Below are 57671 nucleotides of genomic sequence, written 5' to 3'. Positions count from 1 at the left end.
AGCGTGAGGCGGTGTTCGAGCCGTTCTATCGCCTGGAGGGCTCACGCAATCGCAACTCCGGCGGTGTCGGCCTGGGCATGACGATTTCCAAGGAGGCGGCGGAACGCCTCGGCGGTCGGCTGGACCTGGAGGAAACACCGGGTGGTGGGCTGACCGCCGTGATGTGGTTGCCCAGGGTCTGAAGGGCCAACACGGACTCATGCAGGAGCAGGCAAGCCAGCTCCCACAATGATTTCTACCGGTCAGTTACAGGGGTTTATCTTCCCGCCGTCCTTGGGCATGGGTTGCGCTCCAATCCATCAACAGGCTGTAGGCCACCGCCAGCAGGGTCGGACCGATAAACAGGCCGATGAACCCAAACGCAATCAAGCCGCCGAACACGCCAAGCAGCACGATCACCAGCGGCAGGTTGCCACCACGGCTGATCAGGTACGGCTTGAGCACGTTGTCCACGCCGCTGATGATGAAGGTGCCCCACACGCCGAGGAACACCGCGTAGGTGTAGTCGCCCTTCCAGGCCAGCCAGGCCGTGGCCGGGATCCATACCAGCGGCGGTCCCATGGGGATGAGGCTGAGCAGGAAGGTGACGATACCCAGCACCAGCGCGCCCGGTACGCCAGCAATCAAGAAGCCGATCAACGCCAACAGCGCTTGCGCGGCGGCGGTGCCGATCACGCCGTTGACCACCCGCTGTACGGTGCCGGCCACCAGTTCGATGTAGTAGCCAGCACGATCGCCGATCAAGCGTTCCAACAGGCGGTGAACGAACATCGCCAGGCGCGGCCCATCACGGTAGAAAAAGAACACGAATACCAGGCTAAGGGTCAGTTCCAGAATCCCCCCACCGATTTGCGCACTGCGCGCCAGCAACCAGTTGCCGACCTGCCCCAGGTAAGGCTTGATGCTGACCATCAAGGCCGCGCCCTGCTGATCAATGCTGTCCCACATCGCCACCAGCCGTTCGCCGACAAAGGGGATCGAGCCGAGCCAGGTAGGCGCCTCCGGCAAGCCGTCGACCTGGATATCCTTGATCAACGCCGTTGCATCGCGCACGTGATCCGCGAGGTTGAAACCCAGCCACACCAGCGGCAGCGCCACCAGCAGCATCCAACCCAACGTGAGGATGCCGGCGGCCAAGGATTCCCGCCCCCCAGCCAGCGGGTGAGCAGGACCATCAACGGCCAGCTGGCAAACGCCAGCACCGCGCCCCAGAACAGCGCCGACCAGAACGGCGCCATCACCCAGAAACTGGCACCGAACAGCACCAGCAGCAGGATTTGCACCAGTAGGCGATCGTTATTGAGCATGTAGGATCTCGAAAGGAAGACTGTAGGAAGACAGCTTAGGCGAACGGCACGGGTCCGTTCGCCCTGTTACGCCTAGCGTATCAGATGCAGGTGCAGGCCCTTGGCGTCACCCGTGCCGATTTCCATGCGCGCAGCGCGCACGCCCTTGTCAACCAGCGCCTGGCGCCAGGCCTCAGCGGTCGGGCCGGTCAGGCTGACGCGCAACGTGGCATCCAGGTTCAGGCCACGGGAAATCAGGGTCAGCCAGGTGTCGTCAGGGTCGCCGCCCAGTGCGGGAAAATCCAGCTCGCCGGTGCTTTTCAACTCACGCAGTAGGGTCGCGGAGGTGGGCAACAGGTCGGCCAACGGCGCGCTGGCATCCAACTGCTCTACATGCAGATAGGCGCGGCGATTGCCACGGGTGATGCCGTACAGCGCCACCAGGGAGTTTTCCTGGGGAGCCGCCAGGCGCAGCAGCAGGTATTCCTGCTGGCCGTCGGCACCCACCAGCTTGGCGTTGCCGAACACTTCATTGGCCCACAGGCTGCTTTCACCGCAATCCCGGGCCTGGCACCAGAACAACAACTGCGCGCCCTTTTCCTGCAACGCTTCACGCGTTGCCGTAAACGCGGCGCTGGAGCTGTGTTCGGGGGGCAGTTCATAGGTGATGGCGGAGGTCTGGCCGCGGGCGGTGGCCTGGCCTTCATAACGCAGTTGGCCGCTGATCTTGCGGATCGCGCCCATGGGGTAGATGCGTTCTTTTTCTTCGGCGGGACGGTAGTCGACAATTTGCGAATCGACCTGACGGGCCACGGTGGGCAGGTCCTGGCTGCCCGGTACGTCGGCGGCGAATACCAGTGGGCTCAAAAGGCTCAAGCCCAGGATACGGATACATCCGTTACGCACGCTCATAAGATCAACGAGCCCTGGCCATCGGAGGTCACAGCGGTGTTGAAGTAGTTCATGGTTGACTCCCTATCAATCCGCCCAGCCTCGGCAGTTGACCGCCCCAAGTCAAGGCGCGGAGAAGAACCGATTGAAACAGTCTGCAACAAGGACCGCGCCGGACTCCTCATTCAAGTGCAAATGATGGCCGCCTGGCAGCGTGCTGACTGCAAAGGGTAGCTGGGAAAGCAATTCGGAATGTTTCGCCAGCATGCCATCCGCAGCGACCACCAATTGAGTAGGACAAGCTACGCGCCGCACGAAGGCCATCGCTTGTTCGTCGGTCAGGCGCATCGGCGAAGCCAGGGTCAGACGGCTGTCGGTGCGCCAGGTGTAACCGCCCGGCACTGGCATCAAACCGCGCTGGGCCAGCAGTTCGGCAGCTTCGCGGCTGACCGCCACTACCCCTTTCATGCGCGCTTCGACCGCTCGATCCAGGGTGTTATAGACCGGCTTGCGCTTTTCCTGCAGGTTCAATTGCGCCTGCAAAGCCATACCCAGCCGCTCGGCGGCGTTCTCACCGCTGGCGGTCGGTGGGATCACGCCGTCGATCAATCCCAGGTGGGTCACACGCTCCGGCAACGCGCCGGCCAGCACCAGGGACACGATCGCGCCGAGAGAGTGACCAAGTAATGCAAAACGTTTCCACCCGAGTTGCTCAGCGACTTGCAGCACGTCATAGACGTAATCCCACAAGGCATAACCGGCACCTGTAGGACGATGCGCCGAATGCCCATGCCCGGCCATATCCAGTGCAACGACGCGCAAGCCCTGAAGTTTCGGCGCCAGTCGCGCAAAGCTGTTGGCATTGTCCAGCCAGCCATGCAGGGCGATCACCGGCAAACCGTCCTCGGGGCCAAACAGATGGGCCGCCAGTTCGATATGCGGCAGGCTCAGGCGGACTTCTTCGACCGGCGTGCTCATGCGCAGCTGCGCTCGCGGGCTTCCCAGCGGGAAAACAGGTTCTTGATCAAGGCCGCGGTGTCTTGCGGGCGTTCAAGGGGAAACATGTGGCCACCAGGCATTGTGAGCATCTCGCCCATGGGCAGGCGCCCGACGCCATTGGCGTGGTGACGCATCACCACCCGGCTTTGCCGACCGCGCACCACCGCCAGCGGCACCTTCAACTGGCGCACCTGGCCGGGGCTGGTGTGGGGCACGCCCCGGTAGATGCTGATTTCGGTGGCCGGGTCGAAGCGCAGGCGCAGGCGATCGCCCACCTGATACAGGCCATGTTGCAGGTAAGCGTCGAAGCATTCCGGGTCAAAGCCACGGAACAGGGTTTTGCCGGCGAAGTAACTGCGCGCCGCCTCCAGGTCGGTAAATTCCTCGCGACGGCCCAGGGTGCGTCCGGCCGGGGTCAAGCGGTCGATGAAACCCAAGCGCTTGGCCGCACGAATCACCCAGCGGTCCGCGCGGGTCAGCACGGGCGAATCCAGCATCACCACCCCGCGATACAACTGTGGGCACCGCATGGCCGCGTGCAGGTGCAACACGCCACCGAGGGAATGGCCCACGCCCCACACCGGCTCAGGTTGCTGTTCCAGGTGATGGATCAGCTCGTCCACCAGGTTCTGCCAGTTATCGTCCACCGGAAATCGGGGGTCGTGACCGTGCTGCGGCAGGTGGGCCACCGTATATTCCGGGGCCAGGGCGGCGAACAACTTGCCGTAGGTAGCCGAGGGGAAGCCATTGGCGTGAGCAAAAAACACGTGCTGCGACATACCGGATCCATCTACAAAAACAGAGATTGATTGTCACCATGCCCAGCCGGCACAGCAATGACTGTAACTGCCAGGAATGATGACACTCACGCCACACCTATCGCGCCGGCGGGTTCTCGCCCAGCGGCACCACCGCCATGGTCAGGCGCGACACGCAACTGGCCTTGCCCTCATCGCTTATCAGGCGGATGTCCCAGACCTGGGTGGTGCGACCGATATGGATCGCCTTGGCCACCGCCGTCACCCGCCCGCTACGCACACCGCGCAGGTGGTTGGCGTTGACCTCCAGGCCGACGCAATAAAACTTGCTCGGGTCGATACACAGATAGGCCGCCATAGAGCCGACGCTCTCGGCCAACACCACCGACGCGCCGCCGTGCAACAGGCCGTAGGGCTGATGGGTGCGATGGTCGACTACCATGCTGGCGGTCAGGGAATCGTCGTCGAAGCTTTCAAAGCGGATATCGAGCAGTTCACCGATGGTGTTTTTCTGGATCGCGTTGAGTTGTTCGATATTCGGTTGGGTGCGCCACAGGCTCATGGAATTGTCCTTATTGGTTTTATTACGGCCCTAATCCTGCCACAGAACCGTTTCGGAACGCTCGCTCCACCGCTGGAAATATTCACCGTAAGTCGATTCGATCGCGTTGCGTTTGATCTTCAAGGTCGGCGTCAAAAAGCCGTTTTCCACTGCCCAACTGTCTTTCACCACCACCAGTTGGCGCAGGCGCTCATGCTTGTCCAGCGTCTGGTTGACCTGTACCAACCAACGTTCAAGACTGCTGCGCAGCGCTTGCGGGTCCTGTTCCACCGCCGACAATACGCACAAACCAATAGGCGCGCTCAACCCATCCCCCACCACACACACCTGCTCGATACGCGCATGTTCGGCCAGGCGGTTTTCGATCGGCGCCGGGGCCACGTATTTGCCCTTGCTGGTCTTGAAGATCTCCTTCAGCCGTCCGGTCAGGCGCAGACGGCCCTCGGTGTCCTGCTCGCCTTTGTCCCCCGTGCGCAGGAAGCCATCGGCGGTGATCGTCTCGGCGGTTTTCTGCGGGTCCTTGTAGTAGCCGAGCATGGTCGCACCGCTCCGCACCTGCACTTCCCCCGCAGGATCGATACGCACTTCAACACCGGGGCAAGGCAGGCCGATCCAGCCGAGGGTTTGCTGACCGGGACGGCAAACATGGGAGTAGCCGCAACTCTCGGTCATGCCATACACCTCAAGCACGTCCAGGCCCAGCCGCCGATACCAGCGCAGCAGCGCTTCAGGCACAGGCGCTGCCCCCGAAAGCGCGATACGCAACGCGTCCAAGCCCAGGCCGGCGAGCACCTTGTGGCCCACACGCTTGCCGATGAACGGCAGGCGCAGCAAGGTGTCAAGGCGTTTTGCCGGAACCTTGGCGTAGACGCCCATCTGGAATTTGGTCCAGATGCGCGGCACGCCAAACAGTGCGGTCGGACGCGCCCTGCGTAGGTCCACCAGAAACGTCTCCAGGCTTTCGGCGAAAAACACTGTTTGCCCGGTGTAAATCGAGGCCATTTCCACAAACATCCGCTCCGCCACGTGGCACAGCGGCAGGTAGGACAACAACCGGTCGCCCTCACCCAAGCCAAACAACGCCGTACCACGGGTCGCGGCAAACCCCAGCGCGCCGAAGCTGTGCATCACGCCTTTGGGCAGGCCCGTGGTACCGGAGGTATAAATGATGGTGGCCAGGTCCGAGGCGGCCGGTGCCGGGTCATCCTGAATCGGCGAGGAGGCCTGCAGATCGGCCCAACTGAAATCGAACTCGCCCGACGGGCACAACGGCAGGCTGATGGTCGGCACATCCTTAGGCACACCGGGCGCCATGGCTGGCCAATCATCAAGCTTGCCGATCAACACCAACGCCGCCTCGGAATGAGTCAGCACATGGGCAACGGAATCAGCGGTGAGGTTGGGGTAGAGCGGCACCGAGACATGGCCGGCCATCCAGATCGCCAGGTCGGCAATGATCCAGTGGGCGCAGTTTTTCGAGATCAACGCAATGTGCGAGCCCTGGGGCAACTCCCGGGCGCGCAGCCAGTTCGCGGCGCAGCGAGCCTGGTGGCCAACGTCGCCCCAGGTAAGGCTTTGCACCTCGCCATCACCGACGGGCTGCACCAGAAAGGTTTGGCGCGGATGTCGCGCTTCACGTTCGAAGAAGACCTGCAACGGCAAACGAAAAGCGACGGGCATGGGACGCGCTCCTTTGTGGTCCGACGATAGCCAACCAAGCACTTGCTTGGTTGACTATATAGCACACACAAAACCGCGATAAAGCCTACGGATTCTTCACGTTGACCAGGTTCATCAGCCCCGCCAGCGGGAAATCCCCTTCCAGTTCCGCCAGGCTGGCGGTGTGCATCGGCTGTGGCTGCCGCAGGTGACCGTGCTGCAAAAAGCTGATCAGGCTGCCCACCAACGGTTGATGGCTGACCAGCAGCACGTTGTCATCGGTGTCGAGCTTCTCCAGCACCAGCAGCGGGTTGCCCTCGGGGGTCAGCCACGGCACCGTGCGGATTTCCGGTTCGAAACCTAATGCATCGCGCACCAGGTGCGCAGTTTGCTGCGCCCGCACATAGGGGCTGGCGATGATCGCGCTCAGGGGCTGGTCGATCAGGTGCGCGGCACTGCGCAACACTTCTCCACGGCCGTGCTCGGTGAGGTTGCGCTCGGCATCGGTGCGGGCATGCCCTTCGGCCTCACCGTGGCGCAGTATCCACAGCTTCACAGCTTTGGCTCTTCATCACGCACCGGATGCGGCGCCGGCGGCACGCTGTGGGCGGCTTCGCCCTCGGGCGCGCGCGGGGTCGGCCAGTCGGCGAAAGGCCACGGCTTCTGTTCGGTGTGGAAGCTGCCGAAGCGGCCGATCTGCGCCAGGAACTGGCTGAGGCTGTCGCCGAAGTTCATCAGGCCCAGGTTCGGGGCGCTGTAGACCAGGCGGTAGATCAGTTGCACCACCACCAGTGCGCCGAGCAGGAACTGCGCCACCTGCCACACCAGGGCAAACACCAGCATCCACAGGATGCGCAGGGCAATGGATTCGTACTTGGGGGCTGCTTTCGGATCGTTCATGACGCGTTCCTCAGTTGAAACCACTGGTGGAAATGAAGTCGACATCGGTCTTGGGCTCGGCGCGCATCAGCAACTCGATGACCTGGTTCAGGGTGCGGCCTTCAAACAGGATCGCGTGCAGCCCGGCGACCAGCGGCATATAGACGCCCACTTCCTGGGCCTTGGCCTTGAGCACTTTGAGAGTGTTGACCCCTTCGGCCACTTCTCCCAGTCGTGTGACCGCGTCTTCCAGGCTCAGGCCCTGACCGAGGGCGAACCCGACCTGGTAATTGCGACTTTTCGGCGAGGAGCAGGTGACGATCAAGTCGCCCACGCCCGCCAGCCCCAGGAAGGTCATCGGGTTGGCACCCTGGTTCACCGCAAAACGGGTCATCTCGGCGAGGGCGCGGGTGATCAGCATGCTCTTGGTGTTTTCGCCCATGCCCAGCGCGACGGCCATGCCTGCAATGATCGCGTAGACGTTTTTCAGCGCACCGCCCAGCTCGACGCCAAAGCGGTCGCCGCTGGCGTAGACGCGGAAAGTACGGCCATGCAACACGGCCTGGACGCGTTCGCACAGTTCCTCATCTTCACTGGCGACAACCGTGGCGGTCAGCGCGTGTTCGGCAACTTCCCTTGCCAGGTTCGGCCCGGACAGCACGCCAATGCGCGCCTGGGGAGCGATCTCTTCGAGGATTTCGCTCATCAGCTTGAAGGTCTGCGCCTCGATGCCCTTGGTCAGGCTGACCAGCAGCTTGCCGGCCAGGCGCTCGGCGTGGGGTGCCAGCACCGAGCGCAAGGCGCTGGACGGCAGCGCGACGAAGCACAGGTCGCACGCTGTAAGGGTTTCCAGCAGGTCGGTGACAGGCTCGACCGCCGGATGAATCTTGATGCCTTTAAGGTAACGCGGATTTTCCCGGTGCACCCGAATGGCCTCGGCCTGTTCGGGATCGCGCATCCACTGGCGCACGGCGTGGCCGTTCTCGGCCAGCAGGTTTGCCACGGCGGTACCAAAACTTCCGCCTCCCAGGACCGCAATAGGGCGCTGTTCAGTCATATGCAATCCGTTAATCCATACCAGTGGCGATGGCGGCATTATACGGGCCGACCCGCTGGCGGCCAGCCCCCGTATCAATTCGTGCGTTTGTCGGAAAATGCCACATTTTCATGACGCAATTGCAAGTCCGACGACTGGCAAAAGGCCCCACCTCAGTTAACATGGGCGGCTATCCGTAATTATCAAGGCCGTGCCGTGTATTTGGCCCCTCCTCCCCGTTCATCTCTGTGGCTGATGCTGCTGTGCAGCGCGCCAGCCATGGCCGACGATCTGTTCCTCGACAGCCAGCCGCTGCCCCAGGTGTTGACGGCCACGCGCCTCAAGCAGTCGGCCGCCGCGGTGCCCGGCAGCATGACCGTGATCGACCGCGAGCTGATCAAGGCCAGCGGCGCGCGGGACATCAGCGAGTTGCTGCGGCTGGTGCCGGGGATGATGGTCGGTTACACCACCGGCAACCAGGCCGCGGTGAACTACCACGGCACCAGTGCCAGCGATGCGCGGCGCATGCAGGTGTTGATCGACGGCCGCTCGGTGTATCGCGCGGGCCTGGCCACCGTGGACTGGAGCGATATTCCGGTGGCCATGGAAGATATCGAGCGCATTGAAGTGTTCCGTGGCCCCAACACCGTCAGCTACGGCGCCAATGCGCTGATGGCGGTGGTCAACATTCTTACGCGCTCGCCGGCCAACAGCCACGGCACGCGGTTAAAAGTGGTGCGTGGCGAACGCGGTATCAATGATTTCTATGCCAGCCAGGGCGCGGGCTGGGAAACCGGTGACCTGCGCCTGTCCCTCTCCGGGCAACAGGACGACGGCTTCGACAGCGATGCCACCGGCGCAGACCGTCGTGACAGCCGCCGTCTCAACCGCTTCAGCCTGGCCATCAGCCAAACGCTGAACACGCAACAAAGCATCGACCTGCAGCTGGACGCGAAGGAAGGCACCAACCAGCGGCCGTATACCTACAGCCCGGTCTTCGCAGGGATTACCGAAGGCGGCAACAATTCCGACGTCACCGCCAAGGATTACGCCGGCTCCCTGCGCTGGAACTTCGACTTCAACCCGGATCACAGCCTGTACATCCAGGGCTCCGCCCAACAGTGGGACCGCCGCCAGATCTGGAAAGCCTGTGACGCCAAAGTCTCATTCAGCCCCGAACTGACCCAGTTGTGGCAGATGAACCCCAATTACGCCGAACTGCTGGCCCGGCACATGGACACCTACAGCCAGGGCAGCGCACCACCGGGCAACGCCGCCGAGCAGGCGTTGGCCAACCAAGTGCTGCAGCAGTGGCGCGACGGTGCCAGCCAAAGCGTGTGCGGTGACATCGACCAGAGCACCCGCGAAAGCCGCTACGACCTGGAGATTCAGGACACGCTCAGCCTGTCCGACAGCCTGCGTCTGGTCAGCGGCATGAACTACCGCTACGACCGCGCCGACTCCGACACCTACTTCAACGGCACCCTGGACGACACCACCTGGCGCCTGTTCGGCCAGTTGGAATGGCGCGCCAGCGAGCACTGGCTACTGCAAGGCGGCGCCATGTATGAAGACACCCACCTGAGCGGCAACTCGCTGACGCCACGGGTGGCGGTCAACTACCTGATCAACCCGCGCCACGGCTTGCGCGCGGTGTACTCCGAGGCGATCCGCTCCCCGGACATGTTCGAGAACAACGTCAACTGGAGTTATCGCGTCACCAACCTCAGCTCCCCGGCCTATGGGCAGACCACCGGGCAATACTTCGTAAAAACCCGGGGCCCGGGCAACCTCGATAAAGAGATGATGAAGTCACGGGAACTGGGGTACAACGGCTTCTTTGCCGACATCGGGCTGAACATGGACGTGAAACTGTTCTACGACGAGATCACCGACATGATCAGCTCGCCGCTGCGCAATAACCAATACATTGCCAGCAACGCCAACAGCGCCCGGTTTACCGGCGCCGAGTCGCAGCTCGACTGGCGCGTGAGCAATGCCGACCGCCTGCGCCTTACCTACGCTTACGTCGACGCCAGCACCAGCAACCCGCTGGACAAAGCACAGACCGCCCGCAACAGCGGCTCCGCCGGCTGGTTGCGTGAATGGGGCCAGGGTTGGTCCAGTGCGCTGTTCTACTATGGCGATGACGCACTCAACCAATATCGCTTCGAACGGGTCGACCTGCGGGTGGCCAAGCGCATTGCCCTGGGCAAAGCCAATGTGGAGCTGGCCGGCATGCTGCAAGAACGCCTCGACAACCAGCCCACGACCTGGGCCGACAACAACTATGACCATCGCCACGTGCTCTACTTCAGTGCCGAGTTAGAGTTCTGACATGGGCGACTCGTCACGGATGACCGGCCTGTTTATCACTCGACTCTGGCGGCGAGCGGTGCTGCTCGCCTGCCTTCTGATGGCCGCGCCGGCGTGGAGCGCCGACATCCTGCTGACCGCCGCCGAAGACGGCGCCGGGGTGCAGGCCTTTGCCCAGGCCCTGGCCCAGCAACGCCCGGAAGACCGTATCACCTTTACCGCCCTCAAAGACTTGCCGGCACCCGGCCGCCTACCGGCAACCACGCGCTTGATCCTGCTGGACCTGCCCGGCCTCGACTGGCGCCTGCAAGAGCCCCAGGGCCCACCGACCCTGGTGCTGCGCATCAGCCGCCTGCAAGCCCATCAGCGCCTGGGCGCCATGCCGCACCCACGCATTAGCCTGCTGTGGAGCGACCCACCGCTCGATCGCCAACTACGCCTGATCGCGAGCATCCTGCCGCAGGCCCGGCGTATCGGCGTGCTCTATGGCGCCGGCAGCGAGTTCCTGCTGCCTGAACTGCGCCAGCACGCAACGCTACTGGGCCTGGAAATCGTGCCGCAGCTCTGGGACAACATTACTGACAGTCGGCCGCTGCAGACCCTGTTCCGCAACAGTGACGTACTGCTCGGCCTCGACGACCCGCAGTTGTACAACCCGAAGACCGCGAAGAACCTGTTGCTGAGCAGTTACGCCCAGCAGTTGCCGCTGATAGGCCCGAACGCGGGCTTCGTGCGGGCCGGCAGCCTGGCCAGCACTTACAGCGACCAGGCCGACTGGCTTGCCGTGCTCGACCGCCTGCTCGACCACTCGCCGGCCAACTGGCCGCACTCGCTGTACCCGGAACGCTTCAAAGTCGTGGGCAACCCGCAAGTCGCGCGCTCACTGGGGATCGAACAGGTGGACGAAGCCAGTGTCGCCACCCGATTGGCCGAAGGAGAAAAACGCCCATGACCTTGCGTCGTCGTTGGGACATCAACACCCGCACCCAGCTCATTACCCTGGGCCCGGCGCTGTTGCTGACGTTGCTGTTGATCAGCTTCTTCACCTTCGTGCGTATCCAGGACCTGCGCCAGGAACTGGACCACACCGGCCAGTTGATCGCCAACCAACTGGCGCCCGCCACCGAGTACGGGGTGATTTCCGGCAACAATGACGTGCTCGACAGCCTGTTGCGCGCCACGCTGGCCACGCCCCATGTGCGCTTCCTGGAAATCCAGGACAGCAGCGAGAATATCCTCGTGTATGTCGAGCAACCGTCGGAGAAACATGACCGGTCGCTGTCAGTCAAAGTGTTCCAGGCGCCGATCCGCCTGCAACACATTCAGCTCGGCAATGATTTCTTCCAGGACAACCTCAACGAATCCAAGGCCCCGCGCGCTGACTACCTGGGCCGCGTGATCGTCGGCATGTCCAACGATGCCTTCAGCCAGCGCCAGCAGGAGATCCTCTTCAAGGCCGGCATCCTCGCGCTGTTCGCCCTCCTGTTTACCTTCCTGCTCGCACGGCGCCTGGCCGCCAGCCTGTCGCAGCCGATCAGCGCCATGGGCCATGCGGTGAAGGCGATCCAGCAAGGCGACTACAAGACGCCGTTGCCGATCGTGGACGACTCCGAACTGGGCGACCTGTCTCGGCATATCAACAACCTCGCCGAAGGCCTCAACCAGGCCAGCCGCGAACAGCAACAGGCCATGGCCCAGTTGATCCAGACTCGCGAAGAGGCCGAGCGGGCCAACAACGCGAAATCGGATTTCCTGGCGATGATGAGCCATGAGTTGCGCACACCCATGAACGGCGTGCTGGGCATGTTGCAGTTGTTGGAAACCACCGAGATGACCGAAGAACAGACCGAGTACGCGGCGCTGGCGTCGGAGTCCACCGAGCATTTGCTCAAGGTGATCAACGATATCCTCGACTTCTCGCGTATCGAGCGCGCGGCGCTGGAGCTGGAGCACATTCCGTTCAACCTGGCGGACCTGATCAACAGCTGCGCCCAGGCGTTTCAGCACAGCGCCCAGCAGCGCGGGCTGGCGCTGGAGCTGTCGATTCCGCCAGGGATGGATACCTTGCGGGTGCAGGGCGACCCGACGCGGATCCGTCAGATTCTGGTGAACCTGATCGGCAACGCGCTGAAGTTCACCGAGCACGGCAACGTCAGCATCGAGCCACACTGGCAGACCCTCGACCATGAACTGGTGTGGTTCACCTGCACCGTGCGCGACAGTGGCATCGGGATTTCCGCCGAACGCCTGGAATTGATGTTCGATGCGTTCCAGCAGGCCGACAGTTCCATTTCAAGACGTTACGGCGGCACCGGCCTGGGCCTGCCCATCGCCCGAACCCTGGCCGAACGCATGGGCGGCACCCTGCGCGCCCAGAGCGAAGAAGCCCGCGGCTCGGTGTTCACCCTGGAAATTCCGCTGGCCATTGACCAGCACAGCGTGCCGGCCATCGCCAGCGACGCCGACGGCAAAACCGGCGCAGGCGATGGTCGCCATGTGCTGTTGGTGGAAGACAACCCGGTCAACCGCGCCGTGGTCGAAGCCATGCTGCGCAGCCTGGGCTTTGAAGTGAGCCTGGCCACCGACGGTGCCGAGGCGATCCGCAGCGCCGAGAGCCTGATTTTCACCGCCATCCTGATGGATTGCCGGCTGCCGGTGATCGACGGCTACGAAGCCACCCGGCAGATTCGGCAGTTGCCGGGTTGCGCCGACCTGCCGATCATCGCCCTGACTGCCAACGCCTTGCAGGGCGACCGTGAAGCCTGTCTGGCAGCGGGAATGAACGATTACCTGGCCAAGCCGTTCAAACGCACGGATTTGCAGCAAATCCTACAACGTTGGGTGCAATAGCGCCGCGCCATCAGCCAAGTCCGACTGGCGTGAAAGACGAAAGTGCGGCAGTCTTAGGCACCCGAACGGGCCCATAAACAGGCCCGGTTTAAAATTTCAGTGAACAAGTGTACATTCAGTACCTTGCCGCTGTGACTTTCACTACAACGCAATAGTCTATGTGTAGGCTGCCGACATGAGGCATGAACGCTTCATTCGGTTCGGGAAGATTTACCCTACCCTGCCGCATGGGATTATTGAGGAGCTCGCATGACCAAACAAAACGCCTTTACTCGGGAAGACCTGCTGCGCTGCAGTCGCGGTGAGCTGTTCGGCCCAGGTAACGCGCAACTGCCCGCCCCGAACATGCTGATGGTGGATCGCATCACCCATATCAGCGAAGAGGGTGGCAAGTACGGCAAAGGTGAATTGGTCGCCGAGCTGGATATCACCCCGGACCTGTGGTTCTTCGCCTGCCATTTCGAAGGCGACCCAGTGATGCCAGGTTGCCTGGGCCTTGACGCCATGTGGCAGCTGGTCGGTTTCTTCCTCGGCTGGCAAGGTTTGCCTGGCCGCGGCCGCGCCCTGGGTTCGGGCGAAGTGAAGTTCTTTGGCCAGGTTCTGCCGACCGCCAAGAAAGTCACCTATAACATTCAAATCAAGCGCGTCCTCAAGGGCAAGCTGAACCTGGCCATCGCCGATGGTTCGGTGAGCGTCGACGGTCGCGAGATCTATACTGCCGAAGGCCTTCGGGTCGGCGTATTCACTTCCACTGACAACTTTTAAGGGTTATCCGCATGCGCCGCGTCGTTATCACTGGTCTGGGCATTGTTTCTTGCCTGGGCAATGACAAAGAGACCGTCACCGCTAACCTGCGTGCAAGTCGCCCTGGCATCCGCTTCAACCCGGAATATGCCGAAATGGGTCTGCGTAGCCAGGTTTCCGGCTCCATCGACCTGCCCCTCGAAGAGCTGATTGATCGCAAGATCTATCGCTTCGTCGGCCACGCTGCCGCCTATGCCTACCTGGCCATGAAAGACGCGATCGCCGACTCCGGCCTGAGCGACGACCAGGTATCGAACGTACGCACCGGCCTGATCGCCGGCTCCGGCGGCGCATCGACCCTCAACCAGATGGAAGCGCTGGACATCCTGCGCGAAAAAGGCGTGAAGCGCGTTGGCCCTTACCGTGTCACGCGGACCATGGGCAGCACCGTTTCGGCCTGCCTGGCCACGCCGTTCCAGATCAAGGGCGTGAACTACTCGATCTCCTCCGCCTGCGCCACCAGTGCACACTGCATCGGTACTGCGGTTGAGCAGATCCAGCTGGGCAAGCAGGACATCGTATTCGCCGGCGGCGGTGAAGAAGAGCATTGGAGCCAGTCGTTCCTGTTCGACGCCATGGGCGCGCTGTCCACTCAATACAACGAAACCCCGGAAAAGGCCTCCCGCGCCTACGACGCCAAGCGTGACGGTTTCGTCATCGCCGGCGGTGGCGGCATGGTGGTGGTCGAGGAGCTGGAACACGCTCTGGCCCGTGGTGCCAAGATCTACGCGGAAATCGTCGGCTACGGCGCCACTTCCGACGGCTACGACATGGTTGCCCCGAGCGGTGAAGGCGCCATCCGTTGCATGCAGATGGCCATGTCCACTGTAGATACCCCAATCGACTACCTGAACACCCACGGCACCTCGACTCCGGTCGGCGACGCCAAGGAAATGGAAGGCGTGCGTGCGGTCTTCGGCGACAAGGCGCCAGCCATCAGCTCCACCAAGAGCCTGTCGGGTCACTCCCTGGGCGCCGCCGGCGTTCACGAAGCGATCTACTGCCTGCTGATGATGGAAGGCAACTTCATGGCCGGCTCGGCCAACATCGACGAGATTGATCCGGTGGTGGCTGACATGCCGATCCTGACCAAAACCGTTGAGAATGCAAAAATCGACACCGTGATGAGCAACAGCTTCGGCTTTGGTGGCACTAACGCCACCCTGGTGCTGAAACGCTGGCAAGGTAAGTAGGCCTGTCGCTTGATCGCATGAAAAAGCCCCGACTGGTTCGGGGCTTTTTTGTGGGCAATCAACTCAGGACCGAGTCGCCTGCTTCGCGAGCAAGCCCGCTCCCACACTGACCGCATTTCTTTAGAAGGTACTCGGTCAAGTGTGGGAGCGGGCTTGCTCGCGAAGGGGCCCCCTCGGCTTCCCGCCCTACACCGAAAACCGCGCCACCAGAGTGTTCAGGTCCACCGCCAGCCGCGACAAATCGTGACTCGCGGCACTGGTCTGATTCGCCCCCGTTGACGTCTGGTGCGCCAAGGCACTAACGCCACCCTGGTGCTGAAACGCTGGTAGGGTAAGTAAGGCCTGTCGCTTGATCGCATGAAAAAGTCCCGACTGGTTCGGGGCTTTTTTGTGGGTGATTACAGGTAAGACCGCGCCGCCTCTATCGCAGGCAAGCCAGCTCCCACAGTTTGAATTGTAAACACAGTCAAATGTGGGAGCTGGCTTGCCTGCGATGGCGCCATCTCGGTCTCCCGCCCTACACCGAAAACCGCGCCACCAGCGTGTTCAGGTCCACCGCCAGCCGCGACAAATCGTGACTCGCGGCACTGGTCTGATTCGCCCCCGTTGACGTCTGGTGCGCCAAGGCACTAACGCCACCCTGGTGCTGAAACGCTGGTAGGGTAAGTAAGGCCTGTCGCTTGATCGCATGAAAAAGTCCCGACTGGTTCGGGGCTTTTTTGTGGGCAATCAACTCAGGACCGAGTCGCCTGCTTCGCGAGCAAGCCCGCTCCCACACTGACCGCATTTCTTTAGAAGGTACTCGGTCAAGTGTGGGAGCGGGCTTGCTCGCGAAGGGGCCCCTCGGCTTCCCGCCCTACACCGAAAACCGCGCCACCAGCGTGTTCAGGTCCACCGCCAGCCGCGACAAATCGTGACTCGCGGCACTGGTCTGATTCGCCCCCGTTGACGTCTGGTGCGCCAAATCGCGAATGTTCATCAGATTGCGATCCACCTCACGCGCCACTGCCGCCTGTTGCTCAGACGCGCTGGCAATCACCAGGTTACGCTCATTGATCAGGGTAAATGCCGAGGCAATTTCCTCCAACGCCGTGCCTGCCGACTTGGCGATATCCAGCGTGGAGCGCGCCCGTGTATTGCTCTGCTGCATCGAGCTGACCGCCTGATCGGTACCCTGCTGGATCCCGCTGATCATCTGTTCGATTTCCTGGGTCGACTGCTGGGTGCGGTGGGCCAAGGCGCGCACCTCGTCCGCAACTACCGCAAAACCACGTCCGGCATCCCCGGCACGTGCCGCTTCGATCGCCGCATTCAGCGCCAGCAGGTTGGTCTGTTCGGCAATCGAGCGGATGACGTCCAGCACCTTGCTGATGCCATAGACCTTCTGCGCCAAGTCCTCGACCTGCGTCACATTGTCGGTCACATCGGTGGCCAGCGCTTCAATCGACACCACCGTCTGCTGCACCTGCTCACGCCCACGCTGGGCGATGCGGTCGGATTCGCGCGACGCCTGCGACGTGGCCACTGCATTGCTTGCCACCTCTTCGACCGCGGCGGTCATCTGGTTGACGGCCGTGGCGGCCTGCTCGATTTCCTGGCTCTGTTGATGCAAGCCACGCGTCGCGTCCTCCGTGACGCAACTCAGCTCTTCGGAAGCCGACGCCAGTTGGTTCGACGATTCGGATATGCGCCGGATGGTGTCACGCAGATTTTCCTGCATGCTCTTGAGCGCCTGCTGCAAGCGCGCCGGTTCGTCGCGGCCACGGACACTGATCTCACCGGTTAAATCGCCGCTCGCGACGCCCTGGGCCACTTTCAACGACTGTGCCAGCGGCAGCACGATACTGCGCGTCAGCAATACCGCCAGGCCAATGGTGACCAGCGCCGTGAGCACAATCATGCCGATCACCCAAATGCGCGACTGGCTGAATACGCTTTGTGCCAGGCTTGCGGCCTGGTTGGCACTGGTCTTGTTCAAGGTCACCAGTTCGCGCAGCGTCGCCGCCATTTCGTCAGCCAGTTGGTTCATTTCGCCGTTGACCACCCGGATCGCATCCTCCAGTTGATTGGCCTTGGACAAGGTCACCACCTGCTCCTGACGTTCGAGGTAGCGCGCCTCTTCGGCCTTGAAGCGATCAAATAACACTTGTTCGGCGGGCAATACGATCAAGCCCTGATACAACGTTCGAGCGCGATGCAGGTTGGCTTTGATTTCAGTGAGTTTCTGTTCATTCTGCGCCAGCGCCTGGGGGTCGCGGTTGACCAGCAGGCGCAACGTCAGCGCACGGATGCGCAGCAGGTCCTGACTCATATCCCCCACCGCCATCACGCTGGGCAGCCAGTTGTTTTCCACCTGATCCGACTGCTGCCGCATATTGGCCATCTGCAACAGGGCAAAGCCGCCCAGGGCAAACACCATCAACGCCAACACGCCAAACCCCAATCCCGCGCGCGGGGCGATATTCAGACTTCTGATACTCATGCCTTGGCTCCTTCCAAACGCGCTGCATCCATTTGCAGCTGGCTCTTGAAAGTTATCGGCCCGTTACGGCCGTTGCGTAAGACCAAAACGCGATATCAACGGGCTGCACCCTCTTGGTTCGCTTTAGGCAGGACGGCAAGAAAGTTATCCCGCGCAACTTTTTGCGCCACATCCTCAGGCAAGGCATCGAGAAAAGGGTCAAAGCGGCGCATCTCCTTACCCAGCTTGTTGAACCGCCCTACGACATCCGAGCCCAGCATAAAGCGCTCCGGGAAGCGTTCCACCAGCTTTACCCACTCCGGGCGAGGCTGGCCTGCGTCATCGAGCAGATACGGCGTGAGCATGCTCCAGGACAGGTCAACATACAGGTTGGGATAAGCCTCCAGCAGGCGGCTCAAGGTGGGCAGCAAAAAGTCCATCTGCACCTGGTGGCGGTGGATTTCCTTGCTGGTGCCGGCATGGGCCCAGATAAAGCGCGTGTGGGGATGGTTGCGCAGCGGCTCCTCCACTTCGGCGAGGTACAGCGGGTTACGCTCGCGTTTGGAGGTGATGTTGGAGTGCAGCATCACCGGCAGGTCGTTTTCCGCTGCGAGGTGATAGATGCGGGTCATGGCTTCGTTGTTCGCGCGCGGCGTGTCGCCCGCCGTGATGGCCGTGAGGTCGTCATGGCGCGTGAAGACTTCGCCGATGCCCTGCCACAGCCCTGGGTTGAGGTCGAGCATGCGCTGGATATGGGCATCCGAGTTCTTGTCGTTAGGATTGAAGCCCGACAGGAACGGATGAAAGTGCTGACGCTGTTCAGGGGTCAGCTTGTTGACCGCTGCCGCAACGATCACGTCGGTGGCGCTGTACCAATAAGCATCGGCGTCATCACCGGCGTAATAACGTGGGCGCTTGGGTTCGTCTTCGTGCCACTTCTTCGCGACCGGAATGCCGGAAATCATCACATGCTCAATGCGGTTGTCGGCCATCGCCTTGAGCAGCTTGTCCATGCCCGCCGTTTCCTGAAAGAAATCAACGTAATGCAGGTGCGCATCGCTGTAGGCATAGTCGCGGGCCTGCGCAACAAGGCTGCCGGCGGTGAACAACAGGGCAAGCGTCAGACGGGTCCAGGGCACGGTAACACCTCGATAAGGGCTGATACGGGTAGACCTTGCGCGCCCCACCGGGGTTCATCCGGCAAAAAACGCGGAACACCGAAGTGCCAGCATGCTCTATAACTGCATGACCTTCATCCTGTCACCCTGTGAGGTTTACCATGCCTGTTACCGTAAATACCCTGAACCAAGACAACTTCCGCCATAGCGTCAATATCAACAACCATGAGTTGTTTACCGACCTGCCCAAAAGCCTGGGCGGCGATGATTCGGCGCCCTCCCCCCACGACTACTTCGACGCCGCGCTGGCGTCGTGCAAAGCATTGACCGTCAAGCTCTACGCACAGAAGAAAGACATCCCGCTTTCCGGCGTAACTGTAGAAGTCACCCATGACGCCGCTGAAGAACAAAAGGGTAAATACAAACTCAACGTCACGCTGACGCTCAAGGGCGTCCTCACCGACGAACAACGCGACGAGCTGCACCGTGTGGCGGATCGCTGCCCGGTGCACAAGCTGATGACCACCGCCGACGTCAGCATTGAGACGAAGCTGTCGGAAGGTGCCTTCAGCCAATAGCGGCAACATCCTACCGAGCGGGTTATGCTCAGCAGCATCCAACCCGCTCAGATTGGGACGCACCATGACCACCCTCACCGTGATCCGCCCTCGCCCCGAAGAGGTCGAAGGCCAACCGATCCTGCGCCCGCTGCCGTCGCGAGAATGCCGCAGCGTCGGGCCTTTCGTGTTTTTCGACCATATGCTGCTCACCCGTTATGCACCGGGCGAGGGCATGAATATCCGCCAACACCCGCATATTGGTCTGTCCACGCTCACTTATCTGTTCGAAGGCGCTTTGCAGCACAAAGACAGCCTGGGTTCGGACCAGGTGGTGCACGCCGGCGATGTCAGCTGGATGACCGCCGGCAGCGCGATTGCCCACGTCGAGCGTACACCTGAGGCGCTCAAGGCCAGAGGTTTCAGCCTGCATGGGCTGCAAGTCTGGCTGGCATCACCAAAGGACCACGAAACGGGGCCGGGGCATTACAGCCATCACCCGGCCGCGAGCCTGCCGGTGAGTGACAACCTCGGCGTGCAGATCCGCCTGATCGCGGGTGATGGTTTCTGCCTCAAATCGCCGGTGCCGGTGCTATCGCCCACGTTGTATGCCGAGGTACGCATGCAAACGGCCACGACCCTGCTGATTCCTGATGAGCATGAGGAACGGGCAGTGTATGTGCTGGAGGGCGAGGCGCAGTTGGAGGGGGAAGCATTGGAGGTGCACAGCTTGGCGGTACTGCCGGCCGGGCAGGAAATGACACTGTTCGCCGAGAGCGATTGCCACCTGATGGTGTTTGGCGGCGCGCCACTGGATGGGCCACGGCGGATTAATTGGAATTTTGTCGCGAGTGATCCGGCGGTGATCGAACAGGCCAGGCAGCGCTGGGCGGCTGGGGATTGGCCGACGGTGCCGGGTGAGTCCGAAAGAATTGAATTGCCTGTGAGATAGCATTCGCGAGCAAGCCCGCTCCCACACTCGACCCCATTTACCCTGTAGGAATGCGGTCGAATGTGGGAGCGGGCTTGCTCGCGAAGAGGCCCGAACAAGCGCTAGAGATTTAGCCCTTGAACACTTCATCCAACAGGTTATGCATCGACTGGAACGCCCGCTTGGCAGTCTTCGCGTCGTACATCATTTTGCCCGGCACGTTTGCATGCGGGTCGGTGAAGGAATGCACCGCGCCGCCGTAGCTCAGCAATTGCCAATCCACGCCCGCCGCGTTCATTTCATCTTCGAACACCGGCAGTTGCTCTTTGGGCACCAACGGGTCGCATGCGCCATGCAGGACCAGCACAGAGCCTTTGATGTTCTTCGCGTCCGCCGGGTTCGGCGTGTCGAGGGTGCCGTGGAACGAGATGGCAGCCTTGACCGGCACACCGGTACGCGCCAGTTCCAGGGAGCAGCAACCGCCGAAACAGAAACCAAAGGTCGCCAGTTTTGACGTATCAACGGCGGCCTCGGTCTGGCCCTGCAGTTGCTCGAATGCCGCCTGCATGCGCTTGTTCAACAACGCACGGTCGTTCTTCAGCGGCATCATCGCAGCGCCGGCCTCATCACCATTCGAAGGGCGCACAGTCTGGCCGTAGAGGTCGGCGATCAGTACTACGTAGCCCTTGCCGGCCACGCTTTTGGCGATCTCCTCAGCCCCCGCACTCACGCCCATCCAGTTCGGCGCCATCAGCAGCCCCGGCAGCGGGCCCTTGTGGCTGGCATCGAACGCCAGGCGGCTTTCATAGGACTGGCCATCAATCTGATAGACCACGGAACGTACAGTGACTTGGCTCATCGTTTACTCCAGTTGAGGTGAATTAACCATTCGGCGCAACGTGCTCCCTGTTGGAGCGCCAGAACGAAAAAACCCGCCGAAGCGGGTTTTTTTACTTCAAGGTCAAACCGACAGTTCAACCAACAGCTTGTTCAGGCGGCGCACATAGGCGGCCGGGTCTTTCAAGCTGTCGCCAGCGGCCAGGGCCGCCTGGTCGAAGAGGATGTGCGACAGGTCGCCAAACCGCTCTTCGCTTTGCTCGCCGTCGAGTTTCTCGATCAGCGGGTGTGCCGGGTTGAATTCGAAGATCGGCTTGGAATCCGGAACCTTCTGGCCACTGGCTTCGAGGATCTGGCGCATCTGCATGCCCAGGTCCTGCTCGCCGATCGCCAGGATCGCCGGAGAATCGGTCAGACGGTGCGACACGCGCACTTCGCTGACGGCATCGCCCAGGGACGCCTTGATCCGCTCAACCAGGCCTTCTTTGGACTTGGCGACTTCTTCGGCTTCTTTCTTCTCTTCTTCGGAGTCCAGGTTACCCAGGTCCAGGTCACCACGGGCCACGTCGACAAAGGACTTGCCATCGAATTCGTTGAGGTAGCTCATCAGCCACTCATCGATACGGTCGGTCAGCAGCAACACTTCGATGCCTTTCTTGCGGAAGACTTCCAGGTGCGGGCTGTTCTTGACCTGGGCGTAGGTTTCGCCAGTCAGGTAGTAGATCTTGTCCTGACCTTCCTTGGCGCGTGCCAGGTACTCGGCCAGGGACACAACCTGCTCGCCGCCCTCTTCATGCGTCGAGGCAAAGCGCAGCAGGCCGGCGATTTTTTCCTTGTTGGCGAAATCTTCCGCAGGGCCTTCTTTCATGACCTGGCCGAAGTTTTTCCAGAAGCCTTTGTATTGCTCAGGCTCGTTCTTCGCCAGTTTTTCCAGCATGTCGAGTACGCGCTTGGTCAGCGCCGACTTCATAGAGTCGATGATCGGATCTTTCTGCAGGATTTCCCGCGAAACGTTCAGCGACAAATCGTTGGAGTCGACCACGCCCTTGATGAAGCGCAGGTACAACGGCAGGAAGGATTCCGCCTGGTCCATCACGAACACACGCTGCACGTAGAGCTTCAGGCCTTTCGGCGCTTCACGCTGGTACAGGTCGAACGGAGCACGCGCCGGTACGTAGAGCAGCGAGCTGTATTCCAGCTTGCCTTCGACCTTGTTGTGGCTCCAGCTCAGCGGGTTTTCGTAATCGTGACCGATGTGCTTGTAGAACTCCTGGTATTCCTCGTCCTTGATCTCGGTACGCGGACGGGTCCACAGCGCGCTGGCGCGGTTGACCACTTCCCATTCCTGGGCTGGAGCCTCTTCGCCTTCAACGGCAGCCTGTTCTTTTGGCAGTTCGATCGGCAGGGCGATGTGATCGGAATACTTCTTGACGATGTTACGCAGGCGCCAGCCATCGGCGAATTCGTCTTCACCCGATTTAAGGTGCAGGACGATACGGGTGCCACGGTCGGCCTTGTCGATAGTGGCGATTTCGAATTCGCCCTCACCTTTGGACGACCAGTGCACGCCTTCGCTGGCGTCGAGGCCGGCACGGCGGCTGAACACTTCTACTTTGTCGGCCACGATGAAGGCCGAGTAGAAGCCCACGCCGAACTGGCCGATCAGGTGCGAATCTTTCTTCTGGTCGCCCGACAGGTTTTTCATGAAGTCGGCAGTACCGGATTTAGCGATGGTGCCCAAGTGGGTAATCGCGTCTTCGCGGCTCATGCCGATGCCGTTGTCTTCGAGGGTGACGGTCTTGGCGTCCTTGTCGAAGCTCACACGGATTTTCAGTTCGGCGCCACCTTCCAGCAACTCAGGCTTGGACAGGGCTTCGAAACGTAATTTGTCGACAGCGTCAGAGGCGTTCGAGATCAATTCGCGAAGGAAGATTTCCTTGTTGGAATACAGCGAATGGATCATGAGGTGCAGCAGTTGCTTCACCTCGGTCTGGAAGCCCAGGGTTTCCTTTTGAGTTTCCACACTCATGGTCATCAAACTCCAATTGGATGGCAGTGGCCGCGCCCTTGAGGGTTGGCGGCGGGTTGTCATCAAAGTTGGGGGCTAAGACCAGGATTTCAAGGGCGGCTCGATTCCTCGATCTTGAAATGCGCGCGGGCGGTAGCGATGGGTTCTGCGGCAGTGCTTTGCCAGGCAGTGATCGCGACGTTTGCCACCCGTCGGCCTTGACGCCAGACCTGGCATTTGGCGTAGGTGTCGCGAAACTGCCCGGCGCGCAGGTAATCCAGGGAAAAGTCGATGATTTTCGGAATGCCCGGCGCACCGGTGAAGACCAGCAGGTGCAGCGCGGCGGACAGCTCCATGAAGCCGGCGATCACGCCGCCGTGCAGTGCCGGCAATATGGGGTTACCAATATTGTCCTTGTTGGCGGGCAGCCGGAACAGCAGCTCATCCCCCAGCCGAGTGCATTCGATACCGATGAGCTTGGCGTAGGGGATCAGGTTGAGCAACGCCTCATAATCGCCGCGCTCATGGGCCTGTTCCAGGCGGGTCTTGAATCGGTGCGTCATGCCTGCGCTCCCTTGATCGTGTTGCCCAACCCTTGCGCACCCTTGAGGCGCTTGCCCATGCGCATAAACGTGCCCACCACATGGGCGATGGGTTGTTGCGGATCATCCTGGTAGGCAAAACCACGGGTGAAGATCACGTCGGTGGTCACCCGGTAGCATTGGGCGAAGCCGTACACCGGCTGGTGCGGCGCAGCGGGATGCATGTAGTCAACACGCAAGTCGAGGGTCGGGCACACCTCGAATTCCGGCAATACACAAAGGGTGGCCATGCCACAGGCGGTGTCCATCAGGGAGGTCAGCGCGCCGCCGTGGATCACGCCCGACCGGGGATCGCCCACCAAATGCGGGGCGTAGGGCATGATCAAGGTAATGCCCTCCTCGCTGGCCTGATGAGCGGTAATGCCCAGCACCTGGCAATGGCGCAAGGCCGAAACAAAGCGCGCCGCGCGCGCCAACAGGGGATTTTCGGTCATTCGTTAAAGACTCTTATTAATGTTGATCCACCAAATCGAGGGTCCGGACAAAAGTTCCGGTTAGGCAGCGATTTATATATCTATGGAATAAAAGGAACTAATGCCGAACCGCCATGCTCGAAAGGCCAGTAGATATCTTCAATAAGGAGAAACACCCATGCGCAAGACTTTAGCTATTTCCATGATGCTCGCCGCTGCCCTCGGTCTCGCTGCCTGCGACAAGAAATCCGAAGACAAAGCCCAAGACGCCGCCGCGCATTCTGAGCAAGCTCAGAAAGACATGGCGAAGGCTCAGGATAAAGTGAACGACGCTGCGAAAGAAAACGCCGATGCTGCCAAAGCTCAGGCTGAATCGAACGAAGCCGCCGCAAAAGAAGCAGCACCTGCTACCCCTGCCACCGGTTCTTGAGACCGCGGCTTGAAATAGCTTGGCTGCAAAAAGAAAGCCCGCTTAGATAGCGGGCTTTACTTTGTCTGGGGTTTTTATCTGAAGGTTTAGTTAAGCGGCTTCTTTAACCGCTTCCGGCGGCGGTGTGTCCGTCTGCGTATACACCATCACTTGCAGCACGTCGGAATGAAACTCCCGACGGTACAGCACCAACACCACCCCACTGCTCATCAACATGAACAACCAGGGGCTGACAAACCACGCCAGCATGGTCATGCCGAAGTAGTAAGAGCGCAGGCCGAAGTTGAACTGGTTGGCAGCCATGGAGATCACCCGCGCCGCCCGCAGGGCAAACGCATTGCGCTCCTGCTCCGACACATGCCGCTCACCGATCATCGGCGCCGACCCCACCAGCACCGCCGCGAAATTGTACTGCCGCATGCACCAGCTGAATGTGAAAAACGCATAGACGAACACCAGCGCCAGGCACAGCAGCTTGATCTCCGACATGCCCTGGGAAGCCTGCTGCACCATGGGAATATCCGCCAGCAACGACACCGCGCGCTCGGAAGCGCCGAGCACGGTGAGAATGCCGGCGAGGATAATCAAGGTGCTGGAGGCGAAGAACGAGGCGTTGCGCTCCAGGTTACCGATCACGCTGGCGTCGGCGATGCGGTTGTCGCGCAGCAGCATGCGGCGCATCCAGTCTTCGCGATACAGATGCAACACACTGGCCAGGCAGGCTGTGTCGCGGGCTTTCCAGGCGGCGTAACGGGTATAGCCGCCCCAGCACAGGACGAACCAGAGGGCGGCAAGCAGATGGATCTGATTGGCTTCGACGAACGACATGTGGGTCCTGTTACACAAAAAATGGAGTGGCGGGCGCGGTCCAAATGTGGGAGCAAGCCCGCTCCCCATTTACCGAGCTCCAACTTTAGAAGGTTGTTGTCTCATAAGCATAAAAAATGCCCCGTATCGATTGATACGAGGCATTTCAGTACAGCGGAAAACGTAGCTTAAGCGATCGCTTCGCTGCGCTTGCCCAGCATACGATCAACCGCAAACGCCACAGCCAGCGTCATCACCGACGGCACCAACCACGCCAGGCCCTGCTCGCTCAGCGGCAGGTTGGCCAACTGTGCAGGCATCCAATCCGCCAGGCCAGCGCCCTTGAGCGCATCGATGCAGCCAAAGATGAACGACACCAGCATCACCGGGCCGACAATACGACCCTGCTCTAGCCAGAAGTCTTTGCAGAAGCTCAACGCCACCAGCACGATGCACGGCGGGTAGATCGCGGTCAGTACCGGGATCGAGAAGGCAATCAGCTTGGTCAGACCCAGGTTGGACACGAACAGCGAGAACAGCGCCAGGATCACCACCAGGGTCTTGTAGGACAACGGCAGGATCCGGCTGAAGTACTCGGCGCAGGCACAGGTCAGGCCGACCGCCGTGACCAGGCACGCCAGGGAAATCAGCACAGCCAGGAAGCCGCTGCCCAGGGAGCCAAACGTGTGTTGCACATAGGCGTGCAATACCGCGGCGCCATTGGCAGCACCGGCGGCGACTTCATGGCTGCCCGAGCCAAGGCGGAACAGGCTGATATACACCAGTGCCAGGCCCACACCGGCGATCAGGCCGGCAATGATGGCGTAGCGGGTGATCAGCTTCGGCGACTCGACGCCACGGGAGCGAATGGCATTGACGATCACGATGCCGAATACCAGGGCGCCCAGGGTATCCATGGTCAGGTAACCATTGATGAAACCTTGGGAGAACGGTGCTGCCACATATTCCTGGGTAGCGACGCCTACATCGCCGGCCGGCAAGGCGAATGCGGCGATACCGAGGATGGCCAGCGCGATGATCTTCAGCGGCGCCAGGAAGCGACCTACGGTGTCCAGCAGTCGACCTGGGTAGAGGGAGACAAAAAACACCACCAGGAAATACACCGAGCTGTAGAGGAACAGTGCCAGCGGGCTTTCGCCGGTCAGCGGCGCCAGGCCCACCTCGAAGGATACGGTCGCAGTACGCGGGGTGGCGAACAGCGGCCCTACCGCCAGATACGCCGCCGCCGCCAGCAGGCCGCCGGCGATCTTGCCGATCGGGCTGCTCAGCGCGTCCATACCGCCACCCACCTTGGCCAGGGCGATCACGGTGACCACCGGCAAACCCACTGCGGTGACCAAAAAGCCCAGCGCTGCCATCCAGACATGAGGCCCGGACTGCAAACCAACGATAGGCGGGAAGATGATGTTGCCGGCGCCCACGAACAGGGCAAAAGTCATAAAGCCCAACGCCAGGACATCCTGGCTTTTCAACACTTTCATTTGAGGAAATACCACACTACTGAATCGGAATTTAGAGAGGGATTCCCTATGGATGAGGGAAATACTGTCGGCCCTTATGGGAGCCGACCGGTCTAGCGCGGGGCTTCCTTTTGGGATGCGCACGCATAAAGAGGCGGCTAGCCTAACGAATTTGCGGGTCAAACGCACTGTTGGGGGGCGAACTGTCCGATAAGCGACATTTTTATGTCGCGTTTTCATATCTAAATTTTGAAATGCGACCGGATGTGGGAGCGGGCTTGCTCGCGAAAGCGGTGTATCAGCCACTCGCAAGCTGACTGACACGCCACTTTCGTGAGCAAGCCCGCTCCCCCACCTAGATCTTCACCAACTTCAGAATGCACAAAGGCCACCCGAAGGTGGCCTTTGTGTGGTGAAGCGTCAGTTAAGCGCGAGGCTTACTTGACAGCCCAACCGGTCAGCTCGGCCAGGGCCTTGCCGATGTCTGCCAGCGAACGCACGGTTTTAACGCCTGCGTCTTGCAGCGCAGCGAATTTCTCGTCTGCAGTGCCTTTGCCGCCAGAGATGATTGCGCCAGCATGGCCCATGCGCTTGCCCGCAGGGGCAGTCACACCAGCGATGTAGGAAACAACCGGCTTGGTCACGTGTGCCTTGATGTAGGCAGCCGCTTCTTCTTCAGCCGAACCGCCGATCTCACCGATCATCACGATCGCTTCGGTCTTCGGGTCTTCCTGGAACAGCTTCAGGATGTCGATGAAGTTCGAGCCTGGGATCGGGTCACCACCGATGCCGACGCAAGTCGACTGGCCGAAACCGGCGTCAGTCGTTTGCTTGACAGCTTCGTAGGTCAGGGTGCCGGAACGGGAAACGATACCGACTTTACCTGGCAAGTGAATGTGACCTGGCATGATGCCGATCTTGCATTCGCCTGGAGTGATCACGCCTGGGCAGTTAGGGCCGATCAGGACTACGCCCAGCTCGTCGCACTTAACTTTAGCGTCCAGCATGTCCAGGGTAGGAATGCCTTCGGTGATGCAAACGATCAGCTTGATGCCGCCGAATGCTGCTTCCAGGATCGAGTCCTTGCAGAAAGGAGCTGGAACGTAGATCACGCTGGCGGTGGCGCCAGTGGCAGCTACAGCGTCTTTCACAGTGTTGAACACTGGCAGGCCCAGGTGCTCGGTGCCGCCTTTACCAGGCGTTACACCACCGACCATCTTGGTGCCGTATTCGATGGCTTGCTGGGTGTGGAAACTACCTTGCGAACCGGTAATACCCTGGCAGATAACTTTGGTGTCTTTATTGATCAGGACGCTCATTATTTGCCCTCCGCAGCTTTGACAACTTGTTGAGCAGCGTCGGTCAGGCTGGTAGCCGCGATGATGTTCAAACCGCTTTCTGCCAGTACTTTAGCGCCCAGTTCAGCGTTGTTGCCTTCAAGGCGAACAACAACCGGGATTTTAACGCCGACTTCTTTCACTGCACCGATGATGCCTTCGGCAATCATGTCGCAACGAACGATGCCGCCGAAGATGTTGACCAGTACTGCGGCGACGTTGGAGTCGGACAGGATGATCTTGAAGGCTTCGGTTACGCGTTCCTTGGTAGCACCACCGCCCACGTCGAGGAAGTTGGCTGGTTTGCCGCCATGCAGGTTGACGATGTCCATGGTACCCATGGCCAGGCCAGCACCGTTGACCATGCAACCGATGTTGCCTTCCAGTGCTACGTAGTTCAGTTCGAACTTGGCGGCGTGCGCTTCGCGCGGATCGTCTTGCGACGGATCGTGGAAAGTCTTCAGCTTAGGCTGACGGTACATGGCGTTGGCGTCGATGTTGATCTTGGCGTCGAGGCAGTGCAGATCGCCGTCAGCCTTGATCACCAGCGGGTTCACTTCCAGCAGGGCCAGATCGTGATCCTGGAACAGTTTGGCCAGACCTACGAAGATCTTGGCGAACTGGGCAACTTGCTTGCCTTCCAGACCCAACTGGAAAGCCAGCTCGCGACCCTGGAATGGCTGAGCGCCCACCAGTGGATCGATAGTGGCTTTCAGAATTTTTTCTGGGGTTTCGTGAGCGATTTTCTCGATGTCCACGCCACCTTCGGTGGAAGCCATGAACACGATGCGACGGCTCGAACGGTCAACGACAGCGCCCAGGTACAGCTCTTTAGCGATATCAGTGCACGATTCAACCAGGATCTTGGTGACTGGCTGGCCATTGGCATCAGTCTGGTAAGTCACCAGACGCTTGCCCAGCCACTGCTGTGCGAAGGCTTTGGCGTCTTCTTTGCTGCGAACCAGCTTAACGCCGCCCGCTTTACCGCGACCACCAGCGTGGACCTGGGCTTTGACAACCCACTCGGTGCCGCCGATTTTGTCGCAAGCTTCTGCTGCTGCTTCCGGGGTGTCTACTGCGTAGCCCTTGGAAACTGGCAGGCCGTATTCAGCGAACAGCTGCTTACCCTGATACTCGTGAAGATTCATGCTTTTTACCGTCTTCGTTAGGTACTGCGCATTCGGCGCTGCGCTCATTATGAGTGCCGCGCCACCTGTGACTGCTGCTTGCGCAACTTGCGGGGCTCAAGGCCCGTAAAGCTGCGCAAGACTGCGTCCAGCGGATATTCCGCGGTGAGTCTTGCGCGCAAGGCTCACGACGGGCAACTCCGCCGTGGTTTCTTATTATCTCGCTTAGCGCTTCTTCTTGTTGGCGATGTGGATGGCGCCGCCATTCACTGCCAACGCGGCTTCGTGCAGCGCTTCGGACAACGTCGGATGGGAGAAGACCATCATGCCGATGTCCTCGGCACTGGTGCCGAATTCCATACCGATCGCGCCCTGCTGAACCAGTTCTGCTGCGCCTGGGCCAATCACGTGGACGCCCAATACGCGGTCAGTCTTGGCATCAGCAATGACTTTGACAAAACCACCGGTGTCGTTGGCTGCCATGGCACGGCCAGAAGCGGCAAACGGGAAGGTGCCGACGTTAACTTCAACGCCTTCAGCTTTCAACTGCTGTTCGTTCTTGCCGACCCATGCAATTTCCGGGTGGGTGTAGATAACCGATGGGATCAGGTCGTAGTTCATCTGGGTTTTGTGGCCCTTGATGCGCTCGACAACCATGATGCCTTCTTCGGAAGCCTTGTGCGCCAGCATCATGCCACGCACCACGTCGCCGATGGCGTAGACGCCCGGCACGGTGGTCGCGCAGTGATCGTCAACGTGCACGTAACCGCGCTCGTCGAGGGTCACGCCGCTGTCGGCTGCCAGCAGGTCGGTGGTCACTGGACGGCGACCAACGGCTACGATCAGCTTGTCGAAAGTGATGGTCTTTTCGCCATCCTTGTCGGTGTAGTTGACGACAACTTCTTCACCGTTGACTTTCGAACCGGTCACACGAGCGCCCAGCTTGATGTCCAGACCTTGTTTGGTCAGGGTTTTCAGGGCTTCTTTCGATACAGCGGTGTCGGCAGCCAGCAGGAACGTGTCCAGGGCTTCCAGCACGGTGACTTCGGAACCCAGGCGGGACCACACCGAACCCAGTTCCAGGCCGATCACGCCAGCGCCGATCACGCCCAGGCGCTTAGGCACGGCTTGGAATTCCAGGGCACCGGTCGAATCAACGATCACGTTCTGGTCAACTGGAGCAGGCGGAATGTCGATTGGACGGGAGCCTGGAGCCAGGATCACGTTCTCGGCTTCGATGATCTCGGTCGAACCGTCTGGCTTGGTGATTTCAACTTTCTTGCCGGCCAGCAGCTTGCCGTGGCCTTGCAGGGAAGTCACACCGTTGGCCTTGAACAAGGTGGCAACGCCGGAAGTCAGGCCTTTGACGATGTTGGCTTTACGGCCGACCATTGCAGGTACGTCCATAGTCACGCCGGCATGGTGGATGCCGTGGATCGCGAAGCCGTCTTGGGCTTCGTGGAATTTCCAGGAGCTGTCCAGCAGCGCCTTGGAAGGAATGCAACCAACGTTCAGGCAAGTACCGCCCAATGCCAGTTTGCCTTCCTTGTCGGTGTATTTTTCAATGCAAGCAGTCGAGAGGCCCAATTGTGCGGCCTTGATAGCGGCAACGTAGCCGCCAGGACCTGCACCAATCACTACGACGTCAAATTTCTGTGTCATGAAAATAGATCCTCTATTTGCGACAAGCTTTTAGCCGCAAGCGGCAAGCCAAGCTGCTTTTTTCTTACAGCTTGTAGCTCGCAACTTGCAGCTGCTTCAATCAGATATCCAGCAACAGACGAGCCGGGTCTTCCAGCAGGTTCTTGATGGTCACCAGGAAAGTCACGGCTTCTTTACCATCGATCAGGCGGTGATCGTACGACAGCGCCAGGTACATCATTGGGCGGATCACGACTTGGCCGTTGATGGCCATCGGACGCTGGATGATGTTGTGCATGCCCAGGATCGCGGCTTGCGGTGGGTTGACGATCGGGGTCGACATCATCGAACCGAAGGTACCACCGTTGGTGATGGTGAAGGTACCGCCGGTCATCTCGTCGATGGTCAGCTTGCCGTCACGGGCTTTCTTGCCGAAGGTGGCGATGCCGCCTTCGATTTCGGCCAGGCTCATCAGCTCGGCGTTACGCAGTACTGGAACCACCAGGCCACGGTCGCTGGACACGGCAACGCCGATGTCTGCGTAGCCATGGTAAACGATGTCGTTGCCGTCGATGGAAGCGTTCACTGCCGGGAAGCGTTTCAGCGCTTCGGTGGCGGCTTTCACGAAGAAGGACATGAAGCCCAGGCGCACGCCGTTGTGGGACTTCTCGAACAGATCCTTGTACTTCGAACGCAGGGCCATGACTTCGGTCATGTCGACTTCGTTGAAGGTGGTCAGCATCGCCATGTTCGACTGTGCTTCAACCAGACGCTTGGCCACGGTGGCACGTACGCGGGTCATCGGTACACGCTTCTCGGTGCGGTCGCCAGCGGCGAACACTGGAGCAGCGGCAGCCGGGGCAGCAGCCTTGGCAGGTGCGGCAGCTGGAGCGTTTTTCTTGGCTTCAACAGCGGCAACCACGTCTTCCTTGGTCACACGGCCGTCTTTGCCGGTGCCCTTGATGGAAGCCAGGTTGATGCCATTCTCTTCAGCCAGCTGACGGGCAGCCGGTGCAGCGATTGGATCTTCACCACCAGCAGCCGGAGCAGCGGCTGGAGCCGAAGCAGCAGCTGGTGCAGCGGCAGCGGCAGGAGCGGCAGCAGCAGCGCTGCCCTCTTCGATCGAGCCCAGTACCTGGTTCGACAGCACGGTAGCGCCTTCTTCGGCAACGATTGCGCCCAGCACGCCGTCAGCTTCGGCCAACACTTCCAGCACGACTTTGTCGGTCTCGATGTCGACGATCAGGTCGTCACGCTTTACAGCGTCGCCTGGTTTCTTGTGCCAGGTGGCAACGGTGCCATCGGCAACCGATTCCGGGAATGACGGGGCTTTGATTTCGATAGCCATTATCTGTGGGTCCTTAAAATTCGGTTTCAGTCAGCGCGAAGGCGTTAAACAGTGAAAGCATCTTGCAGCAGTTTTTCCTGCTGCTCGGCGTGCATCGACGCATAACCACACGCAGGTGCAGCGGAAGCATCACGGCCGGCATATTCAAGGCCCAGGGCCTTGTTGTGGTTGCCGATGCTGCGACGCAGGTGATGCTGGCTGCTGTACCACGCGCCCTGGTTCATCGGTTCTTCCTGGCACCACACCACATTAGTGAGGTTGGTGTAAGGCGCGATGGCCTCCATCAGGTCGTCTTCCGGGAACGGGTAAAGCTGCTCGATACGCACGATGGCGATGTCTTCGCGGCCTTCGGCACGGCGTTTTTCCAGCAGGTCGTAGTAGACCTTGCCGCTGCACAGGACCAGGCGCGTCACTTTTGCCGCGTCCAGCGCGTCGATTTCCGGGATCACGGTCTGGAACGAACCATCCGCCAGATCTTCCAGGGTCGAGATGGCCAATTTATGACGCAGCAGCGACTTCGGCGTCAGCACTACCAGCGGCTTGCGCAGTGGGCGGATCACCTGGCGACGCAGCAAGTGGTAGATCTGGGCCGGCGTAGTCGGCACGCACACCTGGATGTTGTGCTCGGCGCACAGCTGCAGGTAACGCTCCAGACGGGCCGAGGAGTGCTCAGGACCCTGACCTTCATAACCGTGTGGCAGCAGCATGGTCAGACCGCACAGGCGACCCCACTTGTGCTCGCCGCTGGTGATGAACTGGTCGATAACCACTTGGGCACCGTTGGCGAAGTCGCCGAACTGAGCTTCCCAGATCACCAGCGCGTTTGGCGTGGTGGTCGAGTAACCGTATTCGAACGCCAGAATCGCTTCTTCGGACAGGAACGAGTCGTACAAGTCGAAACGTGGCTGGCCTTCATACAGGTTCTGCAACGGGATATAGGTGCCCGCGTCTTTCTGGTTGTGCAATACCGCGTGACGGTGCGAGAACGTACCACGGCCGATGTCCTGGCCGGTCATGCGGATCGGGTGACCTTCGAACGCCAGGGTCGCGTACGCCATGGTTTCGGCGTAACCCCAGTTGATCGGCAGGCCGCCGGCTTGCATCTTCTGGCGGTCTTCGTAGATCTTCGCCACTTGGCGCTGGACCACGAAACCTTCAGGAATTTCCAGCAGTTTGGCGGACAATTCCTGCAAGGTCTTCAGATCGAACGACGTATCGTGACGCGCAGTCCAGGCGTGGCCCAGGTATGGACGCCAATCAACGAACAGCTCTTTGTTCGGCTCTTTAACCAGGCTTTTTACTACATGCAGACCGTTGTCCAGCGCGTTGCGGTATTCATCGACTTTGGCCTGAACACGTGCATCGTCAACCACACCGGCCTTGGTCAGGCTTTCGGCGTACAGCTCACGGGTGGTGCGCTGCTTGGTGATCTGCTGGTACATCAACGGCTGGGTGCCGCTTGGTTCGTCGGCTTCGTTGTGACCGCGACGGCGGTAGCAAACCAGATCGATCACTACGTCACGCTTGAACTGCATGCGATAGTCGATAGCAAGCTGGGTCACGAACAGCACGGCTTCCGGATCATCACCATTCACATGGAGAATCGGCGCCTGGATCATCTTGGCAACGTCGGTGGCGTACTCGGTAGAGCGCGCGTCCAGCGGGTTGCTGATGGTGAAGCCAACCTGGTTGTTGATGACGATGTGAACGGTACCGCCGGTCTTGAAGCCGCGGGTCTGCGACATCTGGAAAGTTTCCAGGACCACGCCTTGACCGGCGAATGCCGCGTCACCGTGGATGGAAATCGGCAGGACCTTTTCACCGGTGGTGTCGTTACGACGATCCTGGCGGGCACGGACCGAACCCTCGACCACTGGAGAAACGATTTCCAGGTGGGATGGGTTGAAGGCCATGGCCAGGTGAACTTCACCGCCGGTGGTCATCACGTTGGACGAGAAGCCCTGGTGGTATTTAACGTCACCGGAACCCAACTCGACTTTCTTCTTGCCTTCGAACTCGTCGAACAGCTCACGCGGGTTCTTGCCGAAGGTGTTGACCAACACGTTCAGGCGACCACGGTGAGCCATGCCGATCACGATTTCCTTGGTGCCGTAGGAACCGGAACGCTGGATCAGCTCGTCGAGCATCGGGATCAGGCTTTCGCCGCCTTCCAGACCGAAACGCTTGGTGCCCGGGTATTTGGTGCCCAGGTATTTTTCCAGGCCTTCGGCAGCGGTGACGCGCTCGAGCAGGTGGCTGCGTACGTCGGCAGACAGCACCGGACGACCACGCACACCTTCCAGGCGATGCTGGAACCAGTGGCGTTGCTCGGAATCGGTGATGTGCGTGAACTCAGCGCCAATGGTGCGGCAATATGTCTGCTGCAACGCTTCGTGAATTTCGCGTAGGCTCGCTTCCTCTTTGCCGATGAACAGGTCGCCGGCACGGAAGGTCGTATCAAGATCGGCATTGGTCAAGCCGTAATGATTGATCGACAGGTCAGCAGGTGCAGGACGCTTCCAGAGCCCCAGCGGGTCAAGCTGGGCCGCCTGGTGGCCACGCATCCGGTAGGCCTGGATCAGTCGCAATACTTCAACTTGCTTCTTCTCATGCTCACTGCTCACGCTGCCGGCAGAAACCGGTTGGGCGCGGCGCTGGTTCTTTGCCAGCAGCACGAACTGATCGCGAATTGTTGCGTGCGATACATCGGTGGCAGCGTTGCCGTCTGAAGACAACGTCTGAAATTTGGTGCGCCATTCTTCTGGCACAGCGTTAGGGTCGTGCAGGTAGAGCTCATAAAGCTCTTCCACATAGGCAGCGTTACCACCTGAAAGATAGCCGCTGTTCCACATGCGCTGCATCACGCTTTCTTGCATGCTTGGTCACCCTCGATTTGGGGACACCACCGGCGAAAACACCGAGTTTGCTTGCAAAAGGCCAAGTGCAGCGACCAAAACAAGCCACTTAGGATCACGCTGATAGTTCGGGTACCAACCCGAATGCCCCTGCTTGTCTCATTTCTTCAAAATAAGAGCCGCGGCTTTGTAAGTCGCTGCTCAAGTTAAAACTACGGCGCCGGTTGAAGCCTGCGCCGTAGCATTTACGGGCACAACGGTCCTGCCTTTACTACAACGTCGGTTACACGCCGCTCTGCAGCAGCATGTTACGGATGTGACCAATGGCCTTAGTCGGGTTCAGGCCTTTGGGACATACGTTGACGCAGTTCATGATCCCGCGGCAGCGGAATACGCTGAACGGGTCATCCAGCGAAGCCAGACGCTCGGACGTCTTGGTATCACGGCTGTCTGCCAGGAAGCGGTAGGCTTGCAGCAGGGCAGCTGGACCCAGGAACTTGTCCGGGTTCCACCAGAAGGACGGGCACGAAGTCGAGCAGCAAGCGCACAGGATGCACTCGTACAGACCGTCGAGCTTCTCGCGCTCTTCCGGGGACTGCAGACGCTCGATGGCCGGAGCCGGCGTGTCGTTCTGCAGGAACGGCTTAACTTTCTCGTATTGCTTGTAGAAGATGCTCATATCGACGACCAGGTCACGGATAACCGGCAAACCTGGCAGTGGACGAACGATCAGCTTGTTGCCTTTGACCACGGCGGACAGCGGCGTGATGCACGCCAAGCCGTTTTTGCCGTTGATGTTCATGCCGTCGGAACCGCACACACCTTCACGGCAAGAGCGACGATAGGAGAAACCTTCGTCCTGCTCTTTGATCAGTGCCAGTACATCCAGCACCATCAAGTCTTTACCACCGGTATCGACCTGGAATTCCTGCATGAACGGCGCAGCGTCCTGATCAGGGTTGTAGCGGTAAACACTGACTTTCAACATGGCAGCCACCCTTAGTAAGTCCGAATCTTCGGTTCAAACGTCGGAACCGTCTTCGGCGAGAAATTCACGGCACGCTTGGTCACGCGCTTGTCACCCGGGAAGTACAGGGTGTGGCACAACCAGTTTTCGTCGTCGCGATCTTCAAAGTCTTCACGGGCGTGAGCACCACGGGACTCCTTGCGAACCTCGGCAGCGATTGCGGTCGCTTCGGCCACTTCCAGCAGGTTTTGCAGCTCAAGGGCTTCGATACGAGCAGTGTTGAACGCCTGGCTCTTATCGTTGATCTTGACGTTGGCGATGCGCTTGCGCAGATCGGCCAGCTGGGCAATACCCTTCTGCATGTATTCGCCGGTACGGAATACACCGAAGTAGTTCTGCATGCAGCTTTGCAGCTCGCGACGCAGGGTAGCCACGTCTTCGCCATCGGTGCGCTCGTTCAGAGCGTTCAGGCGAGCCAGTGCAGCCTCGATGTTGGCATCGGTCGCGTCATCGTATTCGATGCCGTCGGTCAGCGCCTTTTCCAGGTGCAGGCCGGCAGCGCGGCCGAATACCACCAGGTCGAGCAGCGAGTTGCCGCCCAGACGGTTGGCACCGTGCACCGATACGCAAGCCACTTCGCCTACAGCGAACAGACCGTGGATGATCTCGTCCTCGCCTTCGGCGTTCTGGGTGATCGCCTGGCCGTGGATGTTGGTCGGCACGCCGCCCATCATATAGTGGCAGGTTGGAACAACCGGAACCGGAGCAACCACCGGGTCAACGTGAGCAAAAGTCTTGGACAGCTCACAGATACCTGGCAGACGGCTGTGCAGCACTTCTTCGCCCAGGTGATCGAGCTTCAGCAGCACGTGGTCGCCATTCGGGCCACAGCCATTACCGGCGATGATCTCTTTAACCATCGAACGGGCAACAACGTCACGACCAGCAAGGTCTTTCGCGTTCGGAGCGTAACGCTCCATGAAACGCTCGCCGTGCTTGTTGATCAGGTAGCCACCTTCACCACGGCAACCTTCGGTCACCAGTACACCAGCGCCGGCGATGCCGGTCGGGTGGAACTGCCACATTTCGATGTCTTGTACCGGTACGCCGGCACGCAGTGCCATGCCGACGCCGTCACCGGTGTTGATCAGGGCATTGGTGGTCGACGCGTAGATACGGCCTGCACCGCCAGTCGCCAGCACGGTAGCCTTGGCACGGATGTAGGTGGTTTCACCGGTTTCGATGCAGATGGCGATCACACCGACGAACTCGCCTTGCGCGTTCTTCACCAGATCGACCGCGTAGTACTCGTTCAGGAACGTGGTACCGGCTTTTAGGTTGCCCTGATAAAGGGTGTGCAGCAGCGCGTGACCGGTACGGTCGGAAGCGGCGCAAGTACGGGCAGCCTGCCCGCCTTTACCGTAATCCTTCGACTGACCGCCGAATGGACGCTGGTAGATACGGCCTTGCTCGGTGCGGGAGAACGGCAGACCCATGTGGTCCAGCTCGAACACCGCGGCCGGGCCTTCCTGACACATATATTCGATAGCGTCCTGGTCACCGATGTAGTCGGAACCCTTGACGGTATCGTACATGTGCCAGCGCCAGTCATCGTTCGGGTCGGCGGAGGCGATGGCGCAGGTGATGCCACCCTGGGCCGATACGGTGTGGGAACGGGTCGGGAACACCTTGGTGATCACGGCAGTCTTGTGACCGCCCTGGGCCAGCTGCAGCGCAGCGCGCATGCCAGCACCGCCGCCACCAATGATGATGGCGTCGAATGAAATAGTTGGAATGTTAGCCATGAATCAGATACCCCAAAGAATCTGCACACCCCAGACGAAGTAAGCGAACATCGCGACGCCGCAGACTGCCTGGAAGAGGAAACGTACTGCGGTCGCGGACTTGCCCAGCGCCATCGGCGTCAGGTAGTCGGTCGCGATGGTCCACATGCCGACCCAGGCGTGTGCGCCCAGGGCAACAAGGGCCAGCAGACTGAAGATTCGCATTGCATTGTGGGAGAACAGGCCATGCCATTGCTCATAGCCGATGCCCGGATTTGCAACGAGGTATCCGATCAGGAAAATGAAATAAGCCGCGAGAACGACCGCAGACACACGCTGTGCCATCCAGTCATAGAGGCCCGAACGCGACAGATTCGTAACGCTGGTTACCATATCCAAACTCCTGCCAGAACGATCAGCACCACGGAAATGGCGATGATGATTTTCGAGCCCAGGCGGCCGCCTTCCAGCGTCTCACCGATGCCCATATCCATGATCAAGTGGCGCACACCGGCTACCAGGTGATAGAGCAGAGCGGACAGGAGGCCCCATGCTACGAACTTGGCCAGCGGGCTGGTCAAGCATGCCTTCACCTCGGCGTATCCTTCCTCGGAACCCAGGGATTTGCTCAATGCATAAAGCATGATGCCCAAGCCCAGGAACAGGATGATGCCGGAAACACGGTGCAGGAACGACGTAACGCCGGTGATGGGGAGTTTGATGGTCCTTAGGTCTAGGTTTACAGGTCGTTGGCTATTCACGGCTTTTTTTCACACTGAAGAGCCCCTAACAATCAGGGCAAAGTTGTTGGGGAGTGCACTGGTCAGGTAAGCACCACCCAGGGAGTGCGACCCCCAATGAAAGCAAGCCCAAAAGCCCTTGGCGGTCGGTGGCCGAGTATAGACAGTTAGGTTACTAATGACAACGCGCACTCCTCACCCTAATAGCGGATTGCGCTGGGGGAATAAAAGGCGTAAACGGCAGTCAATTTCGAGGAAAAAGTACGGTTAAAGCCTTCTGCTGCAAGACTTTAGGCAAATTGACATCTGGATTTATATCAATATAGTGGTGCGGGCCCTGCGTGGGGGGTCTGTCTGATGATTTGAAGCATAAATAGGAGGCCACATGGCTGACAAAAAAGCGCAGTTGATCATCGAGGGCGCAGCCCCCGTCGAGCTGCCCATTTTAACCGGCACCGTTGGTCCCGATGTTATCGACGTACGGGGCCTGACGGCCACGGGCCGTTTCACATTCGACCCAGGCTTCATGTCGACCGCCTCTTGCGAGTCGAAGATCACCTACATCGATGGTGATAATGGCATTTTGCTGCATCGCGGCTACCCGATCGAGCAACTGGCCGAGAAATCGGACTATCTGGAAACCTGCTACCTGCTGCTAAATGGCGAATTGCCAACAGCCGAGCAGAAAGCCCAGTTTGTCAGCACCGTGAAGAACCACACCATGGTTCACGAGCAGTTGAAGACTTTCTTCAACGGCTTCCGTCGCGACGCCCACCCGATGGCCGTCATGTGTGGCGTGGTCGGCGCCCTGTCGGCCTTCTATCACGACTCCCTCGACATCAATAACCCGCAGCATCGCGAAATCTCCGCGATCCGCCTGGTTGCCAAGATGCCGACCCTGGCCGCAATGGTTTACAAGTACTCCATGGGCCAACCCATGATGTACCCGCGCAACGACCTGACGTACGCGGAAAACTTCCTGCACATGATGTTCAACACGCCGTGCGAGATCAAACCGATCAGCCCGGTGCTGGCCAAGGCCATGGACCGGATCTTCATCCTCCATGCCGACCACGAACAGAACGCCTCCACCTCTACCGTCCGCCTGGCAGGCTCTTCGGGTGCCAACCCGTTCGCCTGTATCGCCGCCGGTATCGCCGCACTGTGGGGCCCTGCACACGGCGGTGCGAACGAAGCCGTATTGACCATGCTCGATGAAATCGGCGATGTCTCGAACATCGACAAGTTCATCGCCAAGGCCAAGGACAAGAACGATCCGTTCAAGTTGATGGGCTTCGGTCACCGGGTCTACAAGAACCGCGACCCGCGCGCCACCGTGATGAAGCAGACCTGCGACGAAGTGTTGAAGGAACTGGGCATCAAGAACGATCCGCAACTCGAACTGGCCATGCGCCTGGAAGAGATCGCCCTGACCGACCCGTACTTCATCGAACGCTCGCTGTACCCGAACGTCGACTTCTACTCGGGGATCATCCTCAAGGCGATCGGCATTCCAACCAGCATGTTCACCGTGATCTTCGCCCTGGCGCGGACCGTGGGCTGGATCTCCCACTGGAAAGAAATGCTCTCCAGCCCGTACAAGATTGGCCGCCCACGCCAGCTGTACACCGGCTACGAGTCGCGTGACATCACCCAGTTGGAAGATCGCAAGTAAGCATTCAACCGCTTAGTTGCACTGAATAAGGCCTCCTCTGGAGGCCTTATTTGTTTCTGCCAGCACCGACCTCCGCAGGCGTTGGCTTGCCAGCGATGAGGCCCACAAGCATAGCTCCAGGTTCAAGGAGGGCTATCGTCGGCAAGCCGGCCACTAGAATGGATCGTGGTTGACCCAGCCAAGGTGAAGGCACTTTTATTGATACAGGATTTGAGAAACAGTTTTGTGGAATCCGTTACCAATAAAAGCAAAAAAATGCCCCGATCTCACGACCGGGGCATTTTTTTGTAGCGGTTACAGCGGTTAGTGGCTAACAGCCCCACTCGACCCCAGGCCAGTCTGCGAACGCACAAACTGCGGGAAGTACAGCGCACGTTCTTTCTCTGCCGCCGACGACTTGTCGGTGATGGAGAAGAACCAGATGCCGACGAACGCAATGATCATCGAGAACAGCGCCGGGTACTCATAAGGGAAGATGGCTTTTTCATGGTGCAGGATCGACACCCAGATGGTCGGGCCCAGCACCATCAGGCCAACGGCACTGACCAGCCCCAGCCAACCACCAATCATCGCACCACGGGTGGTGAGGTTTTTCCAGTACATGGAAAGCAGCAACACCGGGAAGTTACAACTGGCAGCAATGGAGAACGCCAGGCCGACCATGAACGCAATGTTCTGGCTTTCGAACAGGATACCCAGGCCGATAGCCAAGACGCCCAAGGCAATCGTGGTGATCTTCGAGACGCGAATCTCGTCCTTGTCGTTGGCCTTGCCTTTCTTGATCACGCTGGCGTACAGGTCATGGGACACCGCCGAAGCACCGGCCAGGGTCAGACCGGCAACCACCGCGAGGATGGTGGCGAAGGCCACGGCCGAGATGAAGCCCAGGAAGATACTGCCACCCACCGCGTTGGCCAGGTGCACCGCCGCCATGTTGTTGCCGCCCATCAAGGCGCCTGCTGCATCCTTGAACGCCGGATTGGTGCTGACCAGCAGGATCGCGCCAAAGCCGATGATGAAGGTCAGGATGTAGAAGTAACCGATGAAACCTGTGGCGTAGAACACGCTCTTGCGCGCTTCTTTAGCGTCGCTGACGGTGAAGAAGCGCATCAGGATGTGTGGCAAGCCAGCCGTACCGAACATCAACGCAAGCCCGAGGGAGAACGCTGAAATCGGGTCTTTCACCAAGCCGCCGGGGCTCATGATCGCCTCACCTTTAGGGTGAACCTTGATCGCCTCGGAGAACAGGGCATTGAAGTCGAAGTTGACATGCTTCATCACCATCAGCGCCATGAACGAGGCCCCCGACAGCAACAGCACGGCCTTGATGATTTGTACCCAAGTGGTCGCCAGCATGCCGCCGAACAGCACATAGAGCACCATCAGGATACCCACCAGGATCACCGCTACATGGTAGTCCAGGCCGAACAGCAGTTGAATCAGCTTGCCCGCACCAACCATCTGCGCGATCAGGTAGAACGCCACCACCACCAGCGAACCACAAGCCGACAGGCTGCGGATCTGGGTCTGGCCCAAGCGATAGGACGCCACGTCGGCAAAGGTGTACTTGCCCAGGTTACGCAGGCGCTCGGCGATCAGGAACAGAATGATCGGCCAGCCCACCAGGAAGCCGATCGAATAGATCAGGCCGTCATAACCGGAGGTGTAGACCAGCGCGGAAATCCCCAGGAAGGACGCCGCCGACATGTAGTCACCGGCAATCGCCAGGCCGTTCTGGAAACCGGTGATCTTGCCGCCGGCCGCGTAGTAGTCGGCTGCCGACTTGTTGCGCTTGGAGGCCCAATAGGTGATGCACAGGGTGGCGCCGACAAACACGACGAACATCACGATGGCCGAAACGTTCAGGGGTTGCTTGTGCACTTCACCGGTCAATGCGTCCGCCGCCCAAACGGCTGGAGCAAAGATCGAAGCACCCAATATTGCCAGTAGACGCCGGATCATTGCGCAGCCTCCTTGAGAATCGCATTGTTCAGGTCGTCAAACTCGCCATTGGCCCGACGCACATAGATGCCGGTCAGGACGAAAGCGGACACAATCAGCCCGACGCCCAGGGGAATGCCCCAGGTGATCGACGAACCGGGGCTGATCTTGGCCCCCAGTAATTGTGGCCCGTAGGCGATCAACAGGATGAAAGCGGAGTAAAGCCCTAGCATGATCGCCGAGAGAATCCAGGCGAACCTTTCCCTTTTTCTCACCAGCTCCTTGAAACGCGGGCTGTTTTGAATCGAGAGGTAAATGCTGTCGTTCATTGTTTTTATCCTCGCAGCACAGCTTTTTTATTATTGGAACGTATCCACTGTATGCGGCTGCGGAACAGGTTCCAGACGACCTTAGTATTAGAGGGAGTGTAGCGAGGGTTTGCGCGAGCACAGGAAGATTTGCGAGGCGTGAAATTAATGTGGGAGGGGGCTTGCCCCCGATGGCGGAGCGTCAGTCAAAAACACTCTGACTGGACCATCGCCATCGGGGGCAAGCCCCCTCCCACAGGGTTGTAACTGGGGTTTTACTTACCGACCCATTCGGCGACACGCTCAGGGTGCTTGGCAACCCAGTCCTTGGCCGCCGCATCAGGCTTGGCGCCTTCTTGAATCGCCAGCATCACTTCGCCGATTTCGTCCTTGGAGGCCCACTGGAATTTCTTCAGGAAGGCCGCGACTTCCGGCGCTTTCTTCTCCAGGCCTTTGCTGCCGATGCTGTTGACGGTTTCAGCAGCGCCATAAATTCCTTTTGGATCGTCCAGGAAACGCAGTTTCCACTTGGCGAACATCCAGTGTGGCACCCAACCGGTGACCGCAATGGACTCCTGTTTGTCTTCGGCACGGGTCAGCTCGGCGATCATTGCCGCGCCCGAACTGGCTTGCAGTTTGTAATCGAGGCCGTACTGCTTGATGGCTTCGTCGGTCTTGAGCATCACGCCCGAACCGGCGTCGATACCGACGATCTTGTTCTTGAAGGTGGTGTCGGTCTTGAGGTCTTCGATGGACTTGGCCTTGACGTACTCCGGCACGATCAGGCCGATCTTCGCGTCTTTGAAGTTGGGGCCGTAGTCGACCACCTTGTCCTTGTTCTTGGCCCAGTACTCGCCGTGGGTGACGGGCAGCCAGGCGGAGAGCATGGCGTCGAGCTTACCGGTGGCCACGCCCTGCCACATGATCCCGGTGGCGACGGCTTGCAGTTTCACGTCATAACCGAGCTTGGACTTGATCACTTCTGCCGCCACGTGGGTGGTGGCCACGCTGTCGGACCAGCCATCCACATAGCCGATGCTCAGGGTCTTGCTGTCGGCGCTGGCCAGTGTGGAGCTCATCGCAACTACCAGAGTGGCAGCTGCGCCCAAGAGTCGTCGCATCTTCATAGTACTTCCCCGAAAGTGCTGCGCCCGGCGAATGCCGAGCGACGTCAACCTGTTGTTATGTGGTGCACCGCGCCCCCTTCACGCGCATCGATCACGGTAGTGCGCCGTCAGCGGAGTACTGACACCTCGATCATCAACCTGCCCGGGTGTTCGACCTGCTCTGTCAACGACATCCTGCAAGCAAGGAACGACATCACATCGCCAGTAGGATGTTTTGTAGGACCCTGCGTCAAAATCCCGCCTGAACTTTGCATGTCAAAATTATGCATCCCCACTGAGAAGGGGAAAATCCGGGTAAGATGCGCGCCTTTGCTCCTCCAGATAAGCCGACCATGCCTGCGACTGCCCGCTTCCCTGCCCTGCCCTATTGCTTCGCCTTGATCCTCGGCCTGCTGGCCCTCTTTGCTTATTGGTATGGCCTCGGCCGGCCCGTCGTGCTGCCCGATGTCGCCAGCGCCACGCACAAGATGCAGTGCGCGTCCTATACCCCGTTCGATAAGGATCAATCGCCGTTCGACCAGCCGTTCGCCCTGCGCCCCGAACGCATGGACGCCGACCTTGCCCTGCTTGCCACCCGCTTCGAGTGCATTCGCACCTATTCCATGACCGGCCTGGAAGCCTTGCCGGACATGGCGCGCAAGCATGGACTGAAGGTGATGGCCGGGGCCTGGGTGAGCAGCGACCCGGTAGCGACCGCAAAGGAAATCGACGAACTGATCGCCTCGGCCAACGCCCACCCGGATGTGGTCACCGCCGTGATCGTCGGCAACGAAGCGCTGCTGCGCAAGGAAGTCACCGCCGCACAGCTGGTGAAGCTGATCAAGACCGTCAAAAGCCAGATCAAGCAGCCGGTGACCTACGCGGATGTGTGGGAGTTCTGGCTGCAACACCCGGAAATCGCCCCGGCGGTGGATTTCCTCACTATCCACCTGTTGCCGTACTGGGAAGATGATCCATCGGGCATCGATCAGGCCCTCAAGCACGTGGGCGATGTGCGCCAGACCTTCGGCAACAAGTTTGCACCCAAGGACATCTTGATCGGTGAAACCGGCTGGCCAAGCGAAGGCCGCCAGCGCGAGACCGCCGTACCGAGCCGGGTCAATGAGGCCAAGTTCATGCGCGGTTTTGTAGCCATGGCTGAGGCGAATGGCTGGCACTACAACCTGATTGAAGCCTTTGACCAACCCTGGAAACGTGCGAGCGAAGGCGCCGTGGGCGGTTACTGGGGCCTGTTCGATGCGGATCGCCAGGACAAGGGCATCCTCGCCGGGGCGGTGACCAACGTGCCGTACTGGCCGCTATGGCTGGGCGTCGGCGGGATTATCCTGTTGGGCACTCTGGTGCTGGGGGGGCGTATACGCAGCCCGCGTGCCGCTATTGCCCTGCCGCTGTTGGGTGCGGTGGCGGCTTGCTCCATCGGCACCTGGGCCGAGCTGACCCGCGTGACGGCGCGCTTTAATGATGAATGGGTGTGGGCGGGGTTGCTGCTGGTGTTGAACCTGCTGGTGCTGGCTCACGCGGCATTGGCGTTGAGCGCACGGGAAGGTTGGCGTGAGCGGGCATTCGACTGGCTGGAGCAGCGCGCAGGCTGGCTGGTGGCGATTGCCGGGTTCGCGGGTGCGGTGATGATGCTGACGTTGGTGTTTGATCCGCGCTATCGCAGCTTCCCAAGCGCGGCGCTGCTGCTGCCAGCCTTGGTGTACCTGGTGCGACCGGTGACGGGACCGCGTCGGGAGATTGCGCTGCTGGCCTTTATCATCGGCGCTGGCGTTGCGCCACAACTGTACCGTGAAGGCTTGCTGAACCAGCAGGCGTGGGGCTGGGCCATGGTCAGCCTGCTCATGGTTGCAGCCTTGTGGCGTTGCCTGCGGGTGCGCGAGGCTTAAGACCGCTTTCGCGAGCAAGTCGAAGCGTCGAACCGCCGCTTCGACTTGCCTGCGAAGAGGTTCTATCAAGCAGCCCGAGGCTTCCTGACCAACCGCAACCCCGCAATCACCACCGCAAACACCGCAAACGTGGTGTTGTACAACGCCAGCGCCGGCAGGCCGAACACCATCCCCAGCACCGCCAACCCCCACCCCGCCCGCCCCGGCACGAAAAACGCCAGCAGCGACGTGATCAACGCCGCCCAGCCCAACACCTTGAAGTGAATCATCAACCCCAGGTTTGAACGCAGCTGGCATTCCCAGCGGCTGGCCTCATCCGCGCAGATCCCCACCCACTGGCCATCTTCCATAAAGCCGTAGCGTGCGCCATAACTGGCGGCCAGCCACAGCGGCAGGGCAATAAGCAGCAGTATCAACGGAAAACGATGGGACATTGGGGCACTCCAATAGGCAAAAACGGCGCTCAGCTTAATGCGCCAGAGGCCGTTGGCAAGGCGCATACACACAATTAATTTTTACCTATACGTGTCAACGTGTATCGTCTGGCTACTATTACCCCGATTCCGCCTTTTTTCCGACATTTCGTGCCGCGTGATGGCACTTCGGCGAGTGGACGGCGGTCATAGCCTGCGAACTTCATTAAGTACGTTTCCTCCTAGGGATTAAGTCATGCTCCGTTCCTTGCGCTGCGCTGCCTTGCTGGGCAGCCTTTTTTTGAGTGCGTCAGCACTGGCCGTCGATATCGACCAGGCCACCTATGGCTTCCCTTTGACGAATCCGTTCGAAGCGACCATCGCCACTACCCCGCCTGACCTTCGGCCGAAATTGCCGAGCGATGACGAGATCAACCAGTCCGACTACACCCTGAACATGCGCCCCGAGCGCGAGTTCAGCCTGCCGGACAACTTCTGGGCGGTGAAGAAACTCACCTACCGCATCGCCAAACAGGATCGCGCCGCGCCGTTGATCTTCCTGATCGCGGGCACCGGTGCGCGGTTTGACAGCAGCATCAACGAATACCTTAAAAAGCTGTATTACCAAGCCGGCTACCACGTGGTGCAACTGTCGTCGCCCACCAGCTTCGACTTCATCAGCGCCGCCTCGCGCTTCGCCACCCCGGGTATCACCCAGGAAGACGCCGAAGACATGTACCGCGTGATGCAAGCCGTGCGCGCGCAGAACGCTTCGCTGCCGGTGACCGACTTCTACCTCACCGGCTACAGCCTCGGCGCGCTGGATGCGGCGTTCGTCAGCAAGCTCGACGAGACCCGTCGCAGCTTCAACTTCAAGAAAGTCTTGCTGCTCAACCCGCCGGTCAACCTCTACACCTCGATCACCAACCTCGACAAGCTGGTGCAGACCGAGGTGAAAGGCATCAACAACACCACCACCTTCTATGAATTGGTGCTGAGCAAGCTGACCCGCTACTTCCAGCAAAAGGGCTACATCGACCTGAACGATGCCCTGCTCTACGACTTCCAGCAATCCAAGCAGCACCTGACCAACGAACAAATGGCCATGCTGATCGGTACTTCGTTCCGCTTCTCGGCGGCCGACATCGCCTTCACTTCGGACCTGATCAACCGCCGCGGCCTGATCATCCCGCCGAAGTACCCGATCACCGAAGGCACCAGCCTGACGCCGTTCCTCAAGCGTGCGCTGCAGTGCGACTTCGATTGCTACCTCACCGAACAAGTGATTCCGATGTGGCGCGCCCGCTCCGACGGCGGCAGCCTGTTGCAACTGGTTGACCAAGTCAGCCTGTACGCCCTCAAGGACTACCTGCACACCAACCCGAAGATCGCCGTGATGCACAACGCCGACGACGTGATTCTTGGCCCAGGCGACCTCGGCTTCCTGCGTAAAACCTTCGGCGATCGCTTGACCGTCTACCCGCTGGGCGGCCATTGCGGCAACCTCAATTACCGCGTCAACGCCGACGCCATGCTGGAGTTCTTCCGTGGCTAAATATCTTCTGCTGCTTGCCGCCTTGATGTGCGCAGGCGTGGCCAATGCCGACAACAGCAAGGCCCATGAGCCGGTCAATGTCGACGCCGATGGGTTCAAGGAACCGCTGACCAAACTCAAGTTCAACCCGGGCCTGGATCAGCGTGAGTTCGAGCGTTCGTCGCTCACTGCACTCAACGTGTATGACCCGCTGGAGTCGTGGAACCGTCGCGTGTACCACTTCAACTACCGCTTCGACCAATGGGTGTTCCTGCCGGTGGTCAACGGCTACACCTACGTGACGCCCAGCTTCCTGCGCACCGGCGTGAGCAACTTCTTCAACAACCTGGGCGATGTGCCCAACCTGTTGAACAGCCTGCTGCAGCTCAAAGGCCATCGCTCCCTGGAAACCACCGGCCGCCTGCTGGTCAACACCACCATCGGCATCGCCGGCCTGTGGGACCCGGCTACCGCCATGGGCCTGCCACGCCAGAGCGAAGACTTTGGCCAGACCCTGGGGTTCTACGGCGTGCCAGGCGGTGCGTACCTGGTGCTACCGATCTTTGGCCCGTCGAACCTGCGCGATACCGGCGGCCTGATCGTCGACTACGGCGCGGAAACCCAGATCAACTTCCTCAACGTGTCGGAAGTCAGTTCCAACCACCCGGAAATCTGGGCGTTGCGTGCGGTAGACAAGCGTTACCAGACCAGCTTTCGGTATGGCCAGATGAACTCGCCGTTCGAGTATGAGAAGGTGCGGTACATCTATACGGAATCACGCAAGTTGCAGATTGCCGAGTAAACGCCCACAAAAAAGGCCATTCGATTGAATGGCCTTTTTTTATTGCGCGATCAAGCCTTCGCGGTGTTCCAGAGCTTGCCCACCCCGCTGACCACCGCCAGCACCACCGCGCCGGCGATGATCCCCGCCACGCCATTGAGCAACGTCGGCACCAACCACGCCACCCCGCCAGCACTCTGGCTGACCGTCTCGATCCAGTGATGCACCACCGGCAAGCCGTGGGTAAGGATCCCGCCACCCACCAGGAACATCGCCGCCGTACCGATCACCGACAGGCTCTTCATCATGTAAGGCGCCGCGCGCAGGATAGCGCCACCGATACTGCGCGCCGCCTGGCCAGGCTTCTGGGTGAGCCACAGGCCCAGGTCATCCAGCTTGACGATACCGGCCACCAGCCCGTAGACGCCCACGGTCATGACGATGGCGATACCGGACAGTACGATCACCTGCTGCGTCAATGGCGCATCGGCCACGGTGCCGAGGGTAATGGCGATGATCTCGGCCGAAAGGATGAAATCAGTGCGAATGGCGCCTTTGATCTTGTCCTTTTCAAAGGCCACCAGGTCGATGGCCGGATCGGCCACAGCCTTGACCAATTGCGCATGTTCGGCGTGGTCTTCGACCTTGCTGTGTAGGAACTTGTGCGCGAGTTTCTCGAAACCTTCGAAACACAGGTAGGCCCCGCCAAGCATCAGCAGCGGCGTCACCGCCCACGGCGCAAACGCACTGATCAACAAGGCGGTGGGCACCAGGATCAACTTGTTGACGAAGGAACCCTTGGCCACCGCCCACACCACGGGAATTTCCCGCTCGGCGCGCACCCCGGAGACCTGTTGGGCATTGAGCGCCAAGTCATCACCCAGCACGCCGGCGGTCTTTTTCGCCGCCATTTTCGTCATCAGGGCAACGTCATCGAGTACTGCGGCGATATCGTCGATCAACACCAACAAACTGCTTCCTGCCATGAATCGGGCTTCCATTAGAGAGGGATGGACCGAGCATAGCGCGGCGCAACGCTTTATGGGCACATTGTTGAGGCGCGCGGATGGCCGGTGCTACCATGCGCAACCGCCTGTACTGGCAAGGAAACCTCTGGTTCATGAGCACCATTCGCGAGCGCAACAAAGAAAAAATCCTGCGGGCGGCCAGCGAGGAGTTTGCCGACAAGGGCTTCGCCGCGACCAAAACCAGCGACATCGCCGCCAAGGCCGGGCTGCCCAAGCCCAACGTCTATTACTACTTCAAGTCCAAGGACAACCTCTACCGCGAGGTGCTCGAAAGCATTATCGAGCCGATCCTGGCTGCTTCCACGCCGTTCAACCCGGACGGCGAGCCCTCGGTGGTCCTGAGCAACTACATCCGTTCCAAGATCCGCATCTCCCGCGACCTGCCCTTCGCCTCCAAAGTGTTCGCCAGTGAAATCATGCACGGCGCGCCGCACCTCAGTGCGGACCAGGTCGAGCAGCTCAACGCCCAGGCCAAGCACAATATCGCGTGCATCCAAAGCTGGGTGGATCGTGGCCTGATTGCGCCGATTGACCCCAATCACTTGATGTTCAGCATCTGGGCGGCGACGCAGACCTATGCGGATTTTGATTGGCAGATCTCGGCGGTAACCGGGAAGGCCAAGCTGGATGAGGCGGATTATGAGGCGGCGGCGCAAACGATTATCAGACTGGTGCTCAAGGGGTGTGAGCCGGACTGACATAAATAGCAAGAACACTGCCACCCCCCTGTGGGAGCGGGCTTGCTCGCGAAAGCGCCCTCCCAGACACATCCTGCCAAAAGCCTGCCGATCGGCATTAACTAGCTGATCTAGCCTCTCAGAACTCCATCTGAAGAGAGGCTAAGGAATGCCTGATCCAGCCAAATCACACCGCCTGCGCATCGGGCGGTTTAGCGAACCCAGCCGTATCTATCTGATTACCACCAACACTCACGAACGTGCGCCGATATTCAGTGATTTTCATCTAGGCCGTTTGGTCGTCTGGCAATTCAGGCTTGCCCAGTCTCAAGGACTGGCAAACTCGCTGGCGTGGGTGGTGATGCCAGATCATTTCCACTGGCTGGTCGAGCTACAAAAAGGCTCGCTGGGGGATCTGATGTGCCAAGTGAAATCCAAGAGCACTCGAAGCGTGAACGGTGCTACTGGTCGCAAAGGTAGGCTTTGGCAAACCAGCTTTCATGATCGCGCGCTGCGCAAGGAAGATGATCTGGTCAAAATGGCCAGGTATGTGGTGGCCAATCCCCTGCGGGCGGGACTGGTGGAGCGGATTGGCGACTATCCGTTGTGGGACGCGATTTGGTTGTAGAGTCGATACCGAGTTGCCCTCTTCGCGAGCAAGCCCGCTCCCACATTTGACCGTATTCACCCATATAAATGTGTGAACCCAATTGAGTGTGGGAGCGGGCTTGCTCGCGAAGGGGACCTATCAGTCACCTCAAATCAGGGCGACACCCCCGCATCCGCCATCAACCCCACCCCCTCGATCGCCGTAATCGCGCACTGCTCATCAATATCCGACGTATCCCCGCTGATTCCAATCGCCCCCAGCACCACGCCCTCCTGACTCCGAATCAACACCCCGCCCGGCGCGGGCACCACGCTGCCCTGCCCCAGGCTATTCAACGCCGCGATAAACGCCGGGCGCTGCTGCGCGTCCAGCGCCAGCAGGCGTGAGCCCTTGCCCAGGGCGATCGCGCCCCAGGCCTTGCCGATGGCGATCTGCGGGCGCAGCAGGCTGGCGCCGTCTTCGCGTTGCAGGGTGACCAGATGGCCGCCGCTGTCGAGCACAGCGATGGTCAGCGGTGCGGCTGAGATGGTGCGCCCGGCGCTGAGGGCCTGGCTGGCCAGTTGGGTGGCGAGTTTCAAGGTTAAAGCGCTCATGGTGCCGTCCTTCTTTTGTTATTGGGAAAGCGGTGGAGGTCTGAATGATCAGATGCTCGATCAAACAAATAGAACACAATGACTTTTAATTTTGTATACAATATTTTCGCACAAAGGCTCCATACGTCGAAAAAAGCTGTTCCGACGAACGTAAAGACCCGTGCATAAAATGCATTGACCTGCGCCGCTCGCCGTGAATACACTTTGACCAGACACCACTTGTATACAATTACAAAACGCAAGAGGCACCAAAATCATGAGCAAAATGAGAGCAATCGAAGCCGCTGTCCTGGTGATGCGCCGCGAAGGTGTGGACACCGCCTTCGGCATCCCGGGCGCCGCGATCAACCCGCTGTATTCGGCCTTGCAGAAGGTGGGTGGCATCGATCACGTCCTTGCTCGCCACGTTGAAGGCGCCTCCCACATGGCCGAGGGTTACACCCGCACCAAGGCCGGCAATATCGGCGTGTGCATCGGCACCTCGGGCCCGGCGGGCACTGACATGGTCACCGGCCTGTACAGCGCCTCGGCCGACTCAATCCCGATCCTGTGCATTACCGGCCAGGCACCCCGCGCCCGCATGCACAAGGAAGACTTCCAGGCCGTGGACATCACCAGCATCGTCAAGCCGGTGACGAAGTGGGCGACCACCGTCCTCGAACCCGGCCAAGTGCCGTACGCCTTCCAGAAAGCCTTCTACGAAATGCGCTCCGGCCGCCCGGGCCCCGTGCTGATCGACCTGCCGTTCGACGTGCAGATGGCCGAGATCGAATTCGACATCGACGCCTACCAGCCACTCCCCCTGGCCAAGCCACTGGCAACCCGCGTGCAGGTGGAAAAAGCCCTGGCGCTGCTGGACAAGGCTGAACGCCCACTGCTGGTGAGCGGTGGGGGCGTGATCAACGCCGACGCCAGCGAGCTGCTGGTTGAATTCGCTGAACTGACCGGCATCCCGGTGATTCCGACCCTGATGGGCTGGGGCACCATTCCGGACGATCACCCACAGATGGTCGGCATGGTCGGTCTGCAGACGTCCCACCGTTATGGCAACGCGACAATGCTCAAGTCGGACGTGGTGCTGGGCATCGGTAACCGCTGGGCCAACCGCCACACCGGCTCGGTGGAGGTGTACACCGAGGGTCGCACGTTCATTCACGTCGACATCGAGCCGACGCAGATCGGCCGCGTTTTCACCCCGGACCTGGGCATCGTCTCCGACGCCGGCTCCGCCCTGACGATGTTCATTGAAGTGGCCCGCGAGTGGAAAGCCGCCGGCAAGTTGAAGGACCGCAGCGCCTGGCTGAACGACTGCCAGCAACGCAAAGCCACCCTGCACCGCAAGACTCACTTCGACAACGTGCCAGTCAAGCCACAGCGCGTTTACGAAGAAATGAACCAGGTGTTCGGCAAAGACACCTGCTACGTCAGCACCATCGGCTTATCGCAAATTGCCGGCGCGCAATTCCTGCACGTGTACAAGCCGCGGCATTGGATCAACTGCGGCCAGGCCGGCCCGTTGGGTTGGACCATTCCCGCCGCGCTCGGCGTGGTCAAGGCTGACCCGAGCCGCAAGGTGGTGGCACTGTCGGGCGACTATGACTTCCAGTTCATGATCGAAGAACTGGCCGTGGGCGCGCAGTTCAAGCTGCCATACATCCACGTGGTGGTGAACAACTCCTACCTCGGTCTGATCCGCCAGGCCCAGCGCGGGTTTGAAATGGACTACTGCGTGCAGCTGTCCTTTGACAATCTCAACGCCCCGGAACTCAACGGCTATGGTGTAGACCACGTCGCCGTCGCCGAAGGCCTGGGTTGCAAGGCCCTGCGCGTATTCGAACCAAGCCAGATCGCGCCGGCCCTGCGTCGCGCCGAGGAGATGATCGAAGAATTCAAGGTTCCAGTGATCGTTGAGATTATTCTGGAGCGCGTCACCAATATTTCCATGGGCACCGAGATCAACGCCGTCAACGAATTCGAAGATCTGGCACTGGTCGGCAACGATGCGCCGACTGCCATTTCCCTGCTCGATTAAGGAGAACCTTATGCCGCGTTTCGCCGCCAACCTGTCCATGCTGTTTACCGAACAGGACTTTCTTGCCCGTTTCAAAGCGGCCGCCGATGCGGGCTTCGAAGGTGTCGAGTACCTGTTCCCCTATGAATTCAGCTCTGCCGAAATCAAGGCGCAACTTGACGCCCACGGCCTGACCCAGGTGCTGTTCAACCTGCCGGCCGGCGACTGGGCCAAGGGCGAACGCGGCCTGGCGTGCCACCCCGACCGGGTCGAGGAGTTTCGTGCCGGGGTCAAGCTGGCGATCGCCTACGCCCAAGTGCTGGGCAACACCCAGATCAACTGCCTGGCAGGCATCCGGCCACAAGGCATTGACGACGAGATCCTGGAAAAGACCTTCGTCGCCAACCTCAAGTACGCCGCCGAAAAACTGCAAGCCGTGGGCATCAAGCTGGTGATGGAAGCGATCAACACCCGTGACATCCCAGGCTTCTATCTGAACAACACGGCGCAAGCCCTGTCGATTCGCGAACAGGTGGGCAGCGACAACCTGTTCCTGCAATACGACATCTACCACATGCAAATCATGGAAGGCGATCTGGCCCGCACCATGTCCGCGCACCTGGGTGAGATCAACCACATCCAGCTGGCGGATAACCCAGGGCGCAACGAGCCGGGCACCGGCGAGATCAACTACCGCTTCCTGTTCGAACATTTGGACCGCATCGGCTACACGGGTTGGGTCGGCTGTGAATACAAGCCGTTGACCACCACCGAAGCCGGTTTGGGTTGGCTCAAAACCCACAACGCGATCTAACAGACACAACACAAACCCCAAATGTGGGAGCGGGCTTGCTCGCGAAAGCGGTGCATCAGTCGACGCCAATGTTGAATGAAATACCTTCGCGAGCAAGCCCGCTCCCACATTGGACCTGCGGCGTTTGACAGGTCGCTACATACCGAATAACAAGAGGCTTTTCTCATGGCTAAAATCGGATTTATCGGCACCGGCATCATGGGTCAACCCATGGCCGCCAACCTGCAGAAAGCAGGTCACCAACTGTTCCTCTCCGAGCACCACGGCAAGGCTCCGCAGGCCCTGGTCGACGCGGGCGCCGTGGCCTTGGCCAACCCTCAGCAAGTGGCGCAGGAGGCCGAGTTCATCATCGTGATGGTGCCGGACACCCCGCAGGTCGACGACGTGCTGTTCCGCAAAGACGGCGTCGCGGCGGGCCTGTCGCCGAACAAAGTCGTGATCGACATGAGCTCGATCTCCCCCACCGCCACCAAGGCGTTCGCAGCAAAGATCAACGAAACCGGCGCGCAGTACCTGGATGCACCGGTGTCCGGCGGTGAGGTCGGTGCCAAGGCCGGCACCCTGAGCATCATGATCGGCGGCGAACCGCAGACCTTCGAACGCGCCCTGCCGCTATTCCAGGCCATGGGCAAGAACATCACCCTGGTGGGCGGCAATGGTGATGGGCAGACCGCCAAGGTCGCCAACCAGATCATCGTGGCGCTGAATATCCAGGCGGTGGCCGAAGCGCTGCTGTTCGCCTCCAAGAACGGCGCCGACCCGGCCAAGGTGCGTGAAGCGCTGATGGGCGGGTTCGCTTCGTCGAAAATCCTTGAGGTGCATGGCGAGCGCATGATCAAGGGCACCTTCGACCCGGGCTTCCGTATCAACCTGCACCAGAAAGACCTCAACCTGGCCCTGGCCGGTGCCAAGGAATTGGGGATCAACCTGCCGAACACCGCCGGTACGCAGCAAGTCTTCAGCACCTGCACCGCGATTGGCGGCGGTAACTGGGACCACTCGGCGCTGATCAAGGGCCTGGAACATATGGCGAATTTCTCGATTCGCGATAAATAACCCCGCTTCACCGCACCTTTGAAATTCGGTCGAGTGTGGGAGCGGGCTTGCTCGCGAAAGAGGTCGATCAGTCAGCATGGATGTTGGATGTCAGACCGCATTCGCGAGCAAGCCCGCTCCCACATTTGATCGCATTCCGATCCGAAACGTGATGCACCTCTAATAACAAGAATCCCCGGGAGCCCGCTTATGTCGGTCGATCCGCAACACCTGCTTCGCGAGCTGTTTGCCACAGCCATCGACGCCGCCCACCCCCGGCAAGTCCTTGAACCCTACCTGCCCGCCGACCGCAGCGGTCGTGTGATCGTGATCGGCGCTGGCAAAGCGGCTGCCGCCATGGCCCTGGTCGTGGAAAACGTCTGGCAGGGTGAAGTCACCGGCCTGGTCGTGACCCGCTACGGGCACGGCGCGCCGTGCCAGAAAATCGAAGTCGTCGAAGCCGCTCACCCGGTGCCCGATGCCGCCGGCCTGGCCGTGGCCCAGCGCGTGCTGGCACTGATCAGCAACCTGACGGAGCACGACCGCGTTATCTTCCTGTTGTCCGGCGGTGGCTCTGCCCTGCTGGCGCTGCCCGCCGAGGGCATCACCCTGGCCGACAAACAGGCCATCAACAAAGCCCTGCTCAAATCCGGTGCCACCATTGGCGAGATGAATTGCGTGCGCAAGCACCTGTCGGCCATCAAAGGCGGTCGATTGGCGAAAGCGGCATGGCCGGCCACTGTATACACCTACGCGATTTCCGACGTGCCGGGCGACCAGGCCACGGTGATCGCCTCCGGCCCGACGGTCGGAGACCCCAGCACCTCGCAACAAGCCCTGGCGATCCTCAAGCGCTACAACATCGACGCCCCCGCTTCGGTGCGCAGCTGGTTGCAAAACCCCGCCTCGGAAACCGTCAAGCCCGGCGACCCGGTGCTCGCCCGTAGCCACTTCCAATTGATCGCCCGCCCCCAGCAATCCCTGGAGGCAGTCGCCGTAAAAGTGCGCCAGGCCGGGTTCAGTCCATTAATCCTCGGCGACCTGGAAGGCGAAGCGCGGGACGTGGCTAAAGTGCACGCCGGCATCGCCCGACAGATCGTGCAACACGGCCAGCCGCTGGCAGCGCCGTGCGTGATTCTCTCCGGCGGCGAAACCACCGTGACGGTACATGGCAATGGTCGTGGCGGACGCAATGCAGAGTTCCTGCTGAGCCTCACCGACAGCCTAAAGGGCCTGCCCGGCGCGTACGCCCTGGCCGGTGACACCGACGGCATCGACGGCTCGGAAGACAACGCCGGCGCCATCATGACGCCGTGCAGTTATTCGCGCGCCGAAGCCCTCGGCCTGTCGGCCAGCGACGAGCTGGATAACAACAACGGCTACGGCTATTTCGCCGCCCTCGACGGTTTGATCATCACCGAGCCCACGCGCACCAACGTCAACGACTTCCGCGCCATCCTGATCCTTGAGACTGCCAAACATGACGCCTGACAAGAAGGTCAAAATCCTCGCCACCCTGGGCCCGGCCACCGACGGTATCGACGACATCCGCGAGCTGGTGGAAGCTGGCGTGAACATCTTCCGGCTCAATTTCAGCCACGGCGACCACGCCGACCACGCCCAGCGCTACCAGTGGATTCGCCAGGTCGAGCGTCAGCTGAATTACCCGCTGGGTATCCTCATGGACCTGCAAGGGCCGAAGCTGCGGGTCGGGCGCTTTGCCGAGGGCAAGGTGCAACTGGTGCGTGGCCAGGCATTGCGCCTGGACCTGGACGAAACACCGGGCGACCAGCGTCGGGTCAACCTGCCCCACCCGGAAATCATCGCGGCGCTGGAACCCGGCATGGACCTGCTGCTGGACGATGGCAAGCTGCGCCTGCGGGTCATCACCAAACATGCCGACGCCATCGACACCACCGTACTGAACGGCGGCGAATTGTCTGACCGCAAAGGCGTGAACGTCCCACAAGCCCTGCTGGAGCTCAGCCCATTGACCACCAAGGATCGGCGCGATTTGAGCTTCGGCCTGGAGCTGGGCGTGGACTGGGTGGCACTGTCGTTCGTACAGCGCCCGGAAGATATCCGCGAAGCCCGCGAGCTGATCGGCGACAAGGCCTTCCTGATGGCCAAGATCGAGAAGCCCTCGGCCGTGCAGCGCCTGCAGGAAATCGCCGAACTGAGCGACGCGATCATGGTGGCCAGAGGCGACCTGGGCGTGGAAGTGCCCGCCGAGAGTGTGCCGCAGATCCAGAAAGACATCATCAGTACCTGCCGCCAACTGGGCAAACCGGTGGTGGTGGCGACCCAGATGCTGGAGTCGATGCGCTTCTCACCGGCTCCGACCCGCGCCGAAGTCACCGATGTCGCCAACGCCGTGGCCGAAGGCGCGGACGCGGTGATGCTGTCGGCGGAAACCGCATCCGGCGAATACCCGCTGGAAGCCGTGCAGATGATGAGCAAGATCATCCGCCAGGTGGAGAACGGCCCGGATTACCAGGCTCAGCTCGACGTCAGCCGACCGAAGGCGGATGCCACCGTATCGGACGCCATCAGCTGCGCAA

Annotated in this window: 51 protein-coding genes and 2 pseudogenes (2 of these 53 cut by a window edge); 20 read left to right on the top strand and 33 right to left on the bottom strand. The window is 60.2% G+C overall.

Translation table 11 applies throughout. The features are described from left to right. Positions 1-182: the 3' portion of a sensor histidine kinase gene (locus AB4N92_RS21140; RefSeq protein ID WP_010211683.1), read on the top strand. 850 nt of this gene lie to the left of the window's left edge; 182 of the gene's 1032 nt are visible here — the last part of the coding sequence; the start codon falls outside the window, past its left edge; it ends in the stop codon at positions 180-182. A 64-nt stretch (positions 183-246) separates the two neighbouring features. On the opposite strand, the pseudogene AB4N92_RS21135 reads toward AB4N92_RS21140, so the two are convergent. From AB4N92_RS21135 to AB4N92_RS21095, 9 genes and pseudogenes are all read right to left on the bottom strand, one after another. After that, a pseudogene (locus tag AB4N92_RS21135) lies at positions 247-1307 on the bottom strand (AI-2E family transporter). A 72-nt stretch (positions 1308-1379) separates the two neighbouring features. After that, positions 1380-2198, bottom strand: coding sequence for a DUF4892 domain-containing protein (locus AB4N92_RS21130; RefSeq protein ID WP_010211685.1), 819 nt, complete (start codon positions 2196-2198; stop codon positions 1380-1382). Between the two features lie 102 nt (positions 2199-2300). Continuing rightward, a complete protein-coding gene (locus tag AB4N92_RS21125) occupies positions 2301-3155 on the bottom strand; it encodes an alpha/beta hydrolase (RefSeq protein ID WP_045792362.1) in 855 nt (284 codons plus the stop codon). Continuing rightward, positions 3152-3955: an alpha/beta fold hydrolase gene (locus tag AB4N92_RS21120; RefSeq protein WP_010211687.1), complete on the bottom strand. Its 804-nt coding sequence runs from the start codon at positions 3953-3955 to the stop codon at positions 3152-3154. The genes AB4N92_RS21125 and AB4N92_RS21120 overlap by 4 nt, the downstream gene beginning before the upstream one ends. Before the next feature lie 97 nt (positions 3956-4052). Next, on the bottom strand, positions 4053-4496 hold the full coding sequence (locus AB4N92_RS21115; RefSeq protein ID WP_236267012.1) for a hotdog fold thioesterase: 444 nt from the start codon (positions 4494-4496) through the stop codon (positions 4053-4055). Positions 4497-4526: 30 nt separating this feature from the next. Next, entirely contained in the window at positions 4527-6176 is a 1650-nt protein-coding gene (locus AB4N92_RS21110; protein WP_044286902.1) for an AMP-binding protein, read from the bottom strand. An 85-nt stretch (positions 6177-6261) separates the two neighbouring features. Next, on the bottom strand, positions 6262-6711 hold the full coding sequence (gene sixA, locus AB4N92_RS21105) for a phosphohistidine phosphatase SixA (protein WP_042572456.1): 450 nt from the start codon (positions 6709-6711) through the stop codon (positions 6262-6264). Next, a complete protein-coding gene (locus AB4N92_RS21100; RefSeq protein ID WP_010211694.1) occupies positions 6708-7055 on the bottom strand; it encodes a DUF4389 domain-containing protein in 348 nt (115 codons plus the stop codon). Before AB4N92_RS21100 ends, sixA begins: the two co-directional genes overlap by 4 nt. Before the next feature lie 10 nt (positions 7056-7065). Then, positions 7066-8091: an NAD(P)H-dependent glycerol-3-phosphate dehydrogenase gene (locus tag AB4N92_RS21095; RefSeq protein ID WP_010211695.1), complete on the bottom strand. Its 1026-nt coding sequence runs from the start codon at positions 8089-8091 to the stop codon at positions 7066-7068. A gap of 195 nt (positions 8092-8286) precedes the next feature. Here AB4N92_RS21095 and AB4N92_RS21090 point away from each other — a divergent pair, with 195 nt between their 5' ends. The 5 genes from AB4N92_RS21090 (at position 8287) to fabB (ending at position 15233) form a co-directional block, all read left to right on the top strand. Then, positions 8287-10407 carry a TonB-dependent receptor plug domain-containing protein gene (locus AB4N92_RS21090; protein ID WP_329605907.1) on the top strand — a complete coding sequence of 707 codons (2121 nt, stop codon included), beginning with the start codon at positions 8287-8289 and terminating at the stop codon, positions 10405-10407. 1 nt (position 10408) lies between these two features. Beyond that, the gene (locus tag AB4N92_RS21085; protein WP_029529195.1) at positions 10409-11338 is read left to right on the top strand and encodes an ABC transporter substrate-binding protein; all 930 of its coding nucleotides are present in this window, start codon (positions 10409-10411) and stop codon (positions 11336-11338) included. Continuing rightward, a complete protein-coding gene (locus AB4N92_RS21080; protein ID WP_010211700.1) occupies positions 11335-13236 on the top strand; it encodes an ATP-binding protein in 1902 nt (633 codons plus the stop codon). The genes AB4N92_RS21085 and AB4N92_RS21080 overlap by 4 nt, the downstream gene beginning before the upstream one ends. A 249-nt stretch (positions 13237-13485) precedes the next feature. After that, positions 13486-14001: a 3-hydroxyacyl-[acyl-carrier-protein] dehydratase FabA gene (fabA, locus tag AB4N92_RS21075; protein WP_010211704.1), complete on the top strand. Its 516-nt coding sequence runs from the start codon at positions 13486-13488 to the stop codon at positions 13999-14001. A gap of 11 nt (positions 14002-14012) precedes the next feature. Further along, positions 14013-15233 (top strand): beta-ketoacyl-ACP synthase I, encoded by a 1221-nt coding sequence (gene fabB / locus AB4N92_RS21070; protein WP_010211706.1) that lies wholly within the window; start codon positions 14013-14015, stop codon positions 15231-15233. 856 nt (positions 15234-16089) lie between these two features. Here the strand turns inward: fabB and AB4N92_RS21065 are convergent. From AB4N92_RS21065 to AB4N92_RS21055, 3 genes and pseudogenes are all read right to left on the bottom strand, one after another. After that, positions 16090-17133 carry a methyl-accepting chemotaxis protein gene (locus tag AB4N92_RS21065; RefSeq protein WP_406550086.1) on the bottom strand — a complete coding sequence of 348 codons (1044 nt, stop codon included), beginning with the start codon at positions 17131-17133 and terminating at the stop codon, positions 16090-16092. A 96-nt stretch (positions 17134-17229) separates the two neighbouring features. After that, positions 17230-17652: pseudogene (locus AB4N92_RS21060) on the bottom strand (MCP four helix bundle domain-containing protein); the annotation flags it as partial. Positions 17653-17810: 158 nt separating this feature from the next. Next, a complete protein-coding gene (locus AB4N92_RS21055) occupies positions 17811-18833 on the bottom strand; it encodes an amidohydrolase family protein (RefSeq protein ID WP_010211709.1) in 1023 nt (340 codons plus the stop codon). A 140-nt stretch (positions 18834-18973) separates the two neighbouring features. Here AB4N92_RS21055 and AB4N92_RS21050 point away from each other — a divergent pair, with 140 nt between their 5' ends. Next, positions 18974-19390 carry an OsmC family protein gene (locus AB4N92_RS21050; protein ID WP_021492563.1) on the top strand — a complete coding sequence of 139 codons (417 nt, stop codon included), beginning with the start codon at positions 18974-18976 and terminating at the stop codon, positions 19388-19390. Between the two features lie 64 nt (positions 19391-19454). Beyond that, complete coding sequence (locus AB4N92_RS21045; protein WP_176332335.1) at positions 19455-20321, top strand: pirin family protein; 867 nt, start codon at positions 19455-19457, stop codon at positions 20319-20321. 109 nt (positions 20322-20430) lie between these two features. On the opposite strand, the gene AB4N92_RS21040 is transcribed toward AB4N92_RS21045, so the two are convergent. The 4 genes from AB4N92_RS21040 to AB4N92_RS21025 form a co-directional block, all read right to left on the bottom strand. Further along, on the bottom strand, positions 20431-21159 hold the full coding sequence (locus AB4N92_RS21040) for a dienelactone hydrolase family protein (protein WP_045792366.1): 729 nt from the start codon (positions 21157-21159) through the stop codon (positions 20431-20433). Positions 21160-21261: 102 nt separating this feature from the next. After that, on the bottom strand, positions 21262-23166 hold the full coding sequence (htpG, locus tag AB4N92_RS21035) for a molecular chaperone HtpG (RefSeq protein WP_031291036.1): 1905 nt from the start codon (positions 23164-23166) through the stop codon (positions 21262-21264). Between the two features lie 89 nt (positions 23167-23255). Further along, complete coding sequence (locus AB4N92_RS21030) at positions 23256-23708, bottom strand: PaaI family thioesterase (protein ID WP_010211720.1); 453 nt, start codon at positions 23706-23708, stop codon at positions 23256-23258. After that, positions 23705-24181 carry a PaaI family thioesterase gene (locus AB4N92_RS21025; protein ID WP_044286893.1) on the bottom strand — a complete coding sequence of 159 codons (477 nt, stop codon included), beginning with the start codon at positions 24179-24181 and terminating at the stop codon, positions 23705-23707. The genes AB4N92_RS21030 and AB4N92_RS21025 overlap by 4 nt, the downstream gene beginning before the upstream one ends. Positions 24182-24338: 157 nt before the next feature. On the opposite strand from AB4N92_RS21025, the gene AB4N92_RS21020 reads away from it, so the two are divergent. Further along, positions 24339-24590, top strand: coding sequence for a hypothetical protein (locus AB4N92_RS21020; protein WP_010211724.1), 252 nt, complete (start codon positions 24339-24341; stop codon positions 24588-24590). 90 nt (positions 24591-24680) lie between these two features. Here the strand turns inward: AB4N92_RS21020 and AB4N92_RS21015 are convergent, their stop codons facing one another. The 11 genes from AB4N92_RS21015 to sdhC form a co-directional block, all read right to left on the bottom strand. Next, complete coding sequence (locus tag AB4N92_RS21015; protein WP_010211727.1) at positions 24681-25418, bottom strand: DUF599 domain-containing protein; 738 nt, start codon at positions 25416-25418, stop codon at positions 24681-24683. A 167-nt stretch (positions 25419-25585) separates the two neighbouring features. Continuing rightward, positions 25586-26899, bottom strand: coding sequence for a branched-chain amino acid transport system II carrier protein (gene brnQ / locus AB4N92_RS21010; protein WP_010211728.1), 1314 nt, complete (start codon positions 26897-26899; stop codon positions 25586-25588). A gap of 416 nt (positions 26900-27315) precedes the next feature. Beyond that, complete coding sequence (gene sucD, locus AB4N92_RS21005; protein ID WP_003172813.1) at positions 27316-28197, bottom strand: succinate--CoA ligase subunit alpha; 882 nt, start codon at positions 28195-28197, stop codon at positions 27316-27318. Next, positions 28197-29363: an ADP-forming succinate--CoA ligase subunit beta gene (sucC, locus tag AB4N92_RS21000; protein WP_003233235.1), complete on the bottom strand. Its 1167-nt coding sequence runs from the start codon at positions 29361-29363 to the stop codon at positions 28197-28199. The genes sucD and sucC overlap by 1 nt, the downstream gene beginning before the upstream one ends. Before the next feature lie 204 nt (positions 29364-29567). Beyond that, positions 29568-31004, bottom strand: a complete 1437-nt coding sequence (gene lpdA, locus AB4N92_RS20995) for a dihydrolipoyl dehydrogenase (protein WP_010211733.1) — start codon at positions 31002-31004, stop codon at positions 29568-29570. A gap of 100 nt (positions 31005-31104) precedes the next feature. Beyond that, positions 31105-32331: a 2-oxoglutarate dehydrogenase complex dihydrolipoyllysine-residue succinyltransferase gene (gene odhB, locus AB4N92_RS20990; protein WP_010211736.1), complete on the bottom strand. Its 1227-nt coding sequence runs from the start codon at positions 32329-32331 to the stop codon at positions 31105-31107. A 44-nt stretch (positions 32332-32375) separates the two neighbouring features. Beyond that, positions 32376-35207 carry a 2-oxoglutarate dehydrogenase E1 component gene (locus AB4N92_RS20985; protein ID WP_236267551.1) on the bottom strand — a complete coding sequence of 944 codons (2832 nt, stop codon included), beginning with the start codon at positions 35205-35207 and terminating at the stop codon, positions 32376-32378. A 262-nt stretch (positions 35208-35469) separates the two neighbouring features. Then, positions 35470-36174 (bottom strand): succinate dehydrogenase iron-sulfur subunit, encoded by a 705-nt coding sequence (locus AB4N92_RS20980; protein WP_003172807.1) that lies wholly within the window; start codon positions 36172-36174, stop codon positions 35470-35472. 11 nt (positions 36175-36185) lie between these two features. Continuing rightward, positions 36186-37958 carry a succinate dehydrogenase flavoprotein subunit gene (sdhA, locus tag AB4N92_RS20975; RefSeq protein WP_010211741.1) on the bottom strand — a complete coding sequence of 591 codons (1773 nt, stop codon included), beginning with the start codon at positions 37956-37958 and terminating at the stop codon, positions 36186-36188. A 3-nt stretch (positions 37959-37961) separates the two neighbouring features. Continuing rightward, complete coding sequence (gene sdhD, locus AB4N92_RS20970) at positions 37962-38330, bottom strand: succinate dehydrogenase, hydrophobic membrane anchor protein (protein WP_003172805.1); 369 nt, start codon at positions 38328-38330, stop codon at positions 37962-37964. Continuing rightward, positions 38324-38698, bottom strand: coding sequence for a succinate dehydrogenase, cytochrome b556 subunit (gene sdhC, locus AB4N92_RS20965; protein WP_003172804.1), 375 nt, complete (start codon positions 38696-38698; stop codon positions 38324-38326). Before sdhC ends, sdhD begins: the two co-directional genes overlap by 7 nt. A 364-nt stretch (positions 38699-39062) precedes the next feature. Between sdhC and gltA the strand changes: the two genes are divergently transcribed. Then, positions 39063-40352 carry a citrate synthase gene (gene gltA, locus AB4N92_RS20960; protein WP_003204440.1) on the top strand — a complete coding sequence of 430 codons (1290 nt, stop codon included), beginning with the start codon at positions 39063-39065 and terminating at the stop codon, positions 40350-40352. A gap of 303 nt (positions 40353-40655) precedes the next feature. Here the strand turns inward: gltA and AB4N92_RS20955 are convergent, their stop codons facing one another. From AB4N92_RS20955 to AB4N92_RS20945, 3 genes are all read right to left on the bottom strand, one after another. Continuing rightward, on the bottom strand, positions 40656-42314 hold the full coding sequence (locus AB4N92_RS20955) for a cation acetate symporter (protein ID WP_010211744.1): 1659 nt from the start codon (positions 42312-42314) through the stop codon (positions 40656-40658). After that, positions 42311-42622, bottom strand: coding sequence for a DUF485 domain-containing protein (locus tag AB4N92_RS20950; RefSeq protein WP_010211745.1), 312 nt, complete (start codon positions 42620-42622; stop codon positions 42311-42313). Before AB4N92_RS20950 ends, AB4N92_RS20955 begins: the two co-directional genes overlap by 4 nt. 254 nt (positions 42623-42876) lie before the next feature. Further along, on the bottom strand, positions 42877-43728 hold the full coding sequence (locus tag AB4N92_RS20945) for a glycine betaine ABC transporter substrate-binding protein (RefSeq protein ID WP_010211747.1): 852 nt from the start codon (positions 43726-43728) through the stop codon (positions 42877-42879). Positions 43729-44060: 332 nt separating this feature from the next. On the opposite strand from AB4N92_RS20945, the gene AB4N92_RS20940 reads away from it, so the two are divergent. Continuing rightward, on the top strand, positions 44061-45614 hold the full coding sequence (locus tag AB4N92_RS20940) for a glycoside hydrolase family 17 protein (protein WP_236267723.1): 1554 nt from the start codon (positions 44061-44063) through the stop codon (positions 45612-45614). Between the two features lie 65 nt (positions 45615-45679). On the opposite strand, the gene AB4N92_RS20935 is transcribed toward AB4N92_RS20940, so the two are convergent. Then, positions 45680-46048 carry a hypothetical protein gene (locus tag AB4N92_RS20935; RefSeq protein WP_069673346.1) on the bottom strand — a complete coding sequence of 123 codons (369 nt, stop codon included), beginning with the start codon at positions 46046-46048 and terminating at the stop codon, positions 45680-45682. A gap of 235 nt (positions 46049-46283) precedes the next feature. Between AB4N92_RS20935 and AB4N92_RS20930 the strand changes: the two genes are divergently transcribed. Together AB4N92_RS20930 and AB4N92_RS20925 are read left to right on the top strand one after the other, a co-directional pair. Further along, positions 46284-47582 (top strand): serine protein kinase PrkA, encoded by a 1299-nt coding sequence (locus AB4N92_RS20930; RefSeq protein ID WP_010211752.1) that lies wholly within the window; start codon positions 46284-46286, stop codon positions 47580-47582. Continuing rightward, positions 47575-48363: an MlaA family lipoprotein gene (locus tag AB4N92_RS20925; protein WP_010211753.1), complete on the top strand. Its 789-nt coding sequence runs from the start codon at positions 47575-47577 to the stop codon at positions 48361-48363. The genes AB4N92_RS20930 and AB4N92_RS20925 overlap by 8 nt, the downstream gene beginning before the upstream one ends. Before the next feature lie 50 nt (positions 48364-48413). Here the strand turns inward: AB4N92_RS20925 and AB4N92_RS20920 are convergent, their stop codons facing one another. Continuing rightward, positions 48414-49328, bottom strand: coding sequence for a DUF808 domain-containing protein (locus AB4N92_RS20920; protein ID WP_010211754.1), 915 nt, complete (start codon positions 49326-49328; stop codon positions 48414-48416). 134 nt (positions 49329-49462) lie between these two features. On the opposite strand from AB4N92_RS20920, the gene AB4N92_RS20915 reads away from it, so the two are divergent. Both AB4N92_RS20915 and AB4N92_RS20910 read left to right on the top strand, forming a co-directional pair. Continuing rightward, positions 49463-50068 carry a TetR/AcrR family transcriptional regulator gene (locus tag AB4N92_RS20915; protein ID WP_010211756.1) on the top strand — a complete coding sequence of 202 codons (606 nt, stop codon included), beginning with the start codon at positions 49463-49465 and terminating at the stop codon, positions 50066-50068. A gap of 148 nt (positions 50069-50216) precedes the next feature. Then, the gene (locus AB4N92_RS20910; RefSeq protein ID WP_010211757.1) at positions 50217-50675 is read left to right on the top strand and encodes an REP-associated tyrosine transposase; all 459 of its coding nucleotides are present in this window, start codon (positions 50217-50219) and stop codon (positions 50673-50675) included. A gap of 134 nt (positions 50676-50809) precedes the next feature. Here the strand turns inward: AB4N92_RS20910 and AB4N92_RS20905 are convergent, their stop codons facing one another. Further along, positions 50810-51250 (bottom strand): GlcG/HbpS family heme-binding protein, encoded by a 441-nt coding sequence (locus AB4N92_RS20905; RefSeq protein ID WP_460128103.1) that lies wholly within the window; start codon positions 51248-51250, stop codon positions 50810-50812. 256 nt (positions 51251-51506) lie between these two features. Between AB4N92_RS20905 and gcl the strand changes: the two genes are divergently transcribed. From gcl to pyk, 5 genes are all read left to right on the top strand, one after another. Then, positions 51507-53282 (top strand): glyoxylate carboligase, encoded by a 1776-nt coding sequence (gene gcl / locus AB4N92_RS20900; protein ID WP_038453017.1) that lies wholly within the window; start codon positions 51507-51509, stop codon positions 53280-53282. A gap of 10 nt (positions 53283-53292) precedes the next feature. Further along, positions 53293-54075, top strand: coding sequence for a hydroxypyruvate isomerase (gene hyi / locus AB4N92_RS20895; protein WP_047543532.1), 783 nt, complete (start codon positions 53293-53295; stop codon positions 54073-54075). Between the two features lie 165 nt (positions 54076-54240). Continuing rightward, a complete protein-coding gene (locus AB4N92_RS20890; RefSeq protein ID WP_021492215.1) occupies positions 54241-55131 on the top strand; it encodes a 2-hydroxy-3-oxopropionate reductase in 891 nt (296 codons plus the stop codon). A gap of 189 nt (positions 55132-55320) precedes the next feature. Beyond that, positions 55321-56601: a glycerate kinase type-2 family protein gene (locus AB4N92_RS20885; protein ID WP_044286882.1), complete on the top strand. Its 1281-nt coding sequence runs from the start codon at positions 55321-55323 to the stop codon at positions 56599-56601. Next, positions 56591-57671, top strand: the 5' portion of a protein-coding gene (gene pyk / locus AB4N92_RS20880; protein ID WP_236267618.1) for a pyruvate kinase. The gene runs 335 nt beyond the window's last position; only the first 1081 of its 1416 coding nucleotides appear in the window; the start codon lies at positions 56591-56593; the stop codon falls past the right edge of the window. The genes AB4N92_RS20885 and pyk overlap by 11 nt, the downstream gene beginning before the upstream one ends.

The organism is Pseudomonas sp. S3_A09, assembly GCF_054668065.1.
The sequence above is the reverse complement of the archived record's forward strand: the minus strand, read 5'-3'. Positions and strand labels throughout refer to the sequence as shown.

Coding starts and splice junctions, on each gene's coding strand:
- AB4N92_RS21065 (WP_406550086.1), bottom strand. CDS start 17,133: ATGATTGTGCTCACGGCGCTGGTCACCATTGGCCTGGCGGTATTGCTG.
- htpG (WP_031291036.1), bottom strand. CDS start 23,166: ATGAGTGTGGAAACTCAAAAGGAAACCCTGGGCTTCCAGACCGAGGTG.
- AB4N92_RS20905 (WP_460128103.1), bottom strand. CDS start 51,250: ATGAGCGCTTTAACCTTGAAACTCGCCACCCAACTGGCCAGCCAGGCC.
- AB4N92_RS21050 (WP_021492563.1), top strand. CDS start 18,974: ATGCCTGTTACCGTAAATACCCTGAACCAAGACAACTTCCGCCATAGC.
- odhB (WP_010211736.1), bottom strand. CDS start 32,331: ATGGCTATCGAAATCAAAGCCCCGTCATTCCCGGAATCGGTTGCCGAT.
- AB4N92_RS20950 (WP_010211745.1), bottom strand. CDS start 42,622: ATGAACGACAGCATTTACCTCTCGATTCAAAACAGCCCGCGTTTCAAG.
- AB4N92_RS21125 (WP_045792362.1), bottom strand. CDS start 3,155: ATGAGCACGCCGGTCGAAGAAGTCCGCCTGAGCCTGCCGCATATCGAA.
- lpdA (WP_010211733.1), bottom strand. CDS start 31,004: ATGACACAGAAATTTGACGTCGTAGTGATTGGTGCAGGTCCTGGCGGC.
- AB4N92_RS21130 (WP_010211685.1), bottom strand. CDS start 2,198: ATGAGCGTGCGTAACGGATGTATCCGTATCCTGGGCTTGAGCCTTTTG.
- AB4N92_RS21080 (WP_010211700.1), top strand. CDS start 11,335: ATGACCTTGCGTCGTCGTTGGGACATCAACACCCGCACCCAGCTCATT.
- AB4N92_RS20940 (WP_236267723.1), top strand. CDS start 44,061: ATGCCTGCGACTGCCCGCTTCCCTGCCCTGCCCTATTGCTTCGCCTTG.
- gltA (WP_003204440.1), top strand. CDS start 39,063: ATGGCTGACAAAAAAGCGCAGTTGATCATCGAGGGCGCAGCCCCCGTC.
- AB4N92_RS20930 (WP_010211752.1), top strand. CDS start 46,284: ATGCTCCGTTCCTTGCGCTGCGCTGCCTTGCTGGGCAGCCTTTTTTTG.
- fabB (WP_010211706.1), top strand. CDS start 14,013: ATGCGCCGCGTCGTTATCACTGGTCTGGGCATTGTTTCTTGCCTGGGC.
- AB4N92_RS20935 (WP_069673346.1), bottom strand. CDS start 46,048: ATGTCCCATCGTTTTCCGTTGATACTGCTGCTTATTGCCCTGCCGCTG.
- AB4N92_RS21110 (WP_044286902.1), bottom strand. CDS start 6,176: ATGCCCGTCGCTTTTCGTTTGCCGTTGCAGGTCTTCTTCGAACGTGAA.
- hyi (WP_047543532.1), top strand. CDS start 53,293: ATGCCGCGTTTCGCCGCCAACCTGTCCATGCTGTTTACCGAACAGGAC.
- AB4N92_RS21040 (WP_045792366.1), bottom strand. CDS start 21,159: ATGAGCCAAGTCACTGTACGTTCCGTGGTCTATCAGATTGATGGCCAG.
- AB4N92_RS21085 (WP_029529195.1), top strand. CDS start 10,409: ATGGGCGACTCGTCACGGATGACCGGCCTGTTTATCACTCGACTCTGG.
- AB4N92_RS20955 (WP_010211744.1), bottom strand. CDS start 42,314: ATGATCCGGCGTCTACTGGCAATATTGGGTGCTTCGATCTTTGCTCCA.
- AB4N92_RS20890 (WP_021492215.1), top strand. CDS start 54,241: ATGGCTAAAATCGGATTTATCGGCACCGGCATCATGGGTCAACCCATG.
- sucD (WP_003172813.1), bottom strand. CDS start 28,197: ATGAGCGTCCTGATCAATAAAGACACCAAAGTTATCTGCCAGGGTATT.
- AB4N92_RS21020 (WP_010211724.1), top strand. CDS start 24,339: ATGCGCAAGACTTTAGCTATTTCCATGATGCTCGCCGCTGCCCTCGGT.
- AB4N92_RS20980 (WP_003172807.1), bottom strand. CDS start 36,174: ATGTTGAAAGTCAGTGTTTACCGCTACAACCCTGATCAGGACGCTGCG.
- AB4N92_RS20945 (WP_010211747.1), bottom strand. CDS start 43,728: ATGAAGATGCGACGACTCTTGGGCGCAGCTGCCACTCTGGTAGTTGCG.
- sdhA (WP_010211741.1), bottom strand. CDS start 37,958: ATGGCTAACATTCCAACTATTTCATTCGACGCCATCATCATTGGTGGC.
- gcl (WP_038453017.1), top strand. CDS start 51,507: ATGAGCAAAATGAGAGCAATCGAAGCCGCTGTCCTGGTGATGCGCCGC.
- AB4N92_RS21120 (WP_010211687.1), bottom strand. CDS start 3,955: ATGTCGCAGCACGTGTTTTTTGCTCACGCCAATGGCTTCCCCTCGGCT.
- AB4N92_RS21030 (WP_010211720.1), bottom strand. CDS start 23,708: ATGACGCACCGATTCAAGACCCGCCTGGAACAGGCCCATGAGCGCGGC.
- AB4N92_RS20885 (WP_044286882.1), top strand. CDS start 55,321: ATGTCGGTCGATCCGCAACACCTGCTTCGCGAGCTGTTTGCCACAGCC.
- AB4N92_RS20910 (WP_010211757.1), top strand. CDS start 50,217: ATGCCTGATCCAGCCAAATCACACCGCCTGCGCATCGGGCGGTTTAGC.
- AB4N92_RS21025 (WP_044286893.1), bottom strand. CDS start 24,181: ATGACCGAAAATCCCCTGTTGGCGCGCGCGGCGCGCTTTGTTTCGGCC.
- AB4N92_RS21095 (WP_010211695.1), bottom strand. CDS start 8,091: ATGACTGAACAGCGCCCTATTGCGGTCCTGGGAGGCGGAAGTTTTGGT.
- AB4N92_RS21115 (WP_236267012.1), bottom strand. CDS start 4,496: ATGAGCCTGTGGCGCACCCAACCGAATATCGAACAACTCAACGCGATC.
- AB4N92_RS20985 (WP_236267551.1), bottom strand. CDS start 35,207: ATGCAAGAAAGCGTGATGCAGCGCATGTGGAACAGCGGCTATCTTTCA.
- AB4N92_RS21045 (WP_176332335.1), top strand. CDS start 19,455: ATGACCACCCTCACCGTGATCCGCCCTCGCCCCGAAGAGGTCGAAGGC.
- AB4N92_RS21015 (WP_010211727.1), bottom strand. CDS start 25,418: ATGTCGTTCGTCGAAGCCAATCAGATCCATCTGCTTGCCGCCCTCTGG.
- fabA (WP_010211704.1), top strand. CDS start 13,486: ATGACCAAACAAAACGCCTTTACTCGGGAAGACCTGCTGCGCTGCAGT.
- brnQ (WP_010211728.1), bottom strand. CDS start 26,899: ATGAAAGTGTTGAAAAGCCAGGATGTCCTGGCGTTGGGCTTTATGACT.
- AB4N92_RS20920 (WP_010211754.1), bottom strand. CDS start 49,328: ATGGCAGGAAGCAGTTTGTTGGTGTTGATCGACGATATCGCCGCAGTA.
- sucC (WP_003233235.1), bottom strand. CDS start 29,363: ATGAATCTTCACGAGTATCAGGGTAAGCAGCTGTTCGCTGAATACGGC.
- AB4N92_RS20915 (WP_010211756.1), top strand. CDS start 49,463: ATGAGCACCATTCGCGAGCGCAACAAAGAAAAAATCCTGCGGGCGGCC.
- AB4N92_RS21100 (WP_010211694.1), bottom strand. CDS start 7,055: ATGAACGATCCGAAAGCAGCCCCCAAGTACGAATCCATTGCCCTGCGC.
- sdhD (WP_003172805.1), bottom strand. CDS start 38,330: ATGGTAACCAGCGTTACGAATCTGTCGCGTTCGGGCCTCTATGACTGG.